Source organism: Paenibacillus sp. FSL K6-1318, assembly GCF_037976905.1.
Taxonomy (GTDB): domain Bacteria; phylum Bacillota; class Bacilli; order Paenibacillales; family Paenibacillaceae; genus Paenibacillus; species Paenibacillus amylolyticus_A.
The window spans coordinates 5,736,557-5,794,227 of record NZ_CP150270.1; the positions used below are offsets into that span (position 1 = coordinate 5,736,557).

60 protein-coding genes (2 of these 60 running past the window's edge) are annotated in these 57,671 nt (G+C 46.9%); 16 read left to right on the plus strand and 44 right to left on the minus strand.

Annotated elements, in window-relative coordinates; translation table 11 throughout:
• From NYE45_RS25580 to NYE45_RS25590, 3 genes are all read right to left on the minus strand, one after another.
• On the minus strand, positions 1–1,332 hold the 5' portion of the coding sequence (locus NYE45_RS25580; protein WP_340014494.1) for a response regulator transcription factor. It extends 264 nt beyond the left edge of the window; the window shows 1,332 of its 1,596 coding nt (coding positions 1–1,332); its start codon is at positions 1,330–1,332; the stop codon falls past the left edge of the window.
• Positions 1,325–3,115: a sensor histidine kinase gene (locus NYE45_RS25585; protein WP_062836420.1), complete on the minus strand. Its 1,791-nt coding sequence runs from the start codon at positions 3,113–3,115 to the stop codon at positions 1,325–1,327. Before NYE45_RS25585 ends, NYE45_RS25580 begins: the two co-directional genes overlap by 8 nt.
• Positions 3,116–3,297: 182 nt before the next feature.
• Complete coding sequence (locus tag NYE45_RS25590; protein WP_340014495.1) at positions 3,298–4,476, minus strand: MFS transporter; 1,179 nt, start codon at positions 4,474–4,476, stop codon at positions 3,298–3,300.
• A 142-nt stretch (positions 4,477–4,618) separates the two neighbouring features.
• Here NYE45_RS25590 and NYE45_RS25595 point away from each other — a divergent pair, with 142 nt between their 5' ends.
• Positions 4,619–5,230, plus strand: a complete 612-nt coding sequence (locus tag NYE45_RS25595) for a TetR/AcrR family transcriptional regulator (RefSeq protein ID WP_340014496.1) — start codon at positions 4,619–4,621, stop codon at positions 5,228–5,230.
• Positions 5,231–5,324: 94 nt separating this feature from the next.
• Here NYE45_RS25595 and NYE45_RS25600 read toward each other — a convergent pair whose 3' ends face one another.
• From NYE45_RS25600 to NYE45_RS25620, 5 genes are all read right to left on the minus strand, one after another.
• The gene (locus tag NYE45_RS25600) at positions 5,325–5,747 is read right to left on the minus strand and encodes an OsmC family protein (RefSeq protein WP_036606882.1); all 423 of its coding nucleotides are present in this window, start codon (positions 5,745–5,747) and stop codon (positions 5,325–5,327) included.
• 100 nt (positions 5,748–5,847) lie between these two features.
• On the minus strand, positions 5,848–6,594 hold the full coding sequence (locus NYE45_RS25605; RefSeq protein WP_340014497.1) for an amino acid ABC transporter ATP-binding protein: 747 nt from the start codon (positions 6,592–6,594) through the stop codon (positions 5,848–5,850).
• 16 nt (positions 6,595–6,610) lie between these two features.
• Positions 6,611–7,255, minus strand: coding sequence for an amino acid ABC transporter permease (locus tag NYE45_RS25610; protein WP_017692207.1), 645 nt, complete (start codon positions 7,253–7,255; stop codon positions 6,611–6,613).
• Between the two features lie 32 nt (positions 7,256–7,287).
• Positions 7,288–8,139: a transporter substrate-binding domain-containing protein gene (locus NYE45_RS25615; protein WP_340014498.1), complete on the minus strand. Its 852-nt coding sequence runs from the start codon at positions 8,137–8,139 to the stop codon at positions 7,288–7,290.
• A gap of 115 nt (positions 8,140–8,254) precedes the next feature.
• Complete coding sequence (locus NYE45_RS25620; protein WP_340014499.1) at positions 8,255–8,887, minus strand: TetR/AcrR family transcriptional regulator; 633 nt, start codon at positions 8,885–8,887, stop codon at positions 8,255–8,257.
• A 214-nt stretch (positions 8,888–9,101) separates the two neighbouring features.
• Between NYE45_RS25620 and bacA the strand changes: the two genes are divergently transcribed.
• Positions 9,102–9,911 (plus strand): undecaprenyl-diphosphate phosphatase, encoded by an 810-nt coding sequence (gene bacA / locus NYE45_RS25625; protein ID WP_082762920.1) that lies wholly within the window; start codon positions 9,102–9,104, stop codon positions 9,909–9,911.
• A 631-nt stretch (positions 9,912–10,542) separates the two neighbouring features.
• On the opposite strand, the gene NYE45_RS25630 is transcribed toward bacA, so the two are convergent.
• The 5 genes from NYE45_RS25630 to NYE45_RS25650 form a co-directional block, all read right to left on the minus strand.
• Positions 10,543–10,869, minus strand: a complete 327-nt coding sequence (locus NYE45_RS25630; protein ID WP_340014500.1) for a thioredoxin family protein — start codon at positions 10,867–10,869, stop codon at positions 10,543–10,545.
• An 85-nt stretch (positions 10,870–10,954) separates the two neighbouring features.
• Positions 10,955–11,863 carry an aldo/keto reductase gene (locus NYE45_RS25635; RefSeq protein WP_340017439.1) on the minus strand — a complete coding sequence of 303 codons (909 nt, stop codon included), beginning with the start codon at positions 11,861–11,863 and terminating at the stop codon, positions 10,955–10,957.
• 180 nt (positions 11,864–12,043) lie between these two features.
• On the minus strand, positions 12,044–12,214 hold the full coding sequence (locus NYE45_RS25640) for a hypothetical protein (protein WP_167350917.1): 171 nt from the start codon (positions 12,212–12,214) through the stop codon (positions 12,044–12,046).
• Positions 12,215–12,366: 152 nt separating this feature from the next.
• Positions 12,367–13,110 (minus strand): 2,3-diphosphoglycerate-dependent phosphoglycerate mutase, encoded by a 744-nt coding sequence (gene gpmA, locus NYE45_RS25645; protein WP_340014501.1) that lies wholly within the window; start codon positions 13,108–13,110, stop codon positions 12,367–12,369.
• A gap of 72 nt (positions 13,111–13,182) precedes the next feature.
• The gene (locus NYE45_RS25650; protein ID WP_017692198.1) at positions 13,183–13,755 is read right to left on the minus strand and encodes a DUF420 domain-containing protein; all 573 of its coding nucleotides are present in this window, start codon (positions 13,753–13,755) and stop codon (positions 13,183–13,185) included.
• Between the two features lie 377 nt (positions 13,756–14,132).
• On the opposite strand from NYE45_RS25650, the gene NYE45_RS25655 reads away from it, so the two are divergent.
• Complete coding sequence (locus tag NYE45_RS25655; RefSeq protein WP_340014502.1) at positions 14,133–15,323, plus strand: cation:proton antiporter; 1,191 nt, start codon at positions 14,133–14,135, stop codon at positions 15,321–15,323.
• Positions 15,324–15,539: 216 nt separating this feature from the next.
• Entirely contained in the window at positions 15,540–16,193 is a 654-nt protein-coding gene (locus tag NYE45_RS25660) for a transcriptional regulator (protein WP_340014503.1), read from the plus strand.
• A 495-nt stretch (positions 16,194–16,688) separates the two neighbouring features.
• Here NYE45_RS25660 and NYE45_RS25665 read toward each other — a convergent pair whose 3' ends face one another.
• The 10 genes from NYE45_RS25665 to NYE45_RS25710 form a co-directional block, all read right to left on the minus strand.
• Positions 16,689–17,174, minus strand: a complete 486-nt coding sequence (locus NYE45_RS25665; protein WP_062836407.1) for a DedA family protein — start codon at positions 17,172–17,174, stop codon at positions 16,689–16,691.
• A gap of 13 nt (positions 17,175–17,187) precedes the next feature.
• The gene (pssA, locus tag NYE45_RS25670) at positions 17,188–17,733 is read right to left on the minus strand and encodes a CDP-diacylglycerol--serine O-phosphatidyltransferase (protein ID WP_076333600.1); all 546 of its coding nucleotides are present in this window, start codon (positions 17,731–17,733) and stop codon (positions 17,188–17,190) included.
• A 21-nt stretch (positions 17,734–17,754) separates the two neighbouring features.
• Positions 17,755–19,503 carry a HAMP domain-containing sensor histidine kinase gene (locus tag NYE45_RS25675; RefSeq protein ID WP_082762910.1) on the minus strand — a complete coding sequence of 583 codons (1,749 nt, stop codon included), beginning with the start codon at positions 19,501–19,503 and terminating at the stop codon, positions 17,755–17,757.
• Positions 19,500–20,180: a response regulator transcription factor gene (locus NYE45_RS25680; RefSeq protein WP_169481435.1), complete on the minus strand. Its 681-nt coding sequence runs from the start codon at positions 20,178–20,180 to the stop codon at positions 19,500–19,502. The genes NYE45_RS25675 and NYE45_RS25680 overlap by 4 nt, the downstream gene beginning before the upstream one ends.
• Positions 20,181–20,431: 251 nt before the next feature.
• On the minus strand, positions 20,432–21,244 hold the full coding sequence (gene thiD / locus NYE45_RS25685; RefSeq protein ID WP_340014504.1) for a bifunctional hydroxymethylpyrimidine kinase/phosphomethylpyrimidine kinase: 813 nt from the start codon (positions 21,242–21,244) through the stop codon (positions 20,432–20,434).
• 105 nt (positions 21,245–21,349) lie between these two features.
• Positions 21,350–22,048: an ABC transporter permease gene (locus NYE45_RS25690; protein ID WP_340014505.1), complete on the minus strand. Its 699-nt coding sequence runs from the start codon at positions 22,046–22,048 to the stop codon at positions 21,350–21,352.
• The gene (locus NYE45_RS25695; protein ID WP_340014506.1) at positions 22,041–22,964 is read right to left on the minus strand and encodes an ABC transporter ATP-binding protein; all 924 of its coding nucleotides are present in this window, start codon (positions 22,962–22,964) and stop codon (positions 22,041–22,043) included. The genes NYE45_RS25690 and NYE45_RS25695 overlap by 8 nt, the downstream gene beginning before the upstream one ends.
• A gap of 126 nt (positions 22,965–23,090) precedes the next feature.
• On the minus strand, positions 23,091–24,023 hold the full coding sequence (locus tag NYE45_RS25700) for a sensor histidine kinase (RefSeq protein ID WP_340014507.1): 933 nt from the start codon (positions 24,021–24,023) through the stop codon (positions 23,091–23,093).
• Positions 24,020–24,736 carry a response regulator transcription factor gene (locus NYE45_RS25705; RefSeq protein WP_340014508.1) on the minus strand — a complete coding sequence of 239 codons (717 nt, stop codon included), beginning with the start codon at positions 24,734–24,736 and terminating at the stop codon, positions 24,020–24,022. The genes NYE45_RS25700 and NYE45_RS25705 overlap by 4 nt, the downstream gene beginning before the upstream one ends.
• A 153-nt stretch (positions 24,737–24,889) precedes the next feature.
• A complete protein-coding gene (locus NYE45_RS25710; protein ID WP_340014509.1) occupies positions 24,890–25,741 on the minus strand; it encodes a DegV family protein in 852 nt (283 codons plus the stop codon).
• A gap of 306 nt (positions 25,742–26,047) precedes the next feature.
• Here NYE45_RS25710 and NYE45_RS25715 point away from each other — a divergent pair, with 306 nt between their 5' ends.
• From NYE45_RS25715 to NYE45_RS25730, 4 genes are all read left to right on the plus strand, one after another.
• Positions 26,048–26,824, plus strand: coding sequence for an ABC-2 family transporter protein (locus tag NYE45_RS25715; RefSeq protein WP_340014510.1), 777 nt, complete (start codon positions 26,048–26,050; stop codon positions 26,822–26,824).
• Complete coding sequence (locus NYE45_RS25720) at positions 26,821–27,621, plus strand: ABC-2 family transporter protein (protein WP_340014511.1); 801 nt, start codon at positions 26,821–26,823, stop codon at positions 27,619–27,621. The genes NYE45_RS25715 and NYE45_RS25720 overlap by 4 nt, the downstream gene beginning before the upstream one ends.
• A 22-nt stretch (positions 27,622–27,643) precedes the next feature.
• The gene (locus NYE45_RS25725) at positions 27,644–28,612 is read left to right on the plus strand and encodes an ATP-binding cassette domain-containing protein (RefSeq protein ID WP_340017440.1); all 969 of its coding nucleotides are present in this window, start codon (positions 27,644–27,646) and stop codon (positions 28,610–28,612) included.
• A 96-nt stretch (positions 28,613–28,708) separates the two neighbouring features.
• A complete protein-coding gene (locus NYE45_RS25730) occupies positions 28,709–29,386 on the plus strand; it encodes a succinylglutamate desuccinylase/aspartoacylase family protein (RefSeq protein ID WP_145152457.1) in 678 nt (225 codons plus the stop codon).
• Positions 29,387–29,474: 88 nt separating this feature from the next.
• Here the strand turns inward: NYE45_RS25730 and NYE45_RS25735 are convergent, their stop codons facing one another.
• From NYE45_RS25735 to NYE45_RS25760, 6 genes are all read right to left on the minus strand, one after another.
• Positions 29,475–30,530 carry a serine hydrolase domain-containing protein gene (locus tag NYE45_RS25735; RefSeq protein WP_340014512.1) on the minus strand — a complete coding sequence of 352 codons (1,056 nt, stop codon included), beginning with the start codon at positions 30,528–30,530 and terminating at the stop codon, positions 29,475–29,477.
• A 166-nt stretch (positions 30,531–30,696) separates the two neighbouring features.
• The gene (locus NYE45_RS25740; RefSeq protein ID WP_340014513.1) at positions 30,697–31,098 is read right to left on the minus strand and encodes a MerR family transcriptional regulator; all 402 of its coding nucleotides are present in this window, start codon (positions 31,096–31,098) and stop codon (positions 30,697–30,699) included.
• 26 nt (positions 31,099–31,124) lie between these two features.
• Positions 31,125–32,612, minus strand: a complete 1,488-nt coding sequence (locus NYE45_RS25745) for a prolyl oligopeptidase family serine peptidase (protein ID WP_340014514.1) — start codon at positions 32,610–32,612, stop codon at positions 31,125–31,127.
• A gap of 190 nt (positions 32,613–32,802) precedes the next feature.
• The gene (locus NYE45_RS25750; RefSeq protein ID WP_340014515.1) at positions 32,803–33,246 is read right to left on the minus strand and encodes a FixH family protein; all 444 of its coding nucleotides are present in this window, start codon (positions 33,244–33,246) and stop codon (positions 32,803–32,805) included.
• A gap of 19 nt (positions 33,247–33,265) precedes the next feature.
• Entirely contained in the window at positions 33,266–33,715 is a 450-nt protein-coding gene (locus tag NYE45_RS25755) for a disulfide oxidoreductase (RefSeq protein WP_047841622.1), read from the minus strand.
• 187 nt (positions 33,716–33,902) lie between these two features.
• Positions 33,903–35,537, minus strand: coding sequence for a copper amine oxidase N-terminal domain-containing protein (locus NYE45_RS25760; protein WP_340014516.1), 1,635 nt, complete (start codon positions 35,535–35,537; stop codon positions 33,903–33,905).
• 328 nt (positions 35,538–35,865) lie between these two features.
• Here NYE45_RS25760 and NYE45_RS25765 point away from each other — a divergent pair, with 328 nt between their 5' ends.
• The 3 genes from NYE45_RS25765 (at position 35,866) to NYE45_RS25775 (ending at position 37,844) form a co-directional block, all read left to right on the plus strand.
• Positions 35,866–36,072, plus strand: a complete 207-nt coding sequence (locus NYE45_RS25765) for a hypothetical protein (RefSeq protein WP_062836391.1) — start codon at positions 35,866–35,868, stop codon at positions 36,070–36,072.
• Positions 36,073–36,275: 203 nt separating this feature from the next.
• A complete protein-coding gene (locus tag NYE45_RS25770) occupies positions 36,276–37,382 on the plus strand; it encodes a hypothetical protein (protein ID WP_340014517.1) in 1,107 nt (368 codons plus the stop codon).
• Between the two features lie 186 nt (positions 37,383–37,568).
• The gene (locus NYE45_RS25775; RefSeq protein ID WP_340014518.1) at positions 37,569–37,844 is read left to right on the plus strand and encodes a WXG100 family type VII secretion target; all 276 of its coding nucleotides are present in this window, start codon (positions 37,569–37,571) and stop codon (positions 37,842–37,844) included.
• 56 nt (positions 37,845–37,900) lie between these two features.
• Here the strand turns inward: NYE45_RS25775 and NYE45_RS25780 are convergent, their stop codons facing one another.
• The 6 genes from NYE45_RS25780 to NYE45_RS25805 form a co-directional block, all read right to left on the minus strand.
• A complete protein-coding gene (locus tag NYE45_RS25780) occupies positions 37,901–38,170 on the minus strand; it encodes a DUF4176 domain-containing protein (protein ID WP_340014519.1) in 270 nt (89 codons plus the stop codon).
• Positions 38,170–38,868 (minus strand): hypothetical protein, encoded by a 699-nt coding sequence (locus NYE45_RS25785; RefSeq protein WP_340017441.1) that lies wholly within the window; start codon positions 38,866–38,868, stop codon positions 38,170–38,172. The genes NYE45_RS25780 and NYE45_RS25785 overlap by 1 nt, the downstream gene beginning before the upstream one ends.
• A 51-nt stretch (positions 38,869–38,919) precedes the next feature.
• Complete coding sequence (locus NYE45_RS25790; protein WP_340014520.1) at positions 38,920–39,882, minus strand: hypothetical protein; 963 nt, start codon at positions 39,880–39,882, stop codon at positions 38,920–38,922.
• Between the two features lie 44 nt (positions 39,883–39,926).
• Positions 39,927–40,691 (minus strand): hypothetical protein, encoded by a 765-nt coding sequence (locus tag NYE45_RS25795; protein ID WP_340014521.1) that lies wholly within the window; start codon positions 40,689–40,691, stop codon positions 39,927–39,929.
• Positions 40,692–40,983: 292 nt separating this feature from the next.
• Positions 40,984–42,027 (minus strand): hypothetical protein, encoded by a 1,044-nt coding sequence (locus tag NYE45_RS25800; protein ID WP_340014522.1) that lies wholly within the window; start codon positions 42,025–42,027, stop codon positions 40,984–40,986.
• Positions 42,028–42,124: 97 nt separating this feature from the next.
• Positions 42,125–43,840: a DUF6138 family protein gene (locus tag NYE45_RS25805; RefSeq protein ID WP_340014523.1), complete on the minus strand. Its 1,716-nt coding sequence runs from the start codon at positions 43,838–43,840 to the stop codon at positions 42,125–42,127.
• 444 nt (positions 43,841–44,284) lie between these two features.
• On the opposite strand from NYE45_RS25805, the gene NYE45_RS25810 reads away from it, so the two are divergent.
• Positions 44,285–44,527, plus strand: a complete 243-nt coding sequence (locus tag NYE45_RS25810; RefSeq protein ID WP_145152481.1) for a hypothetical protein — start codon at positions 44,285–44,287, stop codon at positions 44,525–44,527.
• Between the two features lie 103 nt (positions 44,528–44,630).
• Here NYE45_RS25810 and NYE45_RS25815 read toward each other — a convergent pair whose 3' ends face one another.
• From NYE45_RS25815 to NYE45_RS25825, 3 genes are all read right to left on the minus strand, one after another.
• Positions 44,631–46,283: an extracellular solute-binding protein gene (locus NYE45_RS25815; RefSeq protein WP_340014524.1), complete on the minus strand. Its 1,653-nt coding sequence runs from the start codon at positions 46,281–46,283 to the stop codon at positions 44,631–44,633.
• Positions 46,284–46,403: 120 nt separating this feature from the next.
• Positions 46,404–47,996, minus strand: coding sequence for a response regulator (locus NYE45_RS25820; protein ID WP_340014525.1), 1,593 nt, complete (start codon positions 47,994–47,996; stop codon positions 46,404–46,406).
• Positions 47,971–49,731 carry a histidine kinase gene (locus tag NYE45_RS25825; RefSeq protein WP_340014526.1) on the minus strand — a complete coding sequence of 587 codons (1,761 nt, stop codon included), beginning with the start codon at positions 49,729–49,731 and terminating at the stop codon, positions 47,971–47,973. Before NYE45_RS25825 ends, NYE45_RS25820 begins: the two co-directional genes overlap by 26 nt.
• Before the next feature lie 162 nt (positions 49,732–49,893).
• On the opposite strand from NYE45_RS25825, the gene NYE45_RS25830 reads away from it, so the two are divergent.
• From NYE45_RS25830 to NYE45_RS25840, 3 genes are all read left to right on the plus strand, one after another.
• Complete coding sequence (locus NYE45_RS25830; protein WP_340014527.1) at positions 49,894–50,172, plus strand: hypothetical protein; 279 nt, start codon at positions 49,894–49,896, stop codon at positions 50,170–50,172.
• A gap of 305 nt (positions 50,173–50,477) precedes the next feature.
• The gene (locus NYE45_RS25835; RefSeq protein WP_340017442.1) at positions 50,478–51,398 is read left to right on the plus strand and encodes an ABC transporter permease subunit; all 921 of its coding nucleotides are present in this window, start codon (positions 50,478–50,480) and stop codon (positions 51,396–51,398) included.
• Between the two features lie 34 nt (positions 51,399–51,432).
• Positions 51,433–52,311, plus strand: a complete 879-nt coding sequence (locus tag NYE45_RS25840) for a carbohydrate ABC transporter permease (protein ID WP_017692164.1) — start codon at positions 51,433–51,435, stop codon at positions 52,309–52,311.
• Between the two features lie 44 nt (positions 52,312–52,355).
• Here the strand turns inward: NYE45_RS25840 and NYE45_RS25845 are convergent, their stop codons facing one another.
• From NYE45_RS25845 to NYE45_RS25870, 6 genes are all read right to left on the minus strand, one after another.
• Positions 52,356–52,547 (minus strand): aspartyl-phosphate phosphatase Spo0E family protein, encoded by a 192-nt coding sequence (locus NYE45_RS25845; protein WP_340014528.1) that lies wholly within the window; start codon positions 52,545–52,547, stop codon positions 52,356–52,358.
• Positions 52,548–52,795: 248 nt separating this feature from the next.
• A complete protein-coding gene (locus NYE45_RS25850; protein WP_340014529.1) occupies positions 52,796–53,815 on the minus strand; it encodes a hypothetical protein in 1,020 nt (339 codons plus the stop codon).
• Between the two features lie 27 nt (positions 53,816–53,842).
• Positions 53,843–54,841 carry a hypothetical protein gene (locus tag NYE45_RS25855; RefSeq protein WP_340014530.1) on the minus strand — a complete coding sequence of 333 codons (999 nt, stop codon included), beginning with the start codon at positions 54,839–54,841 and terminating at the stop codon, positions 53,843–53,845.
• A gap of 28 nt (positions 54,842–54,869) precedes the next feature.
• Positions 54,870–55,790 carry a WYL domain-containing protein gene (locus tag NYE45_RS25860; RefSeq protein ID WP_340014531.1) on the minus strand — a complete coding sequence of 307 codons (921 nt, stop codon included), beginning with the start codon at positions 55,788–55,790 and terminating at the stop codon, positions 54,870–54,872.
• Positions 55,791–55,873: 83 nt separating this feature from the next.
• A complete protein-coding gene (locus tag NYE45_RS25865) occupies positions 55,874–56,062 on the minus strand; it encodes a hypothetical protein (protein ID WP_340014532.1) in 189 nt (62 codons plus the stop codon).
• A gap of 249 nt (positions 56,063–56,311) precedes the next feature.
• Positions 56,312–56,635 (minus strand): helix-turn-helix transcriptional regulator, encoded by a 324-nt coding sequence (locus NYE45_RS25870; RefSeq protein WP_315939382.1) that lies wholly within the window; start codon positions 56,633–56,635, stop codon positions 56,312–56,314.
• A gap of 205 nt (positions 56,636–56,840) precedes the next feature.
• On the opposite strand from NYE45_RS25870, the gene NYE45_RS25875 reads away from it, so the two are divergent.
• On the plus strand, positions 56,841–57,671 hold the 5' portion of the coding sequence (locus NYE45_RS25875) for an MFS transporter (protein ID WP_340014533.1). Its footprint extends 549 nt past the window's final position; the window shows 831 of its 1,380 coding nt (coding positions 1–831); the start codon lies at positions 56,841–56,843; its stop codon lies off the right edge, out of view.

Genomic DNA, 57,671 nt, shown 5'->3' on the forward strand with positions numbered 1-57,671 from the left:
GTTATAGTTAAACACTTCTGCCAGTACTTCGAGCTTGAGGTTTTCACCAGGATTACGCTGAATAAATTCAATCATCTGTTTCAGTACAGTATCCTTGCTGCCTCCACCCATGCGTTGAATAAGTCGATTCAAATGTTCGGCTGCCATCACTTTGAGATCGGACATCGTAAATTGATGATAGACTTCGTTAATCAGAACCGAATGTTCCTGCATAATGGAGTGCATATGTTGATTCGTCGCTGCGAGCTTGTTGATTGCCAGGGAAAATACCTGTGAGAACGCCGTCTTGATCGCTTGCTCTGTTCGATGATATGGAACCAGACGCTCTTCCATCTCACCCAGTACCCGCATGACTGATTCACTACTGCGGATGTCCAACGCATAATACAGCTTGTCCGCCAGTTCTTCCTCATCTGGTTCATGCGTTTCATCCACAGCTTCAACTCCTGGCATAACGCCTTTGCCTTCGCTGCCTTCATTCCATAGAATAATGCGCTGCTCCGTGAACAAGAATCGTTCCCCAAGTGTACGATTGGCCTGAGTGTATGACCGTGCAATCTCAGCAGTAGAATGTACGGGTTCTCCTGCAGCACCATACATGTGAATATCCCATTCTCCCAGTAGCCCTTCCAGCTCAACATAGAGATTCCTTGCAGATGACTCGGATGTGATCGTTTCCTTGCTTAACAGACCCAGACCGGAATGGAAGGAGAATACGATGCCTCGATCTTTCTGGTCAAATGCTTCAATCAGTTTGCGTTTCATGACACTGCCCCGTTGCAGGTCAGGAGCCGAGTGCATCTCAAGCAGCACAATCTGATAATGAGGCCAATGCAGACCCAGGCTATCATCTTCCATGCTGCCCGCACCCTCCAGACTGTCAAAGAGCAAAGCCTCGATCTGATGCTCCCTATAGACGGTATCCTCACCTGCATGACGTGCCATCGTCTCCCGTTCACGGGTCAGGACCGTAGCAATACGCTCCAGCTCGCCAATAATCTCTTCTTCATCCACAGGTTTGAGCAGATACCCATCCACACCGAAACTGATGGCTTTTTTGGCATAATCAAAATCCGCATAACCGCTCAATATCAAAAAGTGCGAATCCGGATGATTCCGGCGCACTTCTTCAATAACATCCAGCCCGGTCATACCGGGCATGCGAATATCAATAATCGTCAGATCAGGCTCCAATTCCTCAAACCGAGAGATGGCCTCACGCCCGCTGGCAGCTGTAGCAATGACCTGGAATCCGTATTTTTCCCACTCAATAATGGTGGTCAGTCCCTCACGGATGCTCGGTTCGTCATCCACCAAAAATACTTTATACATGTTGGTCCCCTCCTGCTGGCAAAGTGAAAGAAACCTCTGTTCCTTCCCCATATACACTCGTAATCTGCAATCCATATGGCTCCCCGTACGTCAGTGTTAAGCGTTGATGTACATTACGCATGCCAATCCGGCTCTTCTCCTGTTCCTCTGGTCCACAGATGAACTGCATCACCTCAGCCAGTCGTTCGGGCGTTATGCCTGCACCATCATCTTCTACACGGATCTGCACAATGTCCTCTACTAAACGAATACTTATATTCACACGAACTGTACCCTCTTTGTTCTCCAGACCATGGACAATCGCATTCTCAACCAGAGGCTGAATAATCAAAGGCGGAATGTACATCTTCTCCACCTCGGGATCGATATGGATCTGGAATGCAAGTCGGTCGCCGTAACGAAATTTCTGAATTTCCAAATAGGAACGTACCATTTCAAGTTCAGCCCGGAAGGTTGTTTTTCCACTGCCAATCTCCAGACTCTTGCGCATCAGCTTGCCCAGCAGCCTGACGATGTTGGCAATCTCTGCTTCGCCCTTAATATGCGCTTTCATGCGAATGGACTCCAAAGCATTAAACAAGAAATGAGGATTGATCTGGCTCGCCATCATTTTCAGTTTAATCTCTTTCTGGGCGATTTCCAATTGATTGTTCTGTTCGGTCGCTTCTACCACCTGCGTCATAAGTTCATTGATGCTTTTCACCATATAGTTGAACTGACGTGACAGTTGTCCGATCTCATCGTTGCCGTCAATTCTCGAAGTCACGTTCAGATCTCCTAATGCAAGCTTATTGAGATGTTTACTCAGCCGCAGCAATCGGTTCGACGTGAGGAACGAGATGATATATACGAATAGCAGGGCGATAACCAGCACAAGGATAATAAAAATCATACCGATCATGCTGACGGTGTTCGCATCTTTGACGATATTTTTGGTAGCAAAAACTGAAATAACCTTCAAGCTGTTCATGCTTGATCCAGGGCCCAGCTCATCAATAACAATGTTGGAGGGTTCCCCCTGAAAGTCAGCTTCTATGGTACCTTTTGCCTGATTCTGCAGATCGACGCCAAAATCAAGTTCGTTCAGCGTTTTACCTACCAGCTCTGTATTCTTGGCTGCAACCACATAGCCCTGCTCGTCCGTAATCAAGGTCTCGAATTGTTCTTGACGCAACAATCCATTCAGCTCATCCTGATTGATCACAATCATCAGCACACCCTCGGTCCGATATTCGGCAAAAGGTACTTTGCGTACCAGGCTGAGCTTGTGTACAGGATTATCACCCTTGTCCGGAATGTAAAACCACCCGATGCTGGTCGTTTTCAGTGCCTGCTGATACCAGTAACTCTCTTCGGTCTGCTTGTCTACAGGAATGAATTCGAGGTTGTTGATCAGTGTCGGATTGGTCGAGTAAAACCGAATGCCAGCAACCTCACGGTACAGACGCCTGTATTCTTGAAAATCTTTGTATGCGAGATAAGCCGAGGTCAGCTGCACAACACTCTCGTACCGTTTGTTCACGATCTCCTTGAGATCCGCGTTAAACATTAAAAGGTTGGATATGTCGGTTGGCACACGCAACATGGTCGCCGTCTGGCTCTTGATCTTGTCCACATTAATAATCGTCTGCCCAATCGCATTGTCCAGAGCCTGCTGGCGAAAATAACTGGTCACAGCCAGACCGACAATCAGGACCGGAATCATGACAACCAATACATAGGAAATTAGCAATTTATGCTTTAATTTGAGATTATTAGTGGTTCGTATCAACCTTTTAAACATGTCTGCACCTTCCGTCTTCTGTATAAGCGCTTACATATAAAGAGCAGGATCAGGATGTCCTGTCCCTTTAATTTATCATACCACATAACCGCCAGAATTCGGATTGTCATTGAACCTCGAACAGAAGAGGCCGCCATTAACATGGCGACCGGGCTTACCGAATTATTTCTGCGGACAGAAATTTAGTGACTCCTAGATGGGCGGAATCCATATCCTTTGGCACGCCATGCAACAATCAGAGCCACAAGTGTTAAAGCCAAGATGGTCCAGTTAAATGACGAAGCTCCCCATTGATTCAGAAGAACACCTCCCGCCATTCCCCCAAGGGCAATAGCCAGATTCCAAACGGTTGTATTAATCGGCATGACGAGATCCACACCTTGTTCGCCTGTAGCTTGTGCAAGTGCAGTCTGTAACAGGGTAGCCGCACCGCCAAATGTCAGCCCCCACAGCGCAACAGAACCAAAGACCACAATAACATGCTCACTCCAAAGACCTAATACAAGGGAAATCAAAGCAAAGCCCGCAAGGCTCATGAGAACCAGCATACGCAACCACCGATCAATGAAAATACCTGTAACCCAAATGCCCACCAATGCCATCAGACCAAATACAAGTAAAATGAGTCCAACCTTGGATTCCATACCGACATCAGCGAGAAACGGAGCAATATACGTGTATAAAATATTATGAGCCAACATCCAGGCCAAAACGACAGTCAAAATGGGAATGATACCGGGGGTGAACAGTACTTGCTTGACGGAGATCTGCTTATCCGCTGACTGCCCCGGATAGTCGGGTACTTTCCATAGCACCCAGAAAATGAGTACCAACGCCAGTAAAGACATCAGCCAGAACACCGAGCGCCAGCCCATAAATGAACCCAGCAGCGTTCCTGCCGGAACACCGAATGATAAGGCAATCGGCGTTCCAATCATAGCTACAGCCATGCCCCTTCCCTTGAGATGATCAGGTACCATGCGTAATGCATAACCGCCAATCAGGCCCCAAGAGACACCCGCTGCAACACCGGCCAAGAAACGAGCGAAAAGTGTCAGCACATAGTTTGACGAGAGGGCAGTAATGGTGTTGAAGACAAGAAAACCGATAATGGACAGGAGTAAAAGCGGTCGACGCCGCCAGCCTTTTGTCAGCACCGCCACAGGTATGGCAGCAACCAGCGACCCAACAGCATAAAAGGTGACAAGCTGCCCCGCCCCTGCCTCAGAGATCTGCAGCCCTTCTTTAATTTGCGGCAGCAACCCCGCAGGAAGTGTTTCGGTCATAATGGCTATAAAACCCGCCATAGCCAGGGCCAGTAACCCCAGCCACGGAAAACGATGAGAAGATATATCCGACATCTGTGCAGCTCCTTTTAAGGTTTTATAGAACAAGCAATCGAATTATGGATCGATCATTCCTTATATTATTCAGACTGTCTCGCCTTGTCAATGACTTTTGGATCGATTAGTATATAATTAAGAAAAAAAGGGGGAATCTCTTATGGCAAGAACGGGACGTCCGCGCATTTTCGATCGGGATGAAGCCCTATTACAGGCGATGATGCTCTTTTGGGAGCAAGGATTCGAGGCCACTTCATTACTTCAGCTTCGAGCAGCCATGGGGGATATTTCAGCAGCCAGCTTCTATGCAGCCTTTGATTCCAAAGAAGCGCTATATAAAGAAGTGGTAGAACGATATATGGGAACGTTTGGACGTGTCACCGAAAGCTTCTCGGACCTCATGCTGTCACCAAAAGAAGCGATTGAAACAACACTAAGAAGTACCGCAAAAATGCAAACTGACAGCGCGCATCCATCGGGCTGTTTAATTGTGCTGTCCGCCAGCACATGTTCTTCCAAAAATAATCATATCCGTGACATTGCCGCTGAGAAAAGAAAGCTGACTCGTAACCGCCTGCAGGATTGCATCCAGCGTGCAGTAGATGTGGGTGAAATTCCAGCTTCCACGAATGTGGCCATGCTAACCACCGTATTTGATACCTTTATGCAAGGCATCTCTACACAAGCCCGGGACGGCGTACCTTTTGCGACGATCGATCAGGCTATCACGGAATTTATGGGCATCTGGAACCTTGTTCAACATCCAGCCTGACTTTATTTACTAACTGTTGATGGATTAGAAAAACCAAAAAAGGCACTCCCACGATTGGAAGTGCCTGCTCAGTATACGATTTACTCATATGCTGTTAAGGACGAGGTGTACTTACCCCATTCAGAATCAGTTTTGGATGAATATCGGCACTCAGCGAAGCGGAGACTGCACAATATTTCTCTTCGGCCATTTGGATGGCTTTCCAGATGCGATAATCCGGAATATCACCATCGACCTTGAAGATCAAATCAATGGATGTGAAACCTTTAGGCATCTCTTCACTCCGTGTGCCTTGCGCTTCAATCTCAATCGACTCAATTTTGTCCAGGAAAGCGTCTAGAATCATCGTGATATCGATTCCCATACAGCCGCCAAGACCAGCGAGTAACAATTCCATCGGGGTAGCACCCTTGCTGTCACCACCATAAGCAGCAGTGGCATCCATGCCAACCGCGTAGCCAGAGGGTCCTTCGGAAGTAAATGCGCGTTTGCCTTTCCATACGGTTGTTACATTCATGATGTTATCCTTCTTTCTCTCAATAAGTTAAGTTCAAGCGAAAAAGGTTTGCACTTGCCACTCCGATGACAGAATAACCTTCCGATCGCTGTTATCTTCATCAAAATTCAGTAATTTGCTGCAGGAAACGACGGGTGCGTTCTTGCTTCGGATCCTCAAAGAACGCCTGTGGACTTGCTTCTTCCACTATAGATCCGTCTGCCATAAAGACAATCTTGTTCGCCACATTACGGGCAAACTTCAATTCATGCGTCACGACCAGCATCGTCATGCCTTCCTCTGCCAGCTCCTTCATGACGGAAAGCACCTCTCCGACCAATTCAGGATCAAGAGCTGAAGTAGGCTCATCAAACAACATTACTTCCGGCTCCATAGCGAGTGCACGTGCAATGGCAACCCGCTGCTGTTGTCCACCGGACAATCGAGATGGATACGCATCCTGCTTGTCCGACAAGCCGACCCGATCCAGAAGAATCCGGCCACGTTCAGCCGCTTCGTCACGTTTCATTTTTTTCACCGTAACGAGACCTTCCATCACATTACCCAACACTGTCTTGTGCGGATACAGATTGAACTGTTGGAAGACCATGCCGGTCTGGCGACGAATCTCCAATACCCGGGCACGCTGGACACGCAGCGAATCAGCACTGTTGACCACTACACCGTTCACTTCAATCTGTCCTCCGGACAACTCTTCGAGTCCATTCAGACAGCGCAGCAAGGTACTTTTGCCTGAACCACTTGGGCCGAGCAATACAACAATATCTTTGGCATCGACATGCAGATCGATGTTCGTAAGTACTTCATTTTTCTGAAAACGTTTGGTAAGTCCAGTTGTTGTAATCATCGCTTCTCTCCTCCTATCAGTAAGCGCGGGCCAGCCGGCGCTCCACTTGTTCCAGAATGGCCGAGAAGCCGATACTCATAATCCAGTAGATCACACCGATGGCCAGATAAAACGGCATATTCAATGCATATTGCGATACCAGCAGTTGTGCTGAACGCAACAACTCGGTAACACCGATCGCCGCCACAAGTGACGTTTCCTTCAACATGCCAATAAAGGTGTTCCCCATCGGCGGGATGGCAATCCGCACAGCCTGCGGAAAGATAATCCTTCTCATCGCTTGAGCCGGTGTCATTCCCGTTGCGTATGCAGCTTCCGTCTGCCCTTTAGGTACAGCCTGAATGGCTCCACGGAACGTCTCCGACAGAAACGCACCTGCATTCAGACTGAGTCCCAGACATGCTGCGGTGAGTGATCCCAAGGTCACTCCATAATCGACCAATCCGTAATAAATGACGAATAATTGCACCAACAGCGGGGTTCCCCGCATGATGGATACATAAAACCTTGCGATCAACCTAAGCCACATCGGTCCCTTCAGACGAGCAATAGCAACGAGCACGCCGATGATAAAGGCAAAAAACATGGAGATCACAGTTACATACAGCGTATAGTAAGCCCCCTTCAGAAAGAAGGGGATATTCTCAAATACCAGTTCCATGGGTCAAATCTTCCCTTCGCCTTGCAGGTTCATTATTGCGCAGGCTCTTCACCAAACCATTTTTTGAAAATGGTATCGTACGTGCCATCATCTTTCATGCCTTTGAGGGCATCATTCAGTGCAGCTACGAGTTCCGGGTTATCTTTGCGTACTGCAATTCCTGCTTGGTCACTTTTAATCGCTTCACCTACAGCTTTGATATTGAGTCCGTTGGCATCCACAATCGGTTTCAGAGCATACATGTTGTTGATTGTCGCGTCAATCCGCCCAGCATTCAGGTCTTTAAGTGAAGAGATGACATCGTCATAGGTTTTAATCGTGAAGTCGCCCACTTTTGGCAACACTTCATTACGCAGATATGATTCATCATTCGTACCCAGACCTACGCCAATCGTTTTACCTTTGAAATCTTCCAGCTTGGTAATATCGTTATTGTCTTCTTTGACAATGATTTTAACTTGGTTCGTGATATACGGATCACTGAAATCCAGTACTTTCTTACGATCATCAGTAATGGTCATCTGGCTGATAATGGCATCCAGCTTTTTGGCTTGCAGACTAGGTGTCAGACCGGAGAACTCCTGGGATACAAATTCAACCTCAACTCCCAAACGCTTCGCAACCTCACGTGCGATATCAGCATCGTAGCCATCCATTTCTTTCTTATCATTCAGGAAGTTGTATGGTGCGTATGTGCCCATCATGCCCACTTTGATAACGCCAGCAGACTTGATCTGCTCCAGTTCATTGCTTGCCTGCGCACCGTTCGTGCCTCCGTTGTCCGTTGCCTTACTTCCACAAGCGCTAAGTACCAGCACAGTCATCAGCAGAATCGCTGTCAAAGACCAGCCTTTACGAGTTTTCGATCCATATGTTTTGTTCATTACGTTAACTTCCTCTCATTCGTGTATTCATCTCTTGGTGTACATTTGGTTACTTCGTTGTCATGAAACCGCAGTTGTACCATTATTCCCTGTTACTTGCTTAATCATGTGAATCTTATGTGCCTAGGAGTCCGTAAAACTCAAAGCTTGCTGCTTCTGCTGCCAGCGATGAAGCAGTCATGGCCGAGAACTTGCTGTGCAACTCATCCGAGCCGAACAACCATCGCGATATCATGCCTTCAATCATGCCTACCAACAATGCGGCCCGAAGCGGCACATCCATGTCCTGAGGCAACATGCCGAGTTCAATGGCACGTTCCATATTGTGACGGAACGCTGTCTCGACGGCATTACGTGTCTCCTCGACCAGACGTTGTACGGATTCTTCGGTCACGATGCCTCTGAGCAACAGCTCCATAAAATAACGATTCTGCGCAGCAAATGAGAACAAGTCGGTGAATAGCCTTTCCGATGCTTTCACCATATCCTCCACTGATCCGGCATCCTTGCGGTAACCTTGCCCAATTGCCTCAAGTAACTTCTCCTTGCCCGTTAATACAATCTCCGAAGCAATGGCTTCTTTACTCTTGAAGTGCCAGTAGAACGTTCCTTGCGCAACACCCGCTTCACGGACGATATCGGAAATTTTCGTCTGATGGTAGCCCTGGGTTGCAAATCGCTCCATCGCTATGCGAATTATCTGGTCCCGGCGTTCTTCACCAGGTTCCAAACCGTTAATTTTGGTCATTCATGTAACCCTCCCGATTGATCAGTCAGTCAGTTAAGTTATATCCTATTGGATAACTAGGTTTTTGTCAATATAGTTTTAAACAAATGGTTACAAGCATAAGTTGAAGTTGAGCGCAATTGTGATCATAATAGGTGATAGCCTTGTTCAGATGAACAGGCATGGTCAAGCAGGACAGCCTGTGCTGTCACCTGCATTTCAAGGAGGAAGAGAATTGGACATTATATCATCCATTATTATGGGCATCATCGAAGGTTTGACTGAGTTTTTGCCCGTGTCCTCTACTGGACACATGATTCTGACCGCCCACCTGCTGGGTTTATCGGAGGACAACGAGTCAGTCAAAACGTTTGAGGTGGTTGTTCAACTCGGAGCTGTACTTGCTGTTGTAGTACTGTACTGGAACAAATTCATTGATATGTTCCGCTTCACCGGAGGGACTAGGTCGTATTCCCGCCGCCTCAATCTGGGACATATCTTCTTGGCAATGGTTCCTGCCGTAGTCATCGGACTTGTATTCCGCGACTGGATCAAAGCACATTTATTTGGTCCGGAGACAGTGCTGTACAGCCTCGTTATTGGGGGTATATTGATGATTGTAGCCGAACGCTGGAGCCAAAAGAGTCACCGAATTACCACTCATGATGTCGACGATATATCCTACAAACAGGCATTCGTGGTGGGTCTGTTTCAAATCTTGGCGTTGTGGCCAGGCTTCTCCCGTTCCGGGTCAACGATCTCAGGCGGTCTTTTTGCAGGGGTAAGCCGTGTCGCCGCTGCCGAGTTCACATTCCTCGTGTCTGTGCCGATTATGATTGGTGCTACGGGATATGACCTGTACAAAAGTATCGATCACCTGAACGGCAGTGATTTCCCAATCTTTGCGATTGGATTCATCGCTGCGTTCATCGTCGCCATGCTGGCGATCAAGACGTTCTTGTCCATTTTGAAAAAATTGAGCCTGACCGTCTTCGCTGTATATCGCTTCGTCTTGGCAGCCGTCTTCTTTATTATTTTGATGTAATCATTACAATTCAATGCATTAAGACAGGCAAAATCAATGGCGGCCTCCCGTTCCCTTCGGAACGAGGCCGCCATATTTATGTTCTCTGCGCTATGCATTCTGTTGCTTGATGGTTCTGTTGTTGCTTCAGAGACAGGAATAGCTGTAATTATAGGTTGAATCATGCGTGATGACGACTAGGTTTACTATGTATCATGGACTTCCAGATTCATATTCACTTCTGGTAAGAAATCTGGCTTAGTACCACTCTTTCACTTGAATGTTCCGGTGTCTCTTCCGATACCTCAATCTTTCAAGCAAATTATATCTACTCTCTTTTTGTTCCTGCAGCAACTGCTTCACTCCGATCATTAATAATCGGTATCTTCGGTCATCATTGTGACTTAATTGGTGCATTTCTTCAAAAATTTCATTCTTCATACGGATCTTGTTCACTCCAAATATTCAGTTTGTTCTCACAGTATACATGGGAACACTGAACAAATTCTAAACAAGCCCTTTTCCTCAGCTTCACTTAATTGAGGACACATCATGCCGGCTGGAATGAAGCAGAAAAACCCCCTCCTGTCGCCTGGACAAGAAGAGGTCTTCATAGCAATGTTAATTAATAAACTTTATTGCCTTCGTATGCTTAAACTTTGGATTCAAGCGTCTCCAGATACTCGGAGATTTGAGCAGGTGTTTTCGCCCATTTACTGTGCAGATGTGCGATTTTTTTGCCTTTCTGGAAAACGAGCAGGCTTGGAATGCCACGTACGCCATTCTCATCGGCAAACGGCTGGAACTTCTCTGCATCCAGGGCATAGAAGGTTTTATCCGTATGCTGGTCGATAACATCCCCGATAAAGCGATCCAGGTTTTTGCAATCCGGACACCAGGTTGTATCAAATTTAATGACGGTATAACCATCAGAGTTAATTGTATCGAGATATTGTTGTTCACTTTGAATTCTTTCCATATGTCATCTCTCCTTTGGCTGTTCCTTTTTGGGCTGATCTTCATTGTACCTTGTATAGTTACAATTGAAAATAGGCTTAATAAAGTTAACGATGCTGCTTGTACAGATTAGCCGGACTAAGCTCCCGTATTTCCTGAATTTCCGCAGCTGTGAGCGCGGGTGAATTCGAAGCGGCAATATTGTGCAACAACTGGTCTCTTGAACTGGCACCCGGGACAACTGCTGCTACGGCAGGATGGGATAACGCGTAGCGAATAGCCGTCTGAGCCATGCTGCGTTGATCCGTGACCAGACGACTTAGCCCTTGCCGCATGGTATATAGTTGCTCTGGCGTATAGTCCAGATAACCTTTGTCTGCCTTGGCAGATCCGGAATCGGCGAGCACACCGCTAGCCACAGGTCCACGGGCAATTACGCTGATCCCCTTTTGCTCCAATAAAGGCAGCACTTCTTCTTCCGCTCTGCGGTCAGCAACACTATACTGGTTCATTACACTAACGATCGATGCCCTCTTCACATATTCCCGAATCACATTGGGGCGAATGGAAGAGATGCCGTAATGCCGGATGAGTCCTTCTTTCTTCAACTCCTCAAACGCTTCGATCGTCTCTTCGATGGGGTCGTCCAAGGTTCCGCCATGTAGCTGATACAGGTCGATATAATCGGTCTGCAGTCGTTTCAGACTTTCATGTACAGCCTGCTTGATATAGGCTTTGGATGGGTCCCAAGACCAGCCCTCCTTGCCAGCAATACGACGATTACCTACTTTGGTCGCCACAACGACTTGGTCCCGACGTCCCTTAATAGCTTGTCCTACAATTTCTTCATTACGCCCTTCGTCATACAGATCGGCTGTATCCAGCAGATTGACGCCGTGATCCAGAGCTTCATGAATTAGATCTATAGCGGGCTCCATATCGGTTCCGAGCGACATACAGCCCAGCCCAATCTCAGACACCATTAGTTCGGATGTGCCCAGACGATTTTTCTTCATAAGTTTATCTCCCTCCATACGTTCTGCAAGTATCCATTGTACCATTCTTGCTGGCAAAAATCGCATGCCTCACCAAAACAAAAGATGGCTTTCAATTGCACAAAAAAACCTGGAACGACTTCATCTCCAGGTTTCTCATGATCATCATTTTAATTCAATCGATAGGTGAACTATCGCAATCTATTTCACTTCCACGCGTGGTCTGGTTTTACTTGTTCCATTCGACGAATTGGAGTTTTTCATCATACCCGAAACGGTGCTGAACAGCTTATCTCTTGCTTGTTTGTTCCTCATCAGATAAGTTACACCTGCTCCGATAGCCGTCATCAGTATTCCTCTTCTTTTAGACATGTGCTTCTCCTCCTTCAGGATAAATGTACATCGTGTCTTGTTTGACAATTACCCTCTGGGAGCAAAACGAAACGAAGTACAAGCTTGATCGCGCAAAAAAAAGATGACCTCCGAATTCAATTCAGCGGTCATCTTCCAATCGTCCATGTCCATTAATCGGACGGCGTTGCCACATGGGTCATTTCTTCATGTTTGTAGGTCGAACCATCCGCGGTCAGATAGAAGTGACCGATGGGATGCAGATCTTCATCCAACTCATAGACAAGCGGAATGCCTGTCGGAATGTTGAGCGCCATCACGTCTGCTTCGGACAGTTGGTCCAGATGCATGACGAGTGAACGGAGCGTGTTACCATGCGCAGAGATCAGCACTCTTTTGCCAGCCGACACCATCGGTTTAATCTCCGCATTCCAGTAATCCAGCACACGCTTCGATGTATCCATCAGATTCTCCGTAAACGGGATCGTGCACCCGAGCCGCTTGTACTTGTCCAGATCCTGCACATATCGATCATCGGTTGCGTCCAATGCAGGGGGAGATACGCTAACGGAGCGTCTCCATTCCTTCACTTGGTCTTCCCCATACTTCAAGGCAGTCTGCTGTTTGTTCAGTCCTTGCAGTGCACCATAATGGCGTTCATTCAGCTTCCAGGTCTTCGTAATGGGAATCCACATGAGGTCCATCTCATCCAGCGCAATATCGAGTGTTCGAATAGAACGTTTCAGCACGGATGCATAGGCGTAATCAAAATCAAACCCCTGTTCCTTCATGATCTTCCCTGCTTTACGAGCTTCTGCGTAACCATCCGTCGTCAGATCCACATCTGTCCAACCGGTAAATCGATTCTCCACATTCCACATGCTCTGTCCATGGCGAATCAAAACAACTCTGTACATAAGCGTGAACCTCCTTCCATGGAAACATTACCCGCAAGTCAAACGACTTAGCACAGTGAAACGTTCATAACATTAATAATATGGTGCCATCATCAGGTATACCACGACACCTGTGGAGCTGACATACAGCCAGATTGGCATAGTCCAACGTGCAATTTTGCGGTGTTTCTTCAATTGATTCGTCCAACCCCACACGAGTGTGAACAACGCCAATGGAACAATGAGGGCTGCCAGTATACTATGGGTGATCAGGATGAAGAAATAAATGGAACGAATGATGCCCTCGCCGCCGTATTTGGACGTCTCTGGAGAAAGGTAATGAAACGTCAGATATGTCACGAGGAATAACAACGTTGTTGAGAATGCAGCAAGAATAAATCGTTTGTGCAGCTTCACATTCCGCTTGATAATAGCAATAAGCGCTGCGAGCAAGAAGATGAAGGTAAAGCTGTTAAACACGGCATTAAACCGCGGTAACACCGTAATATCAAAGGTTACATCACCTTTGTAACCAATAGACGGTGCGAAGAACAATAATAAAATAATGACATTAGCAAGAATGGAAATCGTGATAATGATGCCTGCGAAATTTTTATTGCTCGTCGGGGACGGGATGTTCGGTTCCCCTTTGTTATTTTTGCCCAATGCAAAATCCTCCTCATATCCTAACTTCTATGTTCTATATCATTATATCTCGGCAATTCCGGGCTGTTAAGTGACAACACTCTGAACAAAAACCGCTGCACTCCCCTATAAAATGCCCCTTTGCGGCCATTTTCAATCAAATCCAATCCGGCTCCCATTTACCGAATCCTTCATTTGTGGTATAATTAACGCAATTAATCACATACGCGTTCAAAACGGAGGAGCCTGTCACCAAGGGCCCCTCTTTGTTTTTTTCTAGGCATGGAATGGCACTTTTTGAAGTGGTTCCATGCTTTTTTTGGTTTAAAGCTTGGATGGGCTGCTTCACCCTTGGACAGGTTAACCTATTGACGCTACTGCCGGAGAGGAGTACACCTATGGAATTTGTTTTGGTTCTTGCACTTATTTTGATCTTTACCAAACTTGCCGGAGATCTGTCCGTGAGACTGGGTCAACCTTCGGTATTGGGGAAATTGATTGTCGGTGTTATCCTCGGACCTGCACTGCTTGGTTGGGTGGAAAAGACGGATTTCGTTCATTATATGGCCGAGATCGGGGTACTGTTGTTGATGTTCATCGCCGGACTAGAAACCGATCTGGAGCAATTGAAGAAAAACTGGAAGGCTGCCTTTGCTGTAGCCGTCGGTGGTGTTATTTTACCTTTTGTCGGGGGATATGGTTCGGCCTTAGCTTTCGGCATGTCGCAGACACACGCGCTTTTCTTCGGACTACTGTTCTGTGCGACTTCAGTAAGTATCTCTGTGCAGACTTTGAAGGACATGAATCAGCTGAGTTCACGTGAAGGTACTACGATTCTGGGCGCAGCCGTTGTGGATGATGTGCTCGTCGTGGTTCTGCTCGCTGTTATGATGAGCTTGCTCGGCACAGGTGCTGGAGATATCTCTATTGGATGGTTGATTGGCAAGAAACTTCTGTTCTTCGTAATCATCGTTGCAGCAGGCTGGTGGCTCGTGCCACGGATCATGAAATGGATGGCTCCACTGCGGGTCACCGAGACCGTGATTACGACCGGACTCATTATCTGTTTTCTCTTTTCCTACTTTGCCGAGTGGATGGGTGTTGCGGGTATTATCGGTGCTTTTGCAGCAGGAATCGCCATCTCCCAGACTAACTTCAAACATGAGGTTGAAACTAAAATCGAGCCGATTGCTTACGGGATTTTTGTCCCGGTATTCTTTGTTAGTATCGGATTAAATGTGACCTTTGATGGTGTCGGTTCACAGATTTGGTTTATTATCGTCATCAGTCTCATTGCCATTGTCACTAAGATGATTGGTGGTGGAGCTGGTGCACGGCTGACCGGATTTGATCGTTCCTCTTCTATTGCTATTGGGGCAGGCATGATCTCCAGAGGGGAAGTTGCTCTAATTATCGCATCCACGGGACTTGCTTCGGGCTTGCTTGATTCGGAGTACTTTACCAGCGTTGTGATCATGGTCATCATCACCACCTTGGTTACGCCACCCCTGCTCAAAATAACCTTTGCACGTAAAAAGGGTGAAAAGCGAGTCGAAAGAGGAATTGAAGAATCTCATTTAAATGGGTAACTATAGTTAATTGAAAGTATTGAAATTATTCTGTATTTAAAGCTATACTTGGCTTAGAAATGCAATATATTGGTCGTGAAGCACACGCCGCTTTGATCCATTCTCTCCTTCAACACGAAGGTTGGAAATGGTCAGAGCGGCTTTTTGTATTTTCGGATGACGACCTGTATCCCTGTTCACATTCGTTTTATTTTATTTTTAGAGGAGATGAAGACGATGAGTATTGATTTTGATGAGGCTTACGAAGTGTGGATGCACTCCCTTATGGAGAAGGAAACGAACCCCAGAGTGATTTCCAGAATAGAAAATGGACTTGAACATGGCACATTGGAATTTTTGCGTTCCGTTTGGTTTCCAGTGATGAAAAGCTTTAACCATCTGCAACCCGAATGGGAGGTTCGTGACTTTCATAACGGCTATCGGTATCTGGATCTAGCATATATGCCAGGTAACGGCGTTAAAGGAGGTATTGAGATTCAGGGATACGGGCCGCATGCCCGTGATCTGGACGTACGGCGTTTTAAAGATTTATGCTGGCGGCATTGTCTGCTAACGCTTGATGATTGGATTTTTCTGCCGATCGCTTATCTCTCCATTAAAGACGAACCGAAACGGTGCCAACAGCTTGTGCTCTCTTTTATGGGAAAATTCATTGCTACGGACGTTCCCACATCCTTAAATTGGCTTGAAGCCGAGACTATACGTTATGCCAGACGCATCATCCGTCCATTCGCCCCCTCGGAACTAGCAACACACCTGCGAATCACGGATCAGCATGCTCGACGAGTTCTTCACAGCCTGATTGATCAACACGTATTACATGTCGCTAGTGGCGCTCAACGATATCGAACGTATATCTTACGAACATGAGACACTCTATTTCGCCGATATCGTACATATCCATTTTTTAACGAACTCAGGACACCTTATTGTGATGATATGGAGTAGATCAGAGCACTTTTCCGGGCCTTTTCGTGAAATAAGATTACTGAGATTCGTTAGAATTCCAACATGCCTCTTATCTCGATAATAAGCTCACCTGAGTTCGTTAGAATTTTGACGATGACTTTGAAACTTTTGGAGTTACTACTATTAAACCTAATTGCGAACCACTTTAGCTACTAGAGCGTCAGATACTTGCGTCAATAACGAGTTACATGGAGATTTAAAACGGAGGAATAGCTCTGAGCTTGAATTTACTTGAAATAGCTTGCGGGCTAGCCTACAGCTCCAAGGATAAATTACTTGTAGTCGATTAAATCACTTAAAATGAGGTCTCCGACCAATATAGAAAAACAAAAAAAGACCACCTTACACTCAAGAGGTCTTCCATCTTTGCCTGTTGTTGCAACAGGCTGTCCCATTTTAAGTTAACACACCGACATAAAAGCCAATCGAGATAAAGACAACACACCATACAAATGCACCAATGCCTGATACGAGAACATACCTGCCCATTGCCATTTTGCTAATCCCCGAGAAACAGCACATCAGATGACGAATGCCTGGAATGAAGTAACCGAGGATGATGGACCAATATCCATATTTGAGGAACCACGACTCCACCCTGCTGAATCGTTTAGCATTGACGCCGACCCACTTGCCGTATTTTTCAACCAGCGGCCTGCCCGCTTTCTTGCCGATCATATAGCTGAGCAGCCCCCCGGTAAATGCGCCACCGAAACTGACGGCGATGGATACGGAGTAATTCAATACCGAGATGGAGGCGAGATATCCGACAAACGTCATCATCACCTCATCCGGAATCGGCATGCCAATGACACCAAGAGCCAGTAGTCCGTATATTGCGAAATATCCATATTGACCAATAAATTCTTTTGCAAATTCCATACTGACTCGCTCCTTATTTCGGTTCCACAATATCCTTCTCATGAGAGGCTAGCACTTGTTTTAGTGATGGGAATCGGATTTGGCTCACCATGAGACCGGATAGTACAATAATGACAAGATAAGCTACACCATGCGTGAAATAAGGACTCCAAAGCGCGAAAAAGGACATCAGCCCCCCTGCAAATGTAATCGGCATCCCGACAAAACCACTGCTTGCTGTCTTCTGACAGTTATAACGAGCCAGACGCAATGCACCGCAAACCGGAAACAATGCGGTCAGTGCCATTCCCAGCACACTCACTTCATTCATGGAGTTCAGGTACAGAATCAGCACAGGAGCTGTTCCGAATGAAACCACATCCGCGAGCGAATCCAGGGCTTTGCCGAACTCACCCTCACAATGCAATTTGCGGGCCGCAAACCCGTCAAACAGATCAAAGAACATCGCTACCCATATCATCATCACAGCCAGGGCGAATTCACCATGAATAGCCATAATGACTGCCAGCATGCCTGAACTCAGATTCCCCAAGGTTAAAATCGATGGTAAAGACTTCATAAGATTTGACTCCCTTTCGTACTAGGCTTTAGGAAAAATAATATAAAAACGGACTCCATCCGGTGTATTCTCCACTCCATAACTGCACCCGTGCAGATCCAGAATCTGCTTCGCAATGGCCAGACCGAGCCCGGTTCCCCCCATTTTGCGATTACGCGAGCGCTCTACCCGATAGAACCTCTCCCATATATACTGCCGCTCAGCTTCAGCAATCTGCTCGCCCTTGTTCTCAATGGAAATGTGAACCAGACCGTCACGTCTGCTGATCTCAATAGTTATATCGGTATGTGGTATCGCATGACGTATAGCATTCATCATGATATTGAAAATAACTTGCTCCAGCTTGCTCCGGTCACCTTCCACCGTCTGCTCTGTTGTGGATACAAGCACCACATCCAATCCTTTGTCCTTCAGCTGCGGACCCAGACGGCCGGCGATATCTTCAATCATGTCAGCCAGTGCAACAGCATCTGTATTCAACTGAACCGCTGAAGATTCCAGTCGCACCAGATCCAGCATCTCTTCAACCATCGTTTCCATTTTGATGGTCTCATCGGCAATGATCTCAATGTAACGCTCACGCTTGCTTTCACTCACGCCATCCTTCAGCCCTTCGGAATAACCCTTGATAATGCTAATTGGTGTCTTGAGTTCATGCGATGCGTCGGCAAAAAATTTGCGTTGACGCTGTTCAATCTGCTGCTTCATTTCCATATCTGTACGCATCTGCGTGTTGGCCTGCCTCAGCTCTTCCAGTGTCTGACCCAAGGTTCCCGATAATGCATTCAGACTATTGGACAGACTGCCGATTTCGTCATTACGCCGGATGGGTGATTTCACCGTGAAATCCAGTGTAGACATTTTCTTGGCGACATGGTTCAGGGCCAGCAGCGGCTTCGTTACAATTCGGGACAGCAGCAGTGCCAGTAACAGAATCAATATAAATGCGCCAATGCCAAAATACGCATAGAACAAACGTGTTGCCTCGTTCGCTTCCCTCATCTCCTGTAGAGAGGTAAGCGAGAAGATCAGTTGTTGCTCGGGTCCGGAACGATGTACTGGAGCAATGGTGATCACATTTCGAACACCACTCCAGCTATCCGTCCATTCTTCATTAAGCATTTTGCCATTCGCCAAGGCAAGTTGGTCTTCGGTGGACAAAGGGAACCGGCTATCCAGTGCCTGCACCAGCAGTCCCTGTCTCTGACTCCACGTTGCCAGATTGGGAAGAACGACCTCGGTCAATACGCCTGACCATTCCTTTACCGGTTCAATCGATTCCTGAAAGCTTTCTGTTCCCCATGCAGCAGAAGTGGCATCCTGGATTTTGAATGGGTAGACCATGGACCCGCTGGCCGGACCTCTCACCGTCAGTTCCTGCCCATATTTCAGATGGGATGTAATCCAGCCTGCATTCTCACTATTGATAAACAAGGATAAGGACACCTTCACGTGACTCCCGTCCTCCTGAAGCAGCGTAATGTGGAACGGATCATTAACCAGTCTTCCGGTATTCGTCAGAATGACCAGATGCGACTGATTCTGACGCATGAATTTCCCGGTCTCCTTGGCTAGTTGCAAATCACTCCAATGCCCATTGGAATATTGCTGTTCGAACTTGGACAGCTTTTTCTTCATACTGCTGACCTTCTGATGCTGATAAAAATCGGGAAACCAGACCAACTGGGCAAAAACCGTCGTTCCGTATAAAAGTACCAGACATCCTGCCATGACCAGAAAAAGCTTCATCGTTACGCCATTTCTTCTCATGCTTCTGCCTCGAAACGATATCCGGTGCCAATTACAGTCCGAATACACTTGGCTTCATCACCTAATTTGCTGCGCAACTTCTTGATGTGAGTATCCACAACACGTGAGTCCCCTTCAAAATCAAATCCCCAGATCCGATTCAGGATGGCATCCCGGGACAATACAATGCCTGCATTTCGTACCAAATAGAGCAACAGATCATACTCCTTTGGTGCAAGCTCCACTTCAATGCCGTCCTTCTCCAGTCGTCGAGCCCATGGATCAAGGGTTACCTGTCCGAAGCGAATCACGCCCTGCTCTCGTCCAAATGAACCTTCAACTCGCTTCATTAATGTCTCTGCACGTGCAACCAGCACACGTGGACTGAATGGCTTCGTGACATAATCATCTACGCCCAGCTGGAATCCATGAATTTTATCGTCATCCTCGGACCGTGCAGTCAGCATGATAATAGGTACGGTGGATTGGGAGCGAATATGCCCGCATAATGTCCATCCATCCATTTCAGGCATCAAAACATCCAGAATAACCAGATCCACCTCATGCAGAGCCAACAGTTCCAGTGCCTGTACTCCATGTTCTGCTTCTATGACGTTCCATTGTTCTTTTATGAAATAATCGGCCACAATCTCACGAATGCGGCTTTCATCTTCCACCAGAAGCACTGTTCTGATCATGGCCGACTCTCCTTTTTAGATTTCTGATGATAACATACCTATTCCATGTGTCGTTCATGTGTCCAGACATCTTTTGGAATGAACCCCATGATATATACGATTAATATAAGCCAAAAGTTACTAATTTTTATCAAAATTCGCACAAAAAAGAAGCCGTCAACGAGCAATCTCCTGCTCATTGACAGCTACTTAAATGAAATCGAAGTGTGTTATCCAGAAGTGATGCGCTACTACACGCTCACTGGTAACACTTAGCGTTGGTGCTCCAGACGGTGTGCCACATGCAGTGTCGGACCAACAAAACGGTTCAGCGGGAATCCGCCGGCAATCGCTTTGGTCACGAAGGCTTTACCTTCACGAACAGCCTCTTTCACTGAAAGACCACGAGCCAATCCTGCGGTAATCGCCGCAGACGTCGTGCAGCCCGCACCATGCGTATACCCGGAGCCGACAACATCGGCTTCAAACCATTCGTAGTTGGTTCCATCATAGAGTAGATCCATTGCTTTACCCGGGCTAATTACACCTCTGTCCTTGATCAGAACATGCTTCGAGCCATGGGCATGAATTGTTGCTGCCGCTGCTTCCATCTGTTCTTTGGAGCGAATCGGTCCACTCTTCGCCAGTTGGGATGCTTCGAACAGATTAGGTGTAACCAGATCGGCACCTGGCAACAGGAATTCGATCATTGCTTCCGTATTTTCCGGTTGCAGTACTTCGTCCGTACCTTTGCAGACCATTACCGGATCGATCACGATCTGTGGCAGACCACTGCGGCGAATATGCTTCGCTACCAGTTCAATAATATCTACAGAACCGAGCATACCTGTCTTCATTGCATCAAAACCGATGCCATCAAGAACAGTACGAAGCTGTGCTTCAACTACATTTAATTCCACAGGAAAGACCTGGTGATCCCATGTATCGGGTTCCATTGCCACAACTGTAGTCAGTACGGTCATGCCATACACACCCAGCTCCTGAAAAGTTTTCAAATCAGCTTGAATCCCTGCACCGCCGCTCGTGTCCGAACCAGCTATTGTTAATGTTTTTGGAATCGTCATGGTAGTTGCATTCTCCTTTGTGTCTCAGTTGACATTATCCTATCCCTTGTACGAGCGGATGTCAATGGCATCTGAAGCCATACAGAGCATGGTTTTCCGAATGATTCAGTTCACATCTTTGGTCTCCAGACGAACCATGGACATCGAAGCAATCCATATACCTACAGCTCCAAGGGTCAGCGGGATAACAATAAGCGAATGAATGGAAACTTCCGAACCGTTAAATCCGGAGCAGACGATCAAAACTAGCAAAATGGAAGAGATCATTGTCGCTGTAACTGAATGCTTACGCATACCGAAGAATAAGGGAATAAGTGCCATACACGCAGCCGATAAAGAACTCATACTGTACTTCACCAGAAGTCCCAATATATCCTGATTCGTCAATGATCCGGGAATGAAGGAGTAGACATGATTAACAAATAGCAGCAGTGAACCCATCAACAAATCGGTAACCATAATCATCACAAATGTAAAACCAAACACGATAATCAATTTGGCAGCGATGATTTTATGACGCTGGATGGGATAGGTAAACATGACGTTCATGGTTTTATTTCGATACTCACTGATCACCAGCTTGGATAATAAAGCTCCTGCAAATATGATAAAGGTCGCTCTCACAAACGTATCGATAATCATAAAGGCGGTCTGGTAACTGGCATAGGCATAATCTTCTGCTCCCATATCCACAAATCCAATCATAATTAGAAAAAGAAGAACACCTATATTGGCAATACCTGCACCTGCAAAATTTCGTGCAAAGCGGTGCTTCCGCATCTCAAGCCTGATCAATTTAAGCAACGTCTTCATCCCCTTTTATCAGCTTCATGAAGTGTTCTTCCAGGGAATGAGCCCGTTTGGATATCGATTCGATCTCGATGCCGTGTTGGATCAGCTTGGTGTTCAATTCCGATGGAATGATTCCCGGATCATAGATGCGTAACGTTTGGTCATCGACCAGTTTATAATTACTCAAACCAAGCTGGTGTTCAATGACATAAGTCGCTTTGCGGATATCTACCGCCTGTAACTCAATGTACTCATTTTGACTTCCACGAATGCTCTCCATCGATACTTCCTCCACCAAGCGACCGCCGCGAATGACACCAACCGTGTCAGCAATTTGCTCTATCTCGCCAAGAATGTGACTAGAGACCAACAGGGTAATGCGATACTCATTGCTAAGGCGCTTGAACAAATCTCGCATCTCCCGGATTCCTACCGGATCCAATCCGTTGATCGGTTCATCCAGAATGAGCAGTTCGGGTGTGGTTATGAGTGCGCGAGCCAATCCCAGCCTCTGCTTCATACCCAGGGAGAAGTCCTTGACCGGTTTCTTGCCCGTATCCTTCAGCCCTACCGTTTCCATCGTGTTGTCAATAATCTTTTTGTTGTGAAACCCCATGTACTCACAGTGAAGTTCCAGATTCTCGCGAGCAGACAGTCTATCGTAGAAAAAAGGATATTCAATAATGCTGCCCATTCGTTTCAACACTTCATAGGATGTAGGTGTAAGCTTCTCCCCAAACAGTTCAATCTCTCCTGTTGTTGGTTTAACCAGATTGGTCAGCATCTTCATGATGGTTGTTTTGCCTGCACCATTCGGACCGAGAAACCCATAGATCTCACCTTGCTTAATACTCATATTGACGTTGGATACAACTTCGACCCCTTCATATACTTTGGTCACATCTATCGTTCGTGCGATATAATTCATCGTCTTGTTCTCCTTTACGTACCCTGTCCGGGTTCCTATATCTGTATTGTAAAGAGAAAAGTCTGCTTTTTTATTAATCAAATCTTACAAAAACCTTAAGCTTGACCGAAAATGCCAAAACAGGCTCTACCTGGCCTTTAAGGTAACCGAAAATACAGTCCGTTGATGTGGCACACTATGTAAATGAATACTTCCACCCATCCGCTCCACTAGCCGCTTCGTGATGGTCAGACCAAGGCCGCTGCCCTGATAGAGTCGATTGCGGGAATCCTCCAGTGTATACATGCGTTCGAACACACGACTATGCTCACTTTCGGGAATTCCCTTCCCTTGGTCCCAGATTTGTAGCGTCACAGGTCCACCTGTCGTATGTTCGAGCGTTAGCCCCAGCACCTTACCCTCTGCCCCATATTTCATCCCATTGGTCATGAGATTATCCAGCACACGGTCCAGTGCTTCTTCATTTCCTTGCACGAAGATATCATCATCAGGTATATCCAGCTCCACATGCAACCCGAGATTGGTCAACATTTCATAAAAGGAGATCATCTTCAACCGGCATAATTCGCTTATATTAACTCGACTAAGCACCAGTTCCGTGTCTCCAGATTCCAGCTTCGCCAGATCGAAAAAGGAATGAATCAAACGCAGCACTTCCTGCGCCTTATCTTGTATTTTCTCCGTCATAATCTTTCGTTCCTGATCGGTCAGTGATGGACTGTGCAGCAAGGTCTCACTATAGCCCAGCACAACCGTAAGCGGCGTTTTCAGATCATGGGAGATGTTGGAGAGCATATTGCGCATCTCCTTCTCCTGGTTCGCATAACCGGCCTTCGCGCGGTGCGCATGATCCAGCAGCTGGTTCATGTCTTTCAGAAGCTGGCTAACTTGATCATCACTGTTGAATACAAGCAAGCGCTCAAAGGTGCCTTGATCCAAAATAGCGGATATTTTCTCGTGAATATAAGACAGGTGTTGGCTGCGTTTCCGCAATCTCATCCACATTCCAATGACCACAATGACTAGAATAACTGTTGTACTGGCAAAAATCAGTGTCATGCCTGCTCCGCCTCCAGCTTATATCCGATGCCCCAGAGTGTCTTGATATACTGGGGAGCCGAAGGGTCCGCCTCTAGTTTTTCTCTTAGACGGCGCATATGTACGTTAATGATATTTTCGTCTCCATAATAATGATCGTTCCAGACCGAAGCGTAGATCTGAGCCTTGGTGAACACTTTGCCGGGATGAGTAACCAATAGCTTCAGAATGCCAAATTCCTTGGACGTCAGCTTGACGGATATACCTTCTCGTTCCACCTCGTATGTCTCCATGTCGACCACAAGTCCGCCGAGGTGAATACGCTGATCTTTAGCCACTTCAGCCACAGGTTGAGCGGTATAATTGGCGCGGCGAATCGCAGCTTTAATACGGGCAGTCAACTCGATTAATGAGAAGGGTTTGCTCAGATAATCATCAGCGCCGAAGCCCAGACCCAGCGCTTTGTCCACCTCCCCATCCTTCGCAGACAGAATGAGCACAGGCACCAAACTGACTGCCCGAATGGTTTGCAGCACATCCATCCCACTCTTGCGAGGCAGCATCAGGTCCAGAATAACCAGATCATACCCCGGTTGTGACTGACTGAACTGACGTTCTGCCTCTAATCCGTCATATGCATACGTGACGTCGTAGCCCTCTTTTTCCAAATATGGCCCGACCATCTCACTAATTGAATGATCATCTTCAACAAGCAACAAGCGGTGACTTGACACAGGATTCCCTCCAACATGAACATTTTTCTTTATTACCTCACAGTTTGTTTGAATTGGCAATGACATACGAAAAAACCTGACAGGAGCACCACTTTGGTATAAAGTGTGTTTCCTGCCAGGTCTATGAGCGTTTATAGATGAGTGCTTATACGTCTAGTCTCTGTATCCGTTCTCACTGTGTATCCAGCACAGCCCAATGGTTCCTGCACCTGCATGGATACTCACCACAGGGATAAACGGCATGATTTCGGTCTTTATTCTAGGCAATAGATCTGCAATCTGCTTTTTGATTGTGACGGCTTCTTCCTGATTATTCGCATGCATAATGCACACATGCTTTACTTTCTCCACATCCAGTTTGAGCATATCCAGCATACGCTCTTTCGTCCGCTTGAACGTGCGAATCTTCTCATTCACAACCACTTTGCCCTCTTCAAATCGTAGCAACAGATGGATCTTGAGCAGTTGACTGATGATCAGCTGTGTGCCCGACACCCGCCCACTGCGGTGAAGATGCTGAAGACTGGCCGGTATGAGGTAAAAGGACATGTTATCAATCATCTGTTCAATATTTACTTTGATCTCGGCAGCCGAACATCCCTGCTTCTGCCATTCCAGTCCTTGCATAATCATCTCACGGTGAGGATAGGCACCTGCCTTTGAATCAATTGCGGTCACCGTCACTCCTGCAATCTCTGCAGCCTGCATGGACGTATGCAGCGTTCCGCTCAGTGCAGTAGAGCAATGAATCGTAATAATCTCATCGTACTTGTCTTTGAGCGACTCATATAGTTCAATGAACTCGCCAATGGGTGGCTGCGAACTGCTCGCACGTGAAGCCTCCGCAAGTTTTTCATAGAACGTTTCAGATGTAATGTCATCGGTTTCCCGGTAACATTCTTCTCCAAATACGATGCGCAGCGGTACGATGTAGATATGATTTTGCTCCGCAAAAACGGGATCCAGTGTACTGGTACTATCGGTGACCCATGCAATTTTCTTCATGACATCCTTCTCTCTTGCCGGATTGTTCGTTCTGTATCCTCAATCGTCAGGCACAAGCCCGGCGGTTTATTTAAAATTTGAATATTTCACATTGTAAACGTTTGCGATACTACCTCTCAATTATAAAGGAACGGACAGACCGTTGTCTTGTGGCGCAATCATGAACAACCCTATTAATTCCATTTATAGCTAAAAAAATGTCTTGCCTGTGAAGGAATAAATTGGTATGCTGTTGTCCTTCTCTCTTTTTTCGCCTTGACTGAAGTGAACGGAAACGCCGTTCAATCCACTTATCGGAGGTGTCACATGCTTTATTTCACTCTGGCTTCCAAAGCCTACTCCCGGAATCTGCAATACCGCGGGGCACACATGGTACATAACCTGGCAAGCGCCATGTTTGGTTACATGTACGCCTGCCTCTGGATCGGCATCGGGGCCGACCATACGCTCGGGGAATACGGAACACAGGGGATGATCAGTTACATTGCGTTCACCCAATCCTCTCTCTGGATCTCGGGTTTTCTCACGAATGGACTGGGTATTCCCCTATCCGTCAGGACAGGGCAGATCGCACTGGATCTCATGAGGCCTGTTCACCTGTTCACCCACCTGTTGGCTCGCGAATGGGGGCAGATCGCCTACCAGTTCGTGTACAAAAGTATTCCGATCTACCTGCTCTTCTCCATTGTCTTTTCCCTGCATTGGCCCTCAGACGTTTCAACACTGTTCTATGCCGCACTTGGTCTTGCCGGCGCCGCATACTTGTCCATCTGCATGAACTACATCATTGGTGCTACGTCGATGTGGACCACGGAATCTTCCTGGCTTCACTGGGGCAATCACGCCATGATGAATCTGCTGGCTGGTTTCTTCATTCCGCTGGAATGGTTGCCGGACTGGCTGGAACAACTGGCCTGGCTGTCACCCTACCCTTTCCTGCTCTATGTACCTACCCGAATCTACCTTGGTTTCGAAGATGGCTCCTTGCTATGGGGAACCTTGCTTTGGTGTGTCTTCATGACGTTGATCTGTCTTGCGATCACCCAAGTGTTACGTCGTAAAGTGGAGGTGCAGGGCGGATGAAACGAACTTCCTGGTTCAATTTATATAAAATGCTCATTCGAACAAGCATCCGCAGCCGGATGCAATACAAGTTCAATTTCATTATGGCGTCCGTACTGGCCGCTCTAATTCAGATCTCCGAGTTTCTGATGGTTGCTCTGGTGCTGCACAAATTTGGAGCGATTAAAGGCTGGTCCCTCCATGAAATTGGTTATCTTTTCGCCATCATGACGTTATCCAAAACACTGTACCGCACATTCGGAAACGAGGTTCACCATCTGGAAAAATATTTGGTGGGTGGTGAGCTTGATCAACTGTTAACCCGTCCCATGCCCGTATTGCTGGCACTGCTTCCACAAAACTTCCGCATCATGGCTGGAGAAGTCTTGCAAGGCGGGTTTATTCTCTGCTGGTCTCTGGCAGGCATGATGCAGAGCGGACAGATCGGCTGGACTGCCATTCCTTTCTCCCTGTTCATCATCCTGACGGGGGCAGTGATTCTCTTTTCCATCGGACTCGCTACCGCCACACTCGGATTCTGGACCACACGCATCGAGGAATTACAGACGATCACAGAAGATGCAGCACGAACGGCTGCCCAATATCCGCTAACGTTATATCCCAAATGGATGTCCGGCATTCTGCTAACGGTGATTCCAGTGGGATTCGTCAACTACATCCCGTCACTCTACCTGCTGCGGGGTGAAGGAGGAGCGTGGGTTCTAGTTGCTGTTGCGGCGGTAGCCGTACTGAGCTTGGCTGCAAGTCTGCGTTTCTGGCAATTCGGCATGACCAAATATCAAAGTACAGGTAGCTAAGGAGGCGAAACGAATCATGAACATGATCACAGCACGGCATCTGCAAAAGGAATTCAAAACTCCTGTTATTCGCGAAGGACGTTTCTCCGGGTTACGTACGTTATTTTCACGTGAATATGTGTCCAAGGAAGCGGTCCGCGATATCAGTTTTGATATCGGCCCAGGGGAGTTTGTGGGCTACATCGGTCCGAACGGGGCTGGTAAGTCTACCACGATCAAAATGCTGACAGGTATCCTGCACCCAACCTCGGGCGAGGTACGGCTTGGCGGTATGAACCCGCATCAGGACAGGCGCAGAACCGTCGGTCGACTGGGCGTCGTGTTTGGACAGCGCAGCCAGCTCTGGTGGGATCTGCCCGTGAAGGATTCGTATGATATTCTGGCCGAGATGTACGGCGTCCGTGCCGAGGATAAAAAGAAACGGCTGTCCCAGTTCGCCGAGCTGCTGGACCTTGAATCGTTCTGGGCCACGCCTGTCCGGAAGCTTTCGCTTGGACAACGCATGCGTGCGGATCTCGCAGCTTCTATGCTGCATGATCCGGAACTGCTTTTTCTCGATGAACCGACGATTGGACTGGATGTGAACGCGAAGCGGAACATTCGCCAATTTCTACGTACATTAAATGAAACGTTTGGCAAAACGATTTTGCTGACTACACATGACATGGACGACATTGAGCAGTTATGCAGTCGGGTCATGGTGATTAACCATGGTCAACTGACCTATGACGGCACGATTTCGTCACTTCGCGAAACCATCGGACTACCTACGCTGATTCGGGTAACGTACCGAGGATCGTTTCACATCCCGGATGTTGTGTCGTCCGCGATACAGATTACAGGAGTGGAAGGACAGATTGTCACCGTCGAAGTGAACCGGAAGGAATGGAGCACAATGGACATTCTGAAACAGTTGGAGCACTGGGGTGAGATTGAAGATCTAGAGATGAAAGAACCCGATTTTGAAGATATCATTCATCGGGTGTATTAGTCGGCCCATTTTGTGAGGAAATAGGATGAAGACCTGTTCTTACGCCGTTACATGAAAGAGGGACATGGCGTACTGTAATAACGGAGGTGAAGCGTCATGCTTGTGACCAAACATGTACTGGCAGCATCCAGCGCACACGCCACTCCCTATTACATCGTACGTGGCATGATGCCAGGACCAGTGATGTTCATTACATCCGGGGTTCACGGGAATGAAACGGCGAGTATGGCCGCTGCACAAAAGCTCGCAGATGATTGTGCGACGGGTCGTCGTGTCATTCAGCGAGGGCTGCTGATTATCGTGCCACGCGTGAATCAGAAAGCCTACGCAAAGAAAATCAGAGGTAAGCCAGATCTGAATCGTACGTTTCCACGCCGTATGTCGGGCAAGGCCAAGCATCCATTGGCAGCGGCAGTTTTTCAGCTGGCGCGTGAACATCGGGCCGACTGGTGGCTCGATCTGCATGAAGCCAACGGACTTTCCCAGCTTAGTTCGCGAGTGCTTGGACAGACGCTGATTACCAATCCCGGCAGTCGCACCATTCCGGCTTGCAGGAGAGTTATCGAACGGATGAATCGGTCGATTGCGATTCGTGATCGTCATTTTAACCTCAAGCAGCATGAGTTACCGGGATCTGCCCGTACAGCGGCTTCAAGAATATTGCAAGCCCGCTCTGTTACGGTGGAGACCTGCTGGAGTCTGAAACGCTCTACCCGTATCAAGTATCAGACGGAGATTGTGCACCATTTTCTGCGTGAAGCGGGCATGTCATGATTGAGATTATGAAGATAAAACTAAAAAACACCTCGAACAGAGAGCGCCCGAAGTACATTCTCAGGTGCTCTTTGTTCGTGGTGTTTTTTTATCTCTGCATCATGGCTTCCAGAATTTTATTACCCACAGGGTCCAGCGGCATGAGTGGATAAAGGTCTTTTTTAGTTATAAACTTGAATATTGCATCCAGATACTCATCCACAATGGAGGCTGATCCAAAACAATAATTGGACAATAATACGACGCCTATCCCCTGTTGCTTATTTATAGCCAAATAACTGGAGAAACCAAATGTGCTACCGTTATGCCAGAGAATATTCTGATCTGAGATATGATCACTAAACCAGGCGTAATGATGGGTCGAATCTCCAATCATTACAGGCATGTGACTTTGTTGTATTGCAGCGGCTGGAGGATGATCTTCATTCAGATTGGCCTGTACAAATAAACATATATCGTGAAGAGATGACTTGATCGCCCCTGCCCCTTCATGTACACCGGTATCCCAGTGAGGCATCTTTTTCCCCGTTGAGGTATGTCCATCTACAAATCTGCCATTCTGTTCTGCATTCAGCATAACAGCTGTCTCCGTCATCTTTAATGGACCTGTGATATATTTTTTCAGCAGATCGTCATATGTACTGCCTGATACTTTACATAGGATATAACCCAGTAAGCCCACGCCGGTATTGGAATACTCAAATGGACCCATCTGATCCGTAAAGTCAGCATCGGATAAAAAAGCAAGTAAATCATCCTCCGTATAATTTGAAAACGGATTGTATCGATTTTTCTTCGAAGAGAGGTTTGTAGCCATTCCAGGTAATCCAGAGGTATGCGTAGCAAGACTTTTTAAGGTAACCTTATTCAAATAATCATTTTTACCGTTGTGTATGTACTTGCCAACCGTGTCATCCGTGGAAAGCTGCTGTTGACGTTCCAATTCTAATAGAAGGATCGATGTAAAAAGCTTAGTTACAGAGCCGATTTCGAACAATCTGTGTTCGGGAGCAGCCTTGCTCTTCTTTTGGGGATTGCCTACCGAATGATATTCGATATCACCCTTTGTAATTATGCCAATCTCAAGATGCAGATGTTTCTTTCCCTTGATGTAATCGGATACAAAATCTTGTAAATCCCTCATAGAAAATGTTACTCCTTTTGGTGTAAATTTCATGATTGGAATATTGAAATTACGATAACCACTTTACTTTGGCTTTGGCAAACTTCACTATGTATTCGTTTAAAACTTCCGATTCCCTGCTCGATAGCCAACGCTTGTTTTCTCCTAGACAGGAAAAGAGCCGCGATTACGGCTCTTTCTTTGTCACTCTGAACGACTGAATATAGTTGTGAATATCCTCTTCTGGCGTCTTAAGCAATCTGGCCAGATGAATCTGCATCTGTTCCAGGTGATCGATATGCTTCTGAATATCAGCAATTCGGTCAGAAACGAGTGTTTTTAACGTATCACTTTCCATATCTTCCTGGCTGAGCAGTTGCAGGGTCTCTTGTATTTCCTTTAAGGAGTAACCCAGCAGCTGGGCATCCTTAATGAACTTAATTTTGACAAGATAATCCTCGGTATAGACCCGGTATCCGTTGGAGGAACGACGGGGAGCAGGCAGAATCCCGCTATCCTCATAATAACGGAGAGTTGCCATACTCACACCGGTACGCTTGGCCAAAGTTCCTCTTGTCATGGTTTCCATGCCTACGCCTCCACCCTTCTGCGGATTTATTGTGTTTGTTCGTTGCGTATCTTAGTATATGTGGCATCATAGGTGACCTCGGGAAATTGCACTGAAGAACCTTGCAGCAATGGCTGCTCTTCCCCTTTCAGATAACGGTCAAAGAATGCCAGCGCATAGGATCTGGTTATATCCACATTATGTTCTGGCGTCATGCCTCTGGCAAATAGTTTCGGTGAAATTAATGAAATATCCGTAAAGCTTTGATGGAAGAAATTCTCCACCGTCAGATAATAGGTATCATTCAGACTACTCGTCATCACTCGATCAAGATCAGGCTCAAACTCGGGGTAAAACACTTTATCTTTGGACGAAGCATTCGGATCGAAACTTTTGGCCGTTCCACCCGACATGATATACATAAACGGCTGTTTCAGGGCTGTCGTGGATACTTTTCCCCAGAATCCGCCTTCCAGGCTAAGCCCTGCTTGGAATCGTTCATCCTGCGCCAGTGCTTCCGCTGTCGTTGCCCCACCATAAGAGTGTCCCATGATGCCCACATGATCCAGATCAAGCTTGCCTTCGAGCAATTGATTCGGGTCATGTGAATTCCACTGGGTAAGCGTATCAAGCACAAAGCTTGCATCAGCTGCACGGATACCTATGCCTTCTACATTATATTGATACAATTCCTCTGACGTTGCAAAATCTGGGTCGGCCTCATAGGAGACTATACGTCCATCGGGAAATGTCACTCGTGCTGACGTATACGGGTGATCTATACCCACCACAATATAACCGTGGCTCACCAGCTCCTCAATCATTGTCATACTCTGAAAGCGGGCTGAGCGGATACCCGGCGAGAATAGCAAAACCGGATACTTGCTCTGGATGGCGGATATCTCAGCTCCTTGAACCACATGTGTTGGAATGGTATCCAGATAACTGAATACCTGAGACGGAATGCCAAACACCAGACTGATCGCTTCTCCCAGCTCACTGGGGTAATGCTCTATCGGCAACCCTTGGGCGGCCTTCTGATCTACTGGGTACCACACATTAATCATAAGTTCACGCTTGTCTCCTGCCTCGGATGTTCTGGTCTCTTCGCGAGATTCATCTACCAGGTATTGAGAGAACGTGCCAATCGCAAATGTGCCGGTTGGTTCAGGCATCGTAAAGGCAGGTAACAGCCAAGTCAGTATGATTGAACCTGCACTGAAAGCCAGAACCAGAATCGATGCCAGCGTCATCTTAATCCATGAACGACGGTTGGATTTCTGTGCGCTCTGAACATAACGGCCACTGCGGTATGATTTCATGCGTTGAATGATTAACGTTATGAATAATACAAGTCCAACAAGATACGTTGGTATCATCTGCACGCGAAATGAATTGATTAAGCCATGCAGAAGCACTGCCAGGACCAGAGCTGAGAGTATCCCCACTGTCATTGCCCGGCGCTTCGGAAACACCAGCATAAGTACCGTAGCAGCTACGGTTACCAATACCAAAATCCATTCTAAAATTCTCATTATTCATCCTCCAATATTCCTTGATGAATCAAGAATAAACCTTGAAGTATACTTCAAGGTCAAGGCTGAATATATGAACGAAAAATGGATGAAGCAAGCCAATTGAAACACTTTGAAACACCCGGTGAATATCCCCTACATCCAGCCCGAATGCACTTGTACGGTATATTCATCGGGTGACCACAAATGACTATTCTACGGTTACCTTTGTTCGAGGCATGGTATGCATCGCTCCTGAAGTCACATGCGCCTGCACGACGTACACTCCGGGTTCCTGAAACACATGCTTCACTTCATATATACCATCGCCTATAGATACAGCCTTCGTCGCTCCCCGAGATTCAAGCTCTTCGGCACTCATCATTCCTTCATCGATTGAAGGTGCTTCGGGTTCATCCTGTTCATTCCATACCTGAAACTGTACATGATCCGCATCATTTACAGGCTGTTCTCCCTGTGTCAGCTTGATCTGCAAGGCAACCTCTTCATTCACTTTCGCCTTATCCGGCATCATGAGTTTCACCCGGATCATCTCCGGCATCTCCCCGGAAGCAGACTGTTCCTCATAGGAGCAGCCAGCGACCAAAAGGATCAGCACCAGGAAGGGCGTGAACCAACGAGCTTGTCCGCTCATCACCATCTTTCCTTTCTTATCAAGAAGATTTTGGTGTTTTGCCGATACCCCACAGCATCACGATGATGATAATAAAGGCAATCAGTGCCAATAGCGGAATGGTGATAAATCCAAACCAGTTCAAATAGTCGGTATAACATGGAACCTTTCCGCACGCCACAGCATTACCTGTAGCCGAAAAAATACGCTGGATCGTTACATGGTATAACGAAATGCCGCCACCGACGAAACTAAGTGGGAGCACGTATTTCGTGATGCCCACGTCATCCTTAAAGTAGGCAATGCCCAGCAAGATCGTTAGTGGATACATGAATATGCGCTGGTACCAGCACAGATCACATGGAAGAAAGCCCTTGATCTCACTGAAATAGAGACTGCCCCCTGTGGCAATAACGGAAACGGCCCAGGCAACAAATAACCGGGTATCCACATTTCTCGCTGGACGCTCCGATTTTGATGATGTACTCATTCCTCTGTCCCCCTTTTCATTTTCCTTATACCAAATATCATACCTCATTCTAGACTCCATCGGCTATTCAAGCTGTTATGTAGGTCATTACTCGATGATTATACCAAATTTTTGAACTTTTGGGTGAATGCAAAAAAGCTGCCGTATGGGGCAGCTCTTTTGTTTGATTCATATAAAAAACGTTGGATTACATGGATTTAGTCAGGGTAATGGAACCATCTTTTTGTGCCCATTTCACGTCCCAGTTCAGAAGTTCAGCAATGAAACGCAGGGGTACTTGCGTACGTCCATCTTTGTTTACAAATACAGTTGATCCCACATTTTTCTTCACGCCGTTCACTTCCATAACGTTGTTGTTCACCCAGAATTCAAGGGTATCATCGCCAGCCATTACCGTTACTTGTTGTGCTTTTTTGTCCCATTTCACTGTTGCACCAATACCTTCACTCAGGAAGCGCAGTGGAATGTATGTTGTGTTTTTCCAAAGTACTGGTGTTGTGTCCATGTTGGTTGTTTTGTCGTTAATTTTCAGCATTTTGCTGTTCAGTTGCATCCATACTGTTGTCATTTCCGGTGCTGGTGCAGGTGTTGTTGGCTCTTGGAATTTGTCATTGAATTGAGTCACGATAGCGTTACCCAAGGCTTGACCTACACCGAACATCACTTTGAAGCCTTCACGATTCGTTGTGTAAGAAGCATCATAGTTGCCTGCTGCATATTGATTTAATACGTTTTGTACTTGATTCTCATGCGTTGTCAGGGCTTGTTGTCCTGCTGCTTTTGGCAGATTGCCAGCTGTTGCCGAATCCAGGAATGTAGCAAACTCTGTTGTGAATCCATCAATACGTTTCTCTACTGCTGCACGAGCCGTAGCATCGTTGTTTTTAACGGCTTTTACATAGTCGCTTTGTGCATTAACGTGGTTGGTTACCCAAATTTTCTCGAATGCATTGGCACCATCGTTGCCGTAAACGGAAGCAATCGCTGCTTTGAAGTCAGCTGTGTTTCCAGCTTCAGCTGTAACCAGTGCGTTGGAGGCTGCTGTGCGTCCATCGAATTCCTCTTGCATTTGCAGAGCCGAGAGCGCAAAGTGCTCGGATGCCAAGTGGTTAAGTGCAGATCTCAGATCAGCTGCTTTCGTATCCGCTTTGGTATTTTCGAACTTCTCAGGCATTTGTGTAGTAATGGCTGTGGAGAGTGCCTTACTTACGTCGAACATTTCTTTGAAACCTTCACGGTAAGCCTTGTATGCATCAGCATAATCTCCAGCTACATACTCATCGAATACTTTTTGCACGAGATCTTCATGTACTTGCAGCGCCTGTTTGGCTGCTGCTTTTGGCAATTTACCTTCGGTAGCTGTGCTCAGGAATGTGGAGAACTCATCCACGAAACCGTTGATGTTTGCCTGTGCTTGTTTGATGCCGGCCTGGTTGCCCATTTTGGTTGCTTTCACCAGATCATCTGTGTATTTGTTATGAGCGCGGAAGATGCGTTCGAATTCTTTGGCACCTGCGTCACCGTATAGGGAAGCGATTGCCGGTTGCATATCCAGTGCATTCTGGTCGAGTGCTTTGTAGGCTGCATCTGCATCTTTTGCTCCGTCATAGGCTTTCGCCATTGCCGTTACTGCGAGTGCAAAGTGCTCGGACAACAGGTGGTCCAGGTTCGCTCTCAGGTCAGCTGCAGGTGTGTTCACGGATGCTTTCATCATTGTCATCGGTGTCTGTGGTGCGGAAGCTGCTCCAGCGATCCCCGGCATCAACAGTGTCAAGCTAAGTACAGGTGCGATAAACTTCTTCATTTTCATTTTCATTTTCATTACGTGTTCACTCCTCGATTATGTTTTGTGTATAATTTCTTTCCTTGTCGTCGTCTTCATAGGGTGTAACGCAGGGTTCTCTATTCTGGATCACTCTGTGGGCAAAAAAAATCGCAGCTTTCAGTGAAGAAAGCCACGAATGCCTGTTGTATCAAGGTTTTTTAGGATTAAAAAAATATAAAATTGCAGTGATCTTTCCTATCCGAGACGATATACCTTCTGTAAGATAGGCACTTCATTTCCCTTTATTTCTCAATTAAAGCTTACATCAAAGGTTAACCTGAAGTACAATGAAGAGAATCATATTATTCGTGAAGGAGGTCAATTCATGACCTGGTTGCCTTATGTTTTAATTGTGGGTATCGCCTTATTTGGAGGTGTTGCTACCATGATCATCGGAAATTCCAAAGCCAATCAGACCAGTAATCCCGAATATGATCGCCGTACAAAGCAAAACCTCAGTAAACTTTCCTATGTATATGTTGGTGCGATAGTACTTGGTTTTGGCGGACTAATCCTCTATCTTTTTAACTAAAATGTTTCGATTCGGCAAAGAATACGTTCAAACATGTTGAGCAGCCTCAAGTTTCGTTCTACATTTTCCATATACATGCACATGTTTACAAGTTGGAGATAATTCAGAATTATTCTGGATATGTTCGGGGTTTAATATAAAGCCATAAGGGACAGCGAGCCCATAAAAACATAATAAACCCCAACTTGAAGGAGAGATATATGATGAAAAAAAACATGAAGAAATCTGTAGCAACGATGATGGTACTGGGCATGACTTTAACAGGAGCAACGGGCGTATTCGCAGGAACGCAGCTGGAAAAAATCTCTGCATACCTTAACCATGGAATCAGCTTTAATGTTGATGGCGCGGCTTACTCACCAACGGATGGCAATGGCAACAAGCTTGCGCCAATTACCTATAACAACTCCACTTATCTGCCTGTACGTGCGATTGCCGATGCGTTGCATGTACCTGTATCCTATGATGGCAAAAAAGGACAGGTCATTATTGGCCAAGCGACAAGCAATCCATCAACTCTAACGAATGTAACGTATAGCGCAGCACAAAAAGAGGCCATTCAAAAGGCTTTTGCACAGTTCGATGGGTTCGAGACAGCTTATGCACCTCAGCAGATGATCGCAGGTGACACGTTCAAAAGTGTAGGTGCGGGTGGCGATGGCGTCAGCTTTGTTTTCAACCATATGAAAGTGGATGTGTCTCCAAGAGATTATTCAGACGGCTATACGAGCAAAGACGTGAAACTGTCCAATGGCGTCATCGCCAAATGGTACACACCAGATCAAACGGGCATGCTCACATTCCAACTGGATGATCGCTACGTTACACTTAGCTCACCGGATCATAAGCTGAGCCAAGCTCAGCTGCAACAAGTCGCTGTCTCTGTTCAGAAGGCGACTGGCAACAATGATCAAGGAATCACTGCATTCGCTGATGTGAACTATAGCAAGCAACAATTGGATAACATTCGCAAGGCATTTGCGAAGTTTGACGGGTTCACAACCGCCTATGCTCCACAACATATGGTTGCTGGAGATATGTTCAAAAGCGTAGGTGCGGGTGGTGATGGTGTAAACTTTGTTTTCAATCGCATGAATGTAACGGTATCCCCTAAAGACTACTCGTTCAGCTATGATGGCAAAACGGTAAAACTGCCTAATGGCGTATCAGCCAAATGGTATACACCAGACCAAACGGATATGCTCACGTTCAAGCTGGATGATCGTTATGTAACACTCAGCTCGCGGAATAACCAATTGACTCACAATCAACTGGAGCAAATGGCGGTATCTGTACAGAAAGTGAAATAAATAAAAAAGAACACACATCACTTCGGTCCCACTCTATAAGCTGGGGCTGATTGATGTGTGTTTTGTACTATGAAGACGCGCTAAATTGTTCTGAAAACAAGGCTTTCGTCCAGCTTCATTTTGAAAAGGATGGGGTTATAATGGTATGTAAAGTATCTTATAACCGAACGAAACGGAGTGGACATCATGAACCAACGCATTGATCTGTCCCCAGAAGAACTGCAACAATTGGCAGGTGAGTTCAATAAGGCATCGCAAAATGGACAAGATATTCTGGCCCAACTCAAAACGATGATTGATCAGTCTGAGGGGCAGTGGGAAGGAGAACGCCAGCGGGAGTTTCTCGGGCGTATGAATGACAGTATGACGAACATAAGTCACTATTTACGCGGTTTACAGGAGACTGGCACCAGTCTTCAGCAGACAGCGACGCGTTTCCGTGAAACGGATCAGTCACGTTAGGACTGATCCGTTTATTGGCATTTCCTCATATGTAGAACCAACCTTTACAACTCGGGTTACTTACGCTCCAGTTCCGCCGTGAATGTTTCCTCCTCCTGATCCACATATCCTCTGAAAATGATCTCTTCAATATCTTCGTGATTGAATACATACGTATAATCCGGATTAATGTAACCCTCAGGGTATAGACAGCCAATATAATCAAATTGACGGGGGGGTTCTGTCATTAACATCTGCTTGCGTCCATAGATAACAAGCTTTTTGGTACCTTCTTTTAAGCGAATAACAGACCCATTGGGCAGTAAGGTAGATGTTCCTTTGTCCATCATGTAGTCTTCCTCTCTGTATTCTGTTTTGTATTGTCGGCTTCCACAGGTGTGTTCAGTACGCGGCGAAGCCAGTAGTACCGATGTATGTCCATAATAAAATGAAATACAACAAAGGCCAGCATGATATACACACTCATGAGCACAACAGCAACCGTCTGTTCTGTAACAAAGGCCAGAGAAATATTGGCCAGCAGATAACCACCGCCAGTCAGCATAGTCAGCGTCGCAACAGGCATGCGAGCGCCCTTATCGGACTTTTGCCTGTTAGGTGACTGCTTCAATCTGTTGATGTGAACCTTCGCATACTGAAAGAATGCAAAACCGTATACGACAAACGAACCGATCGCATACCATGGCGTTGTGAGGCCTAACATGCCGTAGGCAAACTTTTGAATAATTATCATAAAGCCCAATGAACATACGATGCCAAATACACCTCGAAACAGGACGTAATTCAATTGCAACCTGCGGGGAGCCACAATCAGAGCAATGGCCCATACATTCATCACTACCAGTGGCGGGAGCAGTAAATATGCATACAACGGCTGAAACGGAACACTGAACACTGGGATGAGCAGGAATACATTGAGGAAGAAAAGAACGAGCGTACCTGCGCTGAAACGAATTCCATCCACGGCGTATACCGCAAGATAGTTCTCGAATGCATCCCGGTTGTAGGATGTTCCCTCATACACGGCAGATTCGGAAGTATTGGATGTCTTGGTAGTTCGTTTATGACTTCCCATCTACTTGAACCACCCGGAAACCGTAGACCAGGCTTTCTTCGCTCCATGTTTTACAACATCCTTCACGGAGTCATCCTGCCCATCGCCATCCAAATCCATATTCATGGTTACTCCTTCTGCAAGATACGTCAGACCGACGGATACACCCAAGCCGACCGCACCTACTGCCAGTACAGGCGCCGCCGCAGGCAGAATGGCCGCTGCCAAGAGAGTTGCTCCCACCGTTGTTGCCCCACCGACCACAACGTTACCGATGATATCTCCAGCAATCTTGTCACCGGACGCATTCTGACTGATGTTCTCCTGCGTATCCGTAAATACATCAATACCAACACTGGCCCAACCCAGTTTGTCCGTTAATGCCGATTTGACTGCATAACCCGGCTTCATCATCGAGGCGATTTCCTTAATTTGAGGTGTAGCTGTTCCGTTCGCTATTTTGGCTTCAATGTCTCGGACATAATGGATTTTGTAGTCCCTTGGTCTGCCGTTCACCAACGGATTACCTTTCACTGAATCATAGCTTTCGCGAACCAAAATACGTGGCGTGTTTCGGTTCAGCTCCTGCTTGACCATATAACCGTTTTTCACTCGATATCCCAGTTTGGCGACAGCCGCAGCAGCGGTTAGTGTACCTACTGTGCTTCCGGGTCCATCAAATGGTGCGAGCAAATTAACACCCGTAACACCAAATGTCCCACCCGATTGATCCTCCTGTTCCATCTTCTCACGAGTAGTCTTTACATACGCAGCCAGCTGCTGCATGCTCTGTCCAGCAGTCTGAAACCGCTGTTGATGTGTCTGGTACAGACCAATAATGGTCTGTCGATTCCCCGACTGCCAGGCTGCTCCCTGAATGGCGTGTTGCAGAACACTATCCACCTGCTGCAGCTGTGCCGTCACCTGTTCAATCTGCTGTGCGAGTGAATTCAGATAGTCTGCCTTCATGACAATTTTGGTCAACTGGATCCCCCCTTGGTTACATCTATGTATGGCTCATGTCGGACTTAAACTCCGGACAGTACGGATAACGATCGGGTCGTTAGCAGAAACAGGCTTTGCACCAACTCTTCTTCCGTTACCTTGAAAGCTGTAAATAAACCGTTCTCTTCCCCCTCAAGGAACAACCAGTTACCGTGGATACTGCCTATAAAATAAATGGTTTGTGGCTGTCCGTCCCTTCCTCGAGTATATACCTCGAACTGCCCCCACTTCTCAAGCGTGGCAAAGCCTTCAGCCAATGTCTGCATTAACGCTTGATCCAGATGCTGGTCCTCTTGCAAAAGAGATTCGAACTTCTCCAGGGCTGAATCGACTGCCAACGCGGACAGATGCTTTAACGTTTCTCCCTGTATAAGTGTAAGAATCGTATCGTGTGATTGAGGGTTCACATTGGATACTGCTGGGTCGGGTAGTTCAATCCGATTCCCCATGATCTGAAACATTTCTTCCAATTCATCAAAAGAAGTCAGTACCGCCTGATCTTGTGCAGGTTTCCAGACCCACTCAACCATCTGCATGCCTGACAAAAATCCATAGGTCACCGATGATTGCCCATCTGCTGCACGCAGATCGAGTCGGGTTATTGCACTGCTGAGCTTACAGCCCATAAGCAAGTTATGTACTTCCGGATCGATGGTCATTTGCTTGTTATCCAATTCAATAACACCATCTTCAACTAAACCTGCGAGAATCTGTTCATAGGTACGTTCGACCTGTAATGCAGGATCATTCAGATCCGTGAGAAGCTGATCCGCTTCCGGAATATTCATTATTTGAAACAGAAACAAGGCCTCACGGCCGGAACACTGAAACGATGTATATGAAGACAAAGTCATTCCCCTTTTCCAAGTGATCAATATAAAGAGGTGGCGAAAGATTCTATTATTTTATTGTAAAAGGAACCTTGGCTGGGCTCAATGCGCCCCCACTCCTGATGTGAGACGTTAAGCCTGATTATATTTACCCAAAAAAATAGCCAAGGCACAGCAATGATGCTGAACATGGGCTATTTTTTGGCATATTTACGCTCAATCGGAAAACAAATGCTTTATCACCAGTTTCCTATTCATGGATATCAGTTAAACGAACAACCCTGCGATAGTACATCGCATCCATCAGATCCTCCCAGTCGAGTTCACTGGCATTAACGTCTCGATAATATACCGCAGCAGCAGGCAAGAAACCAACCAGAGGTCCTGTTCCACCACATATCAGGCTCCCGCCGTCTCCGCCTTTGGGCATCACATCCCCAGCCGAATCCAGTGTAAGCTCATACTTGTAGGGATCACCGGCAAATTGCACTCCGAAGAAATTCGGCAGTTCTAGATCATAAGGACGATCATCCTTTTCTTCAACCCGTGAAGAGGCCGTCTCTGCCGATCCATCCACAATCTCATCCACGCCTTCCAGATTTCCAAAATGTTTCAATCTCATCGTATAGTCGAAGCTGTCACCCCAAGGAAATAACGTGCGACAACCGCCGCCATAGATATACTCCCATTCGTCTTCGGTCAGCAAATCAAAACCCGCCGCAGCTTCCTCCCTCACGACGTCTTCCAGTTCGATTCCTTCGTTGAACCACAGGATTCGAACTCCATTCTCACTTTGGCGAATCAGACGAAATTGTTGATTCAATTCATATTCACGTATTTCCGATTGCTTAAACTGCTCCAGTGCTGCGGGGAAATCAGGATCTTCCTGTGCAAATGCTTCCTCCTCGGACACTTCAATCCAGCCAAGCGAGATCAGTTCGCATTCCACGAGCATCGGCGCAATAGTAACTTCTCTCACAGGTGACATCTGACTCGCCAAGAAAGAATCCACTTCCTCCACACCATATTCACTGACCGTTTCATGCAGGTCGGTTGAGGTCTCTTCATTCATTCCATGCTGCCAACGATCCCAGCCGAGCGTTACCCGATCCCCAGGCACAAACACAAATCTTAGCCCATCCTCCGTAAATACACCTGTCTGAATTCGCTGACCGAATCGTTCAAATGTTTCAAGTCCCTCATATGCCATATCATCCGGTAACTGACGGACAAGCTTACGCATCCATTCTTCTTTGTCCTGAGTATTCAACGCCTGCCACATGTCTCGTCTCAATGTCTCTACAACTTCCCCCACCTTTCCTTACGCACTTTCACTTCTCTAAAATGCTTTACTAGCTGGCAAAGCACAATCTTACTTGTGTTTTACATCTTCATTTCCCTGCCGCCTGCAACAGTTCCAGCAATAATTCCTTCCGTCTTCCCTCCGCTTTGCGAGCAAGCGTTGAGAGCTTCTCCACCTTGCCAAAGATCGGATAGAGTACACGTTCCACTTCATAATGCTCATGTTTTTGAATCTGTCTAACCAACAGTTCGAGTATTTCCTCATTCTCCAGCACGGGCTGAATCTTCAGCTTCAGACTGTCGGTCGAACGACGCAAGCTGGCAACTAACGCAGGTACTGAATGGGACGTTACACCCTGTTTTTCTACAAATGCAGAAATGAACTTATCCTGAATTAACTGGTGCTCATCATCCACTTCACCCATGTAATATTCAACCAGCGGGAAATACCGCTCATCCATGAGCCCCAGCCCAAAGGTTGCATAACTGCCTGGCATACAACTCTTCTCTCCCTCGGTATCCTCATAAAACTCAAACTCCTGGATAGCCTCACGCGCATACTCTTCCAGGAGTGGATGTAACTCCGGGTATTCCAGTGCATTGGCAAAGAATCGGTGCGTATCCGACTTCGCGAGTCCTTTGATCGGCAAATACTGCTTTACGCCAGATTTGAGCTTGATCTTATAACCTTTCGGAAAGCCCTGCTTCAATAAATGAGTGATAAAGGTAAGTGCCTGCTGATAGGCAGCCGACTCTTCCTTACGAATATGAATGGTCATGAGGGCAAATACATCATTTGCTTTGCATTCCACTTCTTCCGTTTTCACATAAATATCGTCCTTCGCATACGTCCCGCTACCTTCTGTCATCATACGTGCCGCACGTTTGCTACCGAGTTGCTTCGCAAGTTCCAAGAAAGTCACACCTTTGGGCTTGCTATAACTTGGCTCAAAACGCAGAATCATGACCGCCGCGTATAACAGCAGATCGATTGGTTGAGTATCGGATGTTTGCGCCTTCCCAGTCTCGTCCGAATGTTGGCCTGCCTGTGTTTCGTTGTTCGATTGAAGCGTTGCTCCGGATTTAAGCGAATATTCATTGGTACGATAAGCCGAGAACTGCACATCATAATACTGTGGCAAAAACTGATTCTCCGTCCATGCCGTCACCGCACGAGTAATCTCACCACGATGTTCCGCAAGTGCATCCGGACGCTCCTGATTCAACGCTTGAATCCGGTCATACTGCCTGATGGTCCATGCTACATCCAACTCCGGGAACAGCTTTGGATCGAGCAGATGACTCGTCAAAAAGAAGGATTCCAATGGCTTCGTTGGGTATGTACTGTTCTCCAGATTCTTGTCTACATAGGTATGAATACGCTCAAGGAGCAGCTGTCTTTTCTCTTCATTAATATATTCCAGTAACGTCAATTGCAGCTTACCTTCGGTTGTTGGGAATTTCCCACGAAAGGTAAATCGATAGTCAATCAACGGAGTATCTGCCAGCTTGTCCAATCTAGCTTGGACAACCTCTACAAGCTTAGGCCCGATCTCATTACGTACCTGCTCCTCGGTAAAGGCTACTGCCTGCTTTGATTTCACATCATCATCCAAACCCAGATCCAGGCTGTCTACCGTGGTCCGTCCAAGTTTGTAATCCAGCACAATATCATTAACAATACCCATTTGCAGCGTGGTTCGCTTCACAACACTTTCCAAGTCATCCCGCTTTTCCTGTTCATCAAACCATTCATGAATCGTCGTTATCATCTCTTCCATCGCCTGATCATAAAGTGTACTCATCTAATCTCCTGCCTTCCCATGCATCTTATGATGTTCATCAACCACACTTGAACCTCTATGAATCCCGGATCAATCCGGGGCGTCTATGTTATAAATACGCATTGATGTTCGCATACTACCTATTATTTTACTCTCTCAAGTACACCCGGAACAATAAGGCTTACGCACGGTTGTTCGTGGGGCGTGTCTTAGAACTCCGAAAGGAGCAGATTTTGCCGAATTTTCGTTCCAGGCAAGGAACTTTTTCGCAGGCGTACCGGGGGTACGTCAAGAGAAAGTGACGCAGCAGGGGGCGAAATGGCGGTGAAAGATGTCCTTAAGTGAGATTTAAGACACGCCCTAGTCAAAGAGATCTACGGATTCCTTTCATATCTATGTATGCTCTCGCTATCATTATCCCGAAGTTGTATAATCATTGTATTCCTTTTCAGGAGGTCCGACTAAATGAGCTACAGCAAATACTTTCCCTTGGAAAACTATTTGAATCAAGTTTCAATCACCCTTACATATGCAGAGCTTGAGGAAATTCTCGGATTTACGTTACCGCCTACAGCGTATAATCGCGAACAATGGTGGGTGAATAATTCCAATAATCATACACAGGCACTATCCTGGTTAAATGCCGGCTGGAAGGTGGATAATGTGATTTTAGGAAAAAACGTTACCTTTGTCCGCTATGAGTCATAGATAATCATGTACTTACTTGCACTGGTTGTTTTTTGTCATTAAAATGCCTACTAAAAAAGCAGAGTAGATCCGATAAATTCATCGTTCTGCCCTGCTTTGTTTATTAATTTACTGTCTTATACCACTCGTTCACTTCGGCTGTAATATCATCGCCGCCCATGGACTTCCACTTCGTCACAAACGCATCAAATTCCTCAATGCCCACCTGACCATAGATGATCTTGCTGAACGTATCCTTCTCCAGCTTGTCGATCGCATCCTTCTTCATTTTCATCGTCTCGGTTGGTGCTCCCGTGAATTTGTTCTTGATCGCATTATCTTTATTCGCAACGACCACCTCAGCGGCGACAAATACTTCCGGTTTGTTGGCAATCTTCGTATTTTTCTCAAAAGGGGTCTCCGGCTCTTTGCCCTTCGCAAGTTCCGCCAGCGTATCCATCATCAGATTCGGGATCCGGGCACCATCATACGTAATTGTATATTTGAGTGGTGATACGCCGTCTTTCACTTCAGCCTCACCAACGACTTTGCCATCCACGATGTCATAGTCGTATCCTTGCGCAAAGCCATGCTCGAACTCGCTGCCCACTTCCGGGTTGGCAAAGTTGTCGAACAGATAATTTTGATACGTAAAGAAAATCTCCGGGTTCGCCATGTCTTTGTTAATCAACACGACCCCGTTGCTTGCACCAGATCCATGTTGGTGGCTCTCGCCTGTTGGCCCTTTAGGTAATGCAATGGCCTTGTACGTGGCACCGTCCACATTTTTCTTCACATCATCAATCGGCCAGTTTGGCATCCAGTGTGGCCCAACGATAATGCCTGCTTTACCTGCGGTGAACAGTTCTGCTGCTTTGATCTCGTCATATACGCCTGCTTCTTTGGGCAAATAACCTTTGGACAACCAATCTTTCATCTTCGCAAGGCCTTCCTTCACACCGGGCTGGATGGAGCCATATTGCAGTGTGCCGTCTCCGGCATCATTCCACTGGCCAGGCATCGTATTGTACATGCCGAAGATCCAGCCCGATTCCGTCATCCACGTATTGAGCGCATTCTTCATGCCGACAGTGAGACCATACGTATCTTTCTTCCCGTTCCCATCCGGGTCTTGGTTCGTAAAAGCATCCATGACCGTAACCAGCTCATCCATGGTTTTTGGTTCTTCCAGTCCCAGCTTCTTCAGCCAGTCTTCCCGAATAAACATGACCGAATCGCCGTTGTAGGCATAATCGAAGATCGGAATGCCATAACGCTCGCCCTCATACATGTATGGATACCATTCCTCGGGTGCCGATTCAGATGCCTGTTTCCATGTGTCCGAAGCATATTGGTCAAACAACTCGCCAGCATTGGCAAATTTGCCGGACTCAATTAATTCCCTTACCAGATTGTAGTCTCCCCGAATGGAGACGATATCCGGCAGTTCCTCGTTAGCCGACAGGGACAAGCGCAATTTCGTGTAAAATGCATCATTGGTCACCGATACGGCCCACGGTGTGGTCAGGTCGATGCCAAGTCGTTCCTTGGCCCATTTGGTATGCACATTGTTCTGTGCCGTTTCCCCATTCTTGAATTTCGTATCATCATTCCAGGCCCGCAAATAACTCATCTGTACCGCCGGTTCATACTTCCCGTCTTGCAGAGCAAGTGGTGCAGCGGCTTCCTTCGTTGGTTCTTCCTTGGCCCCCGAACTACATGCCGTTACAGCAACCATCGTTATTGCGAGCAATGCCGTCATCATTTTTCTATACATGAACTAACCCCTCCTCAGGTAACTTGGATACCCTTATGTGCCAAATGCACCTTACATGAAAAGGATAGTGCAGCCGGGGAGGCAAACATATATCACAATTTCAATGTTCATATTGATTTGTTAACCGTTCCGAAAATCTTGCGGGGTCAGTCCATAATGTTTGCGGAACACCTGAATGAAATAAGGCGTGTTGTTGTACCCCACCTCCTGACCGACTTCATAGATCTTCATCGCCGTATGCTTGAGCAAATGAACCGCACGTTCCATTCTGGAACGGATAATATAATCACTAATGCCTTCACCGGTGGATTGTTTGTACATTTTCGACAGATATACCGGGTGCAAATGCACCTCTCCGGCAATAACCTGTAACGATAGATCCTCACCCAGATGATGGTCGATCCATTGCTGCACCTGCCTGATGAGCGTCGATCCCGCATCCTGTACCGCCTGGCTCGCGCTCTCAGCCCACTGCTGCATTACACATCTGGTCCACGTTTCCAAACTACGCAGCGAGATGCCATAGCCATCCTTGAGCAACTGCTGGTACTGCTCGCCAAGCACTTCGGCTAACTGTCTTCCTTCCCGATGAGCCATATAGGAGAATGCTGCCGCCAAATAATGAAAAGCCACATACACATGCTCCGGGAACACACTGTTCGACAGTTCGGCAAAGATCTGATCAATCTTGCGGTGTGCATCCTCCATGCGCCCGGCTTCCAGTAACGTCGTTAGACCCGGCGGTTCATACAGCGCCGTGAGTGACTTCAACGTGGACCCATTGGAGCCTGCTGCCGCATTCAGATGTAATCCTTTGCCCGCCTCAGCCTGCTTGCGAAGCGCACTCACGGCTTGATGATATAGCTGGGGCACCTGATCTGGAAAACGCCCCATACGACTAACAGACAGGGAAATGGTCGCGTTCAGATACTGCCTCACACTGTGGATCAACCGCTCTCCAAGTCGGCCCATCAACATTTCCGGTTCGGCTTGGGTTTGTTTGGGACTGGCCATGAAGACGAGATCATCATAGGCGTCATCTGTATGGCAGAGATGATAGGCACTGCCGTAGATCTCTTCCACCACATTGGAGATGGCGTACTTCATCAGTCGAAACGCTTTATGTGTAGGTTGATGGTCATCATACCGGATGAGCAGCAGCTGCATTTTATCTTGTGGACGGAACCCAATCTCCAGTTGCTCCAGCTTATCCGTGAGTTCTGCATCCGCAAATTTATGCCCTAACAGCACATCCTTCATCAGCCCCGCCCGCTTCTCGGGCAGATGTTCCCTCACCGAATACATAGCCCGCTGGTGCAGCATTTGTTTCTCACCCTCCAGGCGAATCTGCACGGCGGCCTGCTGCACGGATTCGATCAGTTCCTCATCCCGGACCGGCTTGAGCAGATAACTGACTGTCCCATGTTTAAGCGCCTGCTTCGCATAATCGAAGGAAGCATGCCCCGATAAAATAATACATTTGGTCTGTTCCCACTTTTGCCGGATATGACTGACCAGATCCAGACCAGACAGACCCGGCATGCGGATATCCGTGATAATAATATGGACCTGATGTGTTGCCATATGTTCCAGTGCCTCTTTGACTGAATAGGCTTTGAATACCTGACCAATCCCGTGTTCTCTCCACGGTATGGAGACGGCGATCGACTCTACTGCGGAATGTTCATCATCCACGACCATCAGATTCATCATACGTTTGTTCCTCCTCAAACCATCGAATTTCTACACTAAGCCCACCATAGGGAATCGCTCCAAAATGAAGCCCGGACGACAGCCCATATCGCGTAACGAGACGCTGATGCACATTCCACGTGCCTGTTCCTATCTCCTCGCCCATCGGTTCATTGATCTCTCGTTCCAATTCCGCAATCTCTTCTGCTGTCAGTGTGACACCGTCATTGTCTACAAACAGGCTATATCTTGTATATTTTCGTCCCTCAATATGTTCGGGTACCGCCATCCCCGTTACGACGACATGCCCACTGCCTTCCATCGGCTCAATGCCATGGATCACCGCATTCTCTACGATGGGCTGAATGAGCAGTCGAGGAATGTGGAGCTGCATCAGTTGCTGCGGTACGTCAATCTCGTAGGTCAGCCGGTTGGTCCGCATCTGTTGAATGGACAGATAATGGTCCAGCAGTCGAATCTCTTCTTCCACTGTCGTCATGTCATTCTCGCCCCGCGTAATGTAGCGATAGTAGTCTCCCAGACTTAGCGACATGGCAATAACCGCTTCACGGTTGCCGAGCTGGGTCATATTTTTGATATAAAACAGGCAGTTGTACAGGAAATGCGGATTGATCTGTGATTGCAGATGCTTCAATGTTGCTTCACGTGAGCGAATACGTTCCTCGTATACCTTTTCGATCAGTTCCTGAATCTGCTCTGCCATATGGTTGAAGCTCTGGGTCAGGTACGCGAATTCATCACGGGAGTGATCGACTGGAATCCGCGTGGACAACTGCCCTTTGCGAATCTGTTGCAGCCCTCTCATCAAGCGATGGATTGGCACCTGGACTTTTCGATACAAAAGCAGTGCAGCACCGATACTCAGCACGAGCAGTAACAGAATGGAGGTAATAAACATATTTCGGCTCTTGTCCATCGGCGTTAGCAAATCATCCAATACCACCGGGTTCACGTATACTGCTTGCAGTTGTTTGGAGTGCACATAACTGACAAGATATTGCCTGCCGCCTACCTCCAGCTGATGATTACCTTCTCTCTCCGGTCCATTAAAGGGGATATCACGCATGATCGCTTCAACCAGTTCGGGGTCTGCCGTACGGTTCAGCAACGGATCGTTACCTGGTACGAGCAAGAAAGGATCTCCGCCCTGCGTTTCTTTGAAATCATCCAACATGGCAACCACGTTCATCGGGTCAAAATTAATCTCCATCACTGTTCGCACGCCTGTGTTCACCGGTTTTTCATTCCACTCGTAGTTATCCGTGAAAAAGTAGGTGAAACTCCCCTGCTCCAGCTGCCATTGGCCCGGTTGCGGGAACGTCAACATCTTCTCATCGTAGACCGTCCGGCTGGACATGGTGGATAACACAAGTTCCGCTTGTGGCAGCACAATGGTAATATCGTTCTTCCAGCGGCTGGTGGACTGGTACAACGATAATTTGTCGAGAATATCCAGATAGATGCTGTTCTTCTCATACTGGCTGGTTGAATCCGTCATGTAACGGTAGTGCAGGATACTCGGATCCCGCAACAATGTCAGACCATACAGTGAGAGCTGCTCGATATTTTTATCCACCTGGGAACTGAAATAATTGAACTGATTCAGACTCGACTGTTGTTTCTCTTCAACGACCATATCCACATTTGCCTGATTCGCGTATGTATAGAGCAGCAGAATGGGTACGAGCAGGCAGATTAAGAGAATGACCGTTTTCGCAAATACTGTGAATTTCATCGTTTCACCCTGTCCCTGAATTTGAAGTCCTTCTACACCGAAGTCCTATTTTATATTGAAAACCCTTACATTTCTATATGATTTTATGTTCTCCGTCTTTCCTGCGATCTGAAATCCCCTTATACTGGGAGTGAAATCAACATTTCGTGAGGGGGCTCTGTGATGCAACTGACAGAACAAGGTATTTTGCACATTGATGAGGAAGATATCTCCACGATGTATTGTTATCGGGATCGGGATGGGATGGCATTTGATGCTTCGTTCCTGTTTGAGTTACAGCTTCAGGAATTAACCTTATCTCAAGGCAGCGTTCGAGCGATTCAGTTTGATTTTGAGGAAGAGGAAGTACCCCACTATGAAGAACGGGAACGTCTTGTGTCTGAGGTGCAGTCAGCGGTCCGTACCGTTGATACGCAGTATGATGGCTCGATTGTGAAATGATATAGGGACGTTCAGCATAAGGGGCATATGGGACGCAGACAGCATATGGCAGGAGCTAACCTGATGACAGGGGCATCGGACTTTCGAGTCAGATGCTCCTTTTTGCTGTTTCCATCAACAAGTTAATATTTCAACATCCGCATTGAAATGTTGTTCTATAGTCCGCCCTTTTCCGTTGCTATAATTCAGTTGCTCCACTCTGTGCAGAGGCTTGCTCGCCTCATGTTGTCGGGGCTGGACGAGATAAAGGAGGGACCCTGATGGCTATGGAACAACCGTTAACAACCAATACGTCGGTGCGAAAAATGAAACCCCATCCACGCAAACGTACCCGCTGGAATTTCAAACGCACGTGGCCACTGCATCTGATGCTGCTGCCTGCTGTACTGCTCACATTGCTGTTCGCCTATGTGCCCATGGGCGGCATTATCATTGCTTTTCAAGACTTCAAACCGTGGCTGGGGTTCACTGGCTCCAAATGGGTCGGCTGGGACAACTTCCGGTTCATGTTCGAATATCCCGATAGCGTTCAGGTCATCTGGAACACGGTACTGATTGCTTCGATGAAAATTGTGGCCGGACTTGTGGCCCCCGTGGTGTTCGCCATTTTGCTGAATGAGGTTCGAAACTCCACGTTCAAACGTTTCTCACAGACCTTGGTGTATCTGCCCCATTTCCTGTCCTGGGTTGTCCTTGGCGGCATTCTGCTCGACATGTTATCACCGGAAGGCGGGCTGGTAAACCAGGTGTTGGCGGCGGCTGGCGTTGAACCGATCTTCTTTTTGGGGGATGGCGACTGGTTCCGTGTAACGGTAGTTGTCAGTGATGTGTGGAAGGAATTTGGATTCGGAACGATTGTATTTCTGGCAGCACTTGCGGGTATTAACCCCGCATTGTATGAGGCTTCGGAGGTAGATGGGGCAACACGACTTAGACAGACATTACATATTACCCTGCCTGCACTCGTGCCGATGATTATCGTGGTAGGTACGTTATCGCTGGGCAATATCCTGAATGCAGGCTTTGACCAGATCTTCAATCTGTACAATCCGCTGGTATATGAAAAAGGCGATATTATCGATACCTTTGTTTACCGGATGGGGATTCTGAATGGCAAAATGAGCTTTGCGACAGCCGTTGGACTATTCAAATCATTTGTCGCGATGTTCCTGGTCATCTCTGCGTACCGGATGGCTTACAAAATCGCCAATTATCGTATTTTCTAAAAGGGTTAGCATAACGCATTAAGGAGGAATCAAGGTGTATCACAAAACAACCGGGTACCGTATATTCAATGGCTTCAACCTGATATTCATCGCGGCCGTTTCGATCCTGTGTATCCTGCCGCTGGTCCATATTTTGGCGGTTTCCTTCAGTGGTAAAGCCGCAGCATCCGCCAATCTGGTGACCCTTTGGCCAATTGATTTTACGGTGGATGCCTATACCAAAACATTTGGTAACAGTAACTTTCTCAGTGCGCTTTGGATTTCAGTCCAACGTACGGTTCTAGGCACACTGCTCAGTATGACACTTGTCTTCCTGACGGCTTATCCATTATCCAAGGAGAGTCTGCATTTCAAGGGGCGCTCGTTATATGCGTGGTTCTTCATCTTCACGATGCTGTTCAGCGGGGGATTAATTCCATCCTATATCTTGATCCAGAAGCTTGGACTGATTAACACGATGTGGGCTTTGATTCTGCCTGGAGCGGTGGCTGTCTGGAACCTGATTCTGATGATGAACTTCTTCCGTAACGTGCCAAAAGAGCTGGAAGAAGCCGCCTTCATCGATGGAGCTAACCATATTACGACCCTGTTCAAAATCTATCTGCCTGTATCCATGCCCGCCATTGCCACGATCTCCTTATTCACCATGGTAGGTCAGTGGAATTCCTGGTTCGACGGGCTGATCTATATGAATGATGCTTCCAAATATCCACTCGCCACGTTAATGCAGACCATTATCGTTCAGCAGGATTTCTCTAATATGAACGTGGATGCAACGCAGCTTCAGAACATGTCTCAGCGTACGGTTAATGCAGCTCAGATCTTTATTGGCGCTCTGCCAATCCTGCTCGTCTATCCGTTCTTACAGCGTTTCTTCGTAAAGGGGATTGTGCTCGGGGCGGTAAAAGAGTAAGGCAAATACACGGAATCCCGACATGAAATTCTTTGTTCAGAAGGTTATGGTTTCATTTGATTCGCGATTGTTCTCCCGCGAGTTGCGTTGTTATATTCATTAATTAACTCATCCAGCACCATGGACTGGCGAATAACTTCCGGATGCCACAGTTCCGGGTATTGATTTGCAATCTGGTAGAGTCTTTGCCGTGCATGTTCGATACATTCCTGAATGGTTTCCGGATTATGTACCATACTCCCGCCCCCTGTTGTCCTTAAATATCCATCATCCAAAAAAGACCATCTAATATAATATTCGGAACAAGAGGTGATTTGGATTACCCCAAAATTAAAATTTTGGCTATTTTTTCTTGTAAAAGTATTATTAGTGTGGATCACATGACCTGATATGCATTTACGTTCAATGCAAATAAACCGGATAGGCCACGGCCTGTCCGGTTTTATTCATGCTAAGCTTTTCAATTTTATCTATCATGCTCCATTCATCTTAATCCAACATCCTCAAAACGATTGCCTATCGTCTCTGGAAAGGCATGTTTAATGGCATCAATGGCACGTTGTTCCGTAGCCCCTGCCTTCCGGATAAGCTCAATCACGCTTTGCACACATTCCGGTTCTCTCGATTCCCAAGAAATAGAGTCATCGATTAACTCAACGATCGTTGTATACAGATTTGCGAGTAGCTCATACTCGTCTATGACCTGATCCATTTGAATGGACAGATGCTTAAGTCCTGCAACATAAGTGGCAATATCCAATCTTGATTTGGCATAATAGCGAAATACAATTGCCGATTGTTCTGCGTTATATGTTCCTGACTGCAAAGCAGCAGCAATAGTGGCATACGCAGCCGCTCCACAGGCATAATCTTGGGGCGGTAGCATATAGTCATGGGTTTCCCATTTGTAAACGGCCTGGATTAACGATTCCTTGCAGACTTCCCATAGATCTATGGGTGCACAAGCTTCCAGCACCTGATAGTACCAGTAGGGTGTACTGTTCCTTCCAAACGAATCATAAGGCAGACGAATGACTTCATTGCCTTTACTTTCACAGATGAATAGCATCCGTTCCACATCATCATATCCAGTAACAATGACAAATTGATCGTGCCAGAGAATCGCACCTACGCCCCGGTCAATGGAAGCTTTAATGTCCAGCAGAGCCTGCTTCTGATACAGGGGGAAGGTTGGTTCGAATGAAAAGCCCGCTGCCTGGCTCGCCGTCACGCCAATGAAGTCAGCTGCGACAAAGTTCTCTGCCATCCAGTTGTATGCGGAGATTGACTCTGCCGTCAGACACCGATCCACCACTAGTCTGAATGCACTTGCTGTCATACCTGCAATCATGTGGTGTGGGAAATCCGTCCACTGTTTATGTAACAAAATGCGATACATCGCATCTGTATACGTACTCACACCGCTCCATGATCTATTTGCATCAGCAGAATTCATAGTTTGCGGGGATTGAATCCAGTCCTGCAATACTACTCTTGTCGCCATCATCCTCCACGCCCTTCATTTCTCATCCTATCGTGCGGAATGTGCTCCCCACCGTGGTATCGTGGACCGTTTAAGGTCAGGATACTTCCTGGATATCACTCGAAAATAATCAATAGCCTGCTCTTCCAGTGCTTTCGCCTTCACGAGTACCTGTGCTAGATCTTCTGTGGTGTCTGGTGGCAAAACACGTCTATTCTCCTGCTGAACCATATATCCCTTCATTTGGTCAATTAACGTCCCAAGCTGTTCATAACATGCACAAGCCTGGTCCAGTTCGTTCCATATCCCTCGAACATCCTGCAAATACATACGTATTTCGGTTCGAGAATGGCAGAAGGATTCCAAAATATAAGCCGCACCCGATTTATTGAAATCCCCACTCCGCAGGGCCTGCACCCACACATCATATGCCTGTCTACCTGAAGCAATATTCCGATCAGGCAGCAGACGATATGGGATATCCCAATCCTCAATCGCCAGTCTCAGGGATTCCAGCAGCATCTGCTGTTCAGGGATGCGGACCTGATCACCAAACATCTGACAATACCAAAATCCAGTAAAGTTCAGACCGAAATTATCATATAGCAAAATCTGCGGTTCCTTGCTCCATCCGTCTTGCATATAAAAGATGCGGTCACTGTCATCATATCCATGAATAACACCGAACTCAGGAATCCAGTAAATCACACCAGTGCCTTCATCAATACTACGTCTCACCCAATTCACTGCATCCTGCTGATAATAACCAAACGTGGAATGACGTGTACGTCCCCCATCCCAGATCGTGAATATCCCCAGGTTATCGACTCCGGGACGATGTGCCTCCCCCCATTGTCCATACGCTGTAACCGACATGGGAAGTAGTCTGCGATGTACTGACAGCTTGAAAGCCATGCCCGTATATCCGGCAAGTACAACCTTGGAACCTTGAAACTGGCCCGTATGGGTAAGTATCGCATGCAGACTATCCACGTACGATTTGGACTCCCGCTTCATGATGAGGTTATCTAAACTATTCTCAGCCAAGGACGTATCTTCTCCTCTCTATCCTGCTTTATTCCACGTTTTGCTTACGTTGTATCGTGAGCCTGTCAATTAACCCTTCTGCGCTTTGCTGAAGCTTTCGTCTAAGCCACCCAGGAGATAAAAGCTCCTCCCATTCGCTAATAAACAAATGCTGCAAGAAAGCATCCGTGTCATAAAATTCAATTGAATAAATCAGATCTTGCCTAGCCTGGATACGATACCCTTGCCATAGGTCCATTTGCTGCAATTCCTTCAAGCGAATCTCAGCTACAAAAGGTTTACGTACAGGCAGTGGTTCTTCCCATCCACCTAGGAGGGTATCTGACCTGTACTCAAATCTCTCATCCGAGATCGATACATGAACAATGCCCTCCAAACGAATGGCCACTTGCTGTACAGGGTCTGATTCATAACCCACCACGTAATCGGCGTTAAACTGGGATATCATCTTTAATGGACACAAGGAAAACTGCCGTTCTCCATCGTGATCCCTGTAATGAATATGTACTCTACGCAAGTCAGTTATGGCATGGGACAACAATTCAAAGAATTGCAGTTGCTTCGGTTGCGCCGAAAACACTGGGAGCTCGCTACTTCCCAGCTGTTGTTCCTCCAACGTAAAACGCTCCAGCAAATGTGCTACACGTTTCACCGCGTCTGCTTGATCATAATTGTAATGTCGATAGCGATGCGCCAGATATTTCAGCACACCCTGTTCTTCTTCGGTCATATACAAATGGGGCAATCGAAAGGTCTGATCCTCATAACAATAGCCCCGATATTTCGCCATATATACCAAAGGGGCTCGCAGGGAGCTTGCCATATATTCAATATCACGCTGAGCCTGACGACGGGAGATTTCAAATTCACGGGCAAGCCAGCTGCTGTTCGGAAAACGTCCACCCCGAATCTGTTCGTCAAACCAGTGAATCCGATGCATGTTACTCATCTTCCCGCCCCCACCTCATTCATTCCTAATATATTCGATTATATCAAAAGACATGGCCCGTTCCGAAGAACAGGCCCGTTATGTTATACGTGTGCCTTATCCACTCTGGATTGCACTGCTTTGGAGCATTTCTTGCATACTTTCAGACTTGTACCGTCTGTTTTTATTTGCGTATACAATAATTTAATTCGGGTACTGCTACACACCGGGCATGTTCCCCGGCCCCTGGAAGGAAGACTCCACAAGATGCGTCCTCTTTTGGTTTTTGCCAATGGTTGTGAACCTCTTTTCGATATGGTTTGTGTGTTCACCGTTATTATAGAGGGCATGGTACGACACAGAATGTCGCAGCAGTATTAGAGGTAGTTCAAAAACTCCCCCATTGATCACGAAGTAGCCCAAGAAGCGAACTCGACATCGAATCTTGCGTTCACCTTCTCGGTGTTGAATCGTTAACTTTTTGAACATGCAGTATTAGAAAATAAAAATGTCCCCTCTTCGACCTGAAGAAAGGACAACATTTAGGAAAGATCTGTGCTCGTCCGAGCGGCAGCCTGCAATAATGGTTGCAAGAGTCCTGGAAAGCGTGTTTCCAGATCCTCAGACCGCAGGGTGAGAAAATGCTGTGTGCCCTGCACTCTGACCCGAATAACTCCGGCTTCCCGCAGGGTCCGAATGTGGTGCGACATCGTTGACTTCACAACAGGTGCATGAAAATGACTGCACGGCTGCTCCCCGCTTCTCGCTGCTTCCGCAACAATCCCAAGACGGGTCGGGTCGCTTAATGCATACAATACGGAGGAAAGTTCAATATCTGATACTTGTGGATGGTGTAAAATCTTCATACTGTAGTCTCCTTTTTTCAGACTATCCATTGTATTTTAACACAGATCCATGATATATTTCTAATGTTCGACACCAATCGAACTTTAATGATTTCGTTATGTAACCCCTGCTGTTAGGCACGGGATTGACATCATACTACATTTTGCAAATGTTACACACCGTTTCTGAAATGTTGCGAAATACACATCACTTTAGGAGGTTTTTATGAACAACACCGCAACCGCATCATCAGGGGAACGGACCGGAATACAGGAAGGATTGATTGTAAGCTTGCTTGGCTTCACCGTTGTACTCGTTGTTATGAATACAATGATGTTTAATCTGGCCTTGCCTAAAATTGCAGCCGAATTTATGCTTACATCCGTCGCTTCCTCATGGATTGTTACAGGGTATTCCATTGTATTTGCCATTTCCTCGATTACGTTCTCACGTCTATCGGATTTCATACCCATCCGCACATTATTCACGACTGGGCTGACTTTACTTGGTGCTGCATCCGTTCTCGGATTCTTCAGTAATCACTTCATCATTTTGCTCATTGCACGTCTGATTCAGGCTGCGGGTGCGGCATCTGTTCCGGGGCTTGCCATTGTGCTAATTACACGATACATTCCAAATGATCGCCGGGGTAAATCAATGGCTGTCATCATGTCCGCCAGTTCACTGGGTCTTGGACTCGGTCCCGTCATCGGCGGAAGTATTACACAATTTCTGGGATGGCATGATCTGTTTATCGTTACGGGATTAACGTTATTCTTGATTCCTGTATTCTTCAAATTGCTCCCGCGGGAAACACCTCAAAAAGGTTCTTTTGACTTGCTGGGTGCCGTGCTTCTCGCCATCGGTACTACAGGTGTTCTGTTATTCCTGACTTCCCGTCAGTGGTTCACACTTGTCATCGGTGCTGCGGCACTGCTTCTGTTCTGGCTCCGAATTCGGCGCGCGGCAGATCCATTTGTTCAACCTGCTTTGTTCAAAGATAAAAAATATATGATGCTCAGCTCGCTGGGGATTGTATCGTACATCAATAACTTC

Coding starts and splice junctions, on each gene's coding strand:
- NYE45_RS25585 (WP_062836420.1), bottom strand. CDS start 3,115: ATGTTTAAAAGGTTGATACGAACCACTAATAATCTCAAATTAAAGCAT.
- NYE45_RS25590 (WP_340014495.1), bottom strand. CDS start 4,476: ATGTCGGATATATCTTCTCATCGTTTTCCGTGGCTGGGGTTACTGGCC.
- NYE45_RS25595 (WP_340014496.1), top strand. CDS start 4,619: ATGGCAAGAACGGGACGTCCGCGCATTTTCGATCGGGATGAAGCCCTA.
- NYE45_RS25600 (WP_036606882.1), bottom strand. CDS start 5,747: ATGAATGTAACAACCGTATGGAAAGGCAAACGCGCATTTACTTCCGAA.
- NYE45_RS25605 (WP_340014497.1), bottom strand. CDS start 6,594: ATGATTACAACAACTGGACTTACCAAACGTTTTCAGAAAAATGAAGTA.
- NYE45_RS25610 (WP_017692207.1), bottom strand. CDS start 7,255: ATGGAACTGGTATTTGAGAATATCCCCTTCTTTCTGAAGGGGGCTTAC.
- NYE45_RS25615 (WP_340014498.1), bottom strand. CDS start 8,139: ATGAACAAAACATATGGATCGAAAACTCGTAAAGGCTGGTCTTTGACA.
- NYE45_RS25620 (WP_340014499.1), bottom strand. CDS start 8,887: ATGACCAAAATTAACGGTTTGGAACCTGGTGAAGAACGCCGGGACCAG.
- NYE45_RS25630 (WP_340014500.1), bottom strand. CDS start 10,869: ATGGAAAGAATTCAAAGTGAACAACAATATCTCGATACAATTAACTCT.
- NYE45_RS25635 (WP_340017439.1), bottom strand. CDS start 11,863: ATGAAGAAAAATCGTCTGGGCACATCCGAACTAATGGTGTCTGAGATT.
- NYE45_RS25640 (WP_167350917.1), bottom strand. CDS start 12,214: ATGTCTAAAAGAAGAGGAATACTGATGACGGCTATCGGAGCAGGTGTA.
- gpmA (WP_340014501.1), bottom strand. CDS start 13,110: ATGTACAGAGTTGTTTTGATTCGCCATGGACAGAGCATGTGGAATGTG.
- NYE45_RS25655 (WP_340014502.1), top strand. CDS start 14,133: ATGGAATTTGTTTTGGTTCTTGCACTTATTTTGATCTTTACCAAACTT.
- NYE45_RS25660 (WP_340014503.1), top strand. CDS start 15,540: ATGAGTATTGATTTTGATGAGGCTTACGAAGTGTGGATGCACTCCCTT.
- NYE45_RS25665 (WP_062836407.1), bottom strand. CDS start 17,174: ATGGAATTTGCAAAAGAATTTATTGGTCAATATGGATATTTCGCAATA.
- pssA (WP_076333600.1), bottom strand. CDS start 17,733: ATGAAGTCTTTACCATCGATTTTAACCTTGGGGAATCTGAGTTCAGGC.
- NYE45_RS25675 (WP_082762910.1), bottom strand. CDS start 19,503: ATGAGAAGAAATGGCGTAACGATGAAGCTTTTTCTGGTCATGGCAGGA.
- NYE45_RS25680 (WP_169481435.1), bottom strand. CDS start 20,180: ATGATCAGAACAGTGCTTCTGGTGGAAGATGAAAGCCGCATTCGTGAG.
- thiD (WP_340014504.1), bottom strand. CDS start 21,244: ATGACGATTCCAAAAACATTAACAATAGCTGGTTCGGACACGAGCGGC.
- NYE45_RS25695 (WP_340014506.1), bottom strand. CDS start 22,964: ATGAATTATATCGCACGAACGATAGATGTGACCAAAGTATATGAAGGG.
- NYE45_RS25700 (WP_340014507.1), bottom strand. CDS start 24,023: ATGACACTGATTTTTGCCAGTACAACAGTTATTCTAGTCATTGTGGTC.
- NYE45_RS25710 (WP_340014509.1), bottom strand. CDS start 25,741: ATGAAGAAAATTGCATGGGTCACCGATAGTACCAGTACACTGGATCCC.
- NYE45_RS25715 (WP_340014510.1), top strand. CDS start 26,048: ATGCTTTATTTCACTCTGGCTTCCAAAGCCTACTCCCGGAATCTGCAA.
- NYE45_RS25720 (WP_340014511.1), top strand. CDS start 26,821: ATGAAACGAACTTCCTGGTTCAATTTATATAAAATGCTCATTCGAACA.
- NYE45_RS25725 (WP_340017440.1), top strand. CDS start 27,644: ATGATCACAGCACGGCATCTGCAAAAGGAATTCAAAACTCCTGTTATT.
- NYE45_RS25730 (WP_145152457.1), top strand. CDS start 28,709: ATGCTTGTGACCAAACATGTACTGGCAGCATCCAGCGCACACGCCACT.
- NYE45_RS25735 (WP_340014512.1), bottom strand. CDS start 30,530: ATGAGGGATTTACAAGATTTTGTATCCGATTACATCAAGGGAAAGAAA.
- NYE45_RS25740 (WP_340014513.1), bottom strand. CDS start 31,098: ATGGAAACCATGACAAGAGGAACTTTGGCCAAGCGTACCGGTGTGAGT.
- NYE45_RS25745 (WP_340014514.1), bottom strand. CDS start 32,612: ATGAGAATTTTAGAATGGATTTTGGTATTGGTAACCGTAGCTGCTACG.
- NYE45_RS25750 (WP_340014515.1), bottom strand. CDS start 33,246: ATGAGCGGACAAGCTCGTTGGTTCACGCCCTTCCTGGTGCTGATCCTT.
- NYE45_RS25755 (WP_047841622.1), bottom strand. CDS start 33,715: ATGAGTACATCATCAAAATCGGAGCGTCCAGCGAGAAATGTGGATACC.
- NYE45_RS25760 (WP_340014516.1), bottom strand. CDS start 35,537: ATGAAAATGAAAATGAAAATGAAGAAGTTTATCGCACCTGTACTTAGC.
- NYE45_RS25765 (WP_062836391.1), top strand. CDS start 35,866: ATGACCTGGTTGCCTTATGTTTTAATTGTGGGTATCGCCTTATTTGGA.
- NYE45_RS25770 (WP_340014517.1), top strand. CDS start 36,276: ATGAAAAAAAACATGAAGAAATCTGTAGCAACGATGATGGTACTGGGC.
- NYE45_RS25775 (WP_340014518.1), top strand. CDS start 37,569: ATGAACCAACGCATTGATCTGTCCCCAGAAGAACTGCAACAATTGGCA.
- NYE45_RS25780 (WP_340014519.1), bottom strand. CDS start 38,170: ATGGACAAAGGAACATCTACCTTACTGCCCAATGGGTCTGTTATTCGC.
- NYE45_RS25795 (WP_340014521.1), bottom strand. CDS start 40,691: ATGAATATTCCGGAAGCGGATCAGCTTCTCACGGATCTGAATGATCCT.
- NYE45_RS25805 (WP_340014523.1), bottom strand. CDS start 43,840: ATGAGTACACTTTATGATCAGGCGATGGAAGAGATGATAACGACGATT.
- NYE45_RS25810 (WP_145152481.1), top strand. CDS start 44,285: ATGAGCTACAGCAAATACTTTCCCTTGGAAAACTATTTGAATCAAGTT.
- NYE45_RS25815 (WP_340014524.1), bottom strand. CDS start 46,283: ATGTATAGAAAAATGATGACGGCATTGCTCGCAATAACGATGGTTGCT.
- NYE45_RS25820 (WP_340014525.1), bottom strand. CDS start 47,996: ATGATGAATCTGATGGTCGTGGATGATGAACATTCCGCAGTAGAGTCG.
- NYE45_RS25825 (WP_340014526.1), bottom strand. CDS start 49,731: ATGAAATTCACAGTATTTGCGAAAACGGTCATTCTCTTAATCTGCCTG.
- NYE45_RS25830 (WP_340014527.1), top strand. CDS start 49,894: ATGCAACTGACAGAACAAGGTATTTTGCACATTGATGAGGAAGATATC.
- NYE45_RS25835 (WP_340017442.1), top strand. CDS start 50,478: ATGAAACCCCATCCACGCAAACGTACCCGCTGGAATTTCAAACGCACG.
- NYE45_RS25845 (WP_340014528.1), bottom strand. CDS start 52,547: ATGGTACATAATCCGGAAACCATTCAGGAATGTATCGAACATGCACGG.
- NYE45_RS25850 (WP_340014529.1), bottom strand. CDS start 53,815: ATGGCGACAAGAGTAGTATTGCAGGACTGGATTCAATCCCCGCAAACT.
- NYE45_RS25860 (WP_340014531.1), bottom strand. CDS start 55,790: ATGAGTAACATGCATCGGATTCACTGGTTTGACGAACAGATTCGGGGT.
- NYE45_RS25870 (WP_315939382.1), bottom strand. CDS start 56,635: ATGAAGATTTTACACCATCCACAAGTATCAGATATTGAACTTTCCTCC.